Below are 55944 nucleotides of genomic sequence, written 5' to 3' on the forward strand. Positions count from 1 at the left end.
CGTCGTGCCGCTTCCGGCCCAGCCCCCGCAGCCCCGCCCCGCCGACTGGCAGCCGAGCGACGAGATCGCCGTGCTCGGCTTCTACTACCCGGGCAAGGGGCACCTCGAGGTCGTCGAGGCCGTCGCCACCATCCCGACCTCCGATCGTCCGCGCGTCGTGGCCCTCGGCTGCGCGTCCGCCGGGCACGAGCAGGAGCTCGTCGACCTCGGCAGGTACGCGGCCGAGCTGGGCGTCGAGTTCACGAGCACCGGGTTCCTCTCGCCAGAGGATCGACTCGCGCGCAGCCGCGCCGTCGCCGTGCCGATCATCGCGCACCAGCACGTATCGGCCTCCGGCTCCCTCACCGACTGGCTGTCCGCAGGCCGCAGGCCGCTCACGGTCGACTCCGACTACTTCCGCGAGATGGACACCATCCGCCCGAAGACCATGCGCCTCGTGCGGGATGGCCAGTTCGCCGAGGCGCTGCGAGGTGCGCTCCGCGAGCCCGAGTCGACGTGGCTCGACGAGGCCACGTCGACCTCCCCGAGCATCGAGGAGATCGCCCGCGCCTACCTCACCTGGTGGGCGGCGCTGTGAGCGCAAGCGCACCCGAGCTGCCCCCGTTCGGCCGCCCGGTCCCCGGCAACCGCTGGGACCTCGCCCTCGCTGACACGGACAGTGGCGCTCGCGCTGGCGTACGTGCCGAGGACCCCGCACCGCGAAGCGTCTCGGTCATCGTCGTGCACTTCGAGCAGCAGGCGGAGCTCGACCGAACCCTCGCCGCCCTCTCGCGGCAGACACATCCGACCGAGCTGCTCGAGGTCATCGTCGTCGACGACGGATCGCGAGAGGCGCCACGCGTGCCAGCGGGGGTGCGCCTCCTCATCCAAGAGGACCTCGGCTTCCGGGCCGGTGCCGCGAGGAACCTCGGCGCGCGCGCCGCTACAGGCGACGTGCTGTGCTTCCTCGACGCCGACACCGCACCGGAGCCCGAGTACGTGTCGCGGATGGCGGCGCTGCCGTCCCTCCTCCCGGAGGCGGTTGTCGCGGGCCACCGCAAGCACGCGGACTTCGCCGACGTGGACGCCGACGCTGCGGTCGAGGCGGCCGGCCCCGTGCATGAGCTCGAGGAACCCGCCTGGCTCGCCGACGCCTACCGTGATTCGCGCAGGCTGCTCGATGCCGACGACCGCTCCTACCGGTTCGTCATCGGCGCCGTCTTCTCGTGCACCCGCTGGTTCTTCGACCAGACGGGTGGCTTCGACGAGGACTTCCTCGGCTACGGCGGCGAAGACTGGGAGTGGGCCCACCGAGCCTGGCTCGCCGGGGCGGTGCTCGCCTACGAGCCGGCCGCCGTGGCCTGGCACGACGGCCCGGACTGGGCTGGCAGGACCGCCGCCGACGCGGACAGCCAGGTGCACAAGAACGCCGAGACCCTGCTGCTGTCGCGGAAGATCGGCGTCGACGGCTCTCGACCCCGCGCACTCCGCGCAGCGGCCCCCGACGTCATCGCCGTACTGGCCGCTGCGCCGAGCGCGGGTGCCGCCTTCGTCTGCGTGGACAGCCTCCTCGAGCACCTCCCCCACGCGAGCGTCGTCGTCCCAGACGAGCACCACCGGCTCTTCGGTGCGGATACGAGAGTGGTCCCGGCCTCGCACGCGCTCCCCCGCGGGCGAGTCCGCATCGAGATCGACGCCGCCGTGAGCTTCGGTCGGCCGGTGGCACCGACACGCGAGGTCACCGCCCCGCTGCCCGGCCGAGCAGCCCGGCCAGAGGCAAGCGCCCTCCAGCGTGCGGTGTCCGAGGTCGGCGTCTCCGATCTCGGAACAGTACGCTTCAACGAGCACGTCGTCGTGAGGTCGGAACGCGCGCTCCGCCGCACGGAACGCTGGGGCGCGGCCGCGGCGTGGCGCACCGAGCAGAGGCCCGACCCGGCGGTCCGGCTCCTGCCCGGCGATGTCAGCGTCGCCGCCCACCTCGGCGGGTGGCTCTCCCTCGACTGAATGCGGCACACGTGAATGCCGCACCCGTGATCGCCCCACAGGAGCGACGCGGGCGCGGAATTCTCGAAACTAGGGAAAATAGCAAGGTCGCCCTGACCGGAGGCGTCTCGCGGCTCAGTTCCCGCGCATCCGAAGCACGTTGATCGCACCCAGCAGGAGGCCGCCGCGTGGCAGCAGCGCAGACGACCGGGCCAAGGCGCCTCATCGTGCAGACCGCGATGAGCGTGAAGCGCTGGCTCGCCCCGGCGACCGCCCTCTTCGTCTCGCACCAGCTCTGCGAGGTGGCGGTGCCGGTCGTGGTGGGCCTCGTCATCGACCGCGGCATCGTCGACCGAGACGTTTCCCAGCTCGCGGTGTGGGTCGCGGTGCTCGTCGCCGTCTTCGTGTTGCTGGCCTGGTCGTACCGGACCGGCGTCTACTTCCTCGTGAACGGTATCCAGCGAGCACACCACGAGCTGCGGATGCGGGTGAGCGAGCGCAGCCTCGACCCCCGCGGCTTCGGCGACCGGCAGCGCCCCACGGGTGAGCTGCTCGGCGTCGGCGGGTCCGACGTGCAGCGGGTCGCGTTCGGCGGTCTCCTCTTCGTGCACCCCGTCGCCGAGCTCGCCGCCGTCATCGCCGCGGGCGTCGTGCTCATCAGCATCGCCTGGCCGCTCGGGGTCGCCGTGATCGTCGGCGGTCCCCTCTTCCTCCTGCTGCTCGACCGCTTCGGCAGGCACCTGCGCGCGCGGGCCGAAGACCAGCAGCGGCTCACCGCCGACTCCGCGTCGCTCGCCGCCAACGCCATCGCGGGGTTCCGCACCCTCACAGCGCTCGGGGCGACGGGGCGCGCCGCCCGCAGCTACGCGGAAGCGAGCCAGCGGGCGCGCGTCGCGGCGATCGCCACGAGGAGGGCCGAGGCGTGGTTCGTGGGCGTCTCGAGCACCGCGACGGGGATTTTCGTCGTCGCGATCGGCCTCATCGCCGCGGCCCTCGCCGCCCAGGGAAGCATCACGGTCGGGCAGCTGATCACCGTCGTCGGCGTCGTCCAGGTCGTCATGGGCCCGATGGAAGCGCTCGCCGTCAACGTGGGCGCCGTGTGGGCGCGAGCCGGCGCCTCCGCGAAGCGCGTGCTCTCCCTGCTCCAGGCCCCCTATGCGCGGGAGCCGCGCGGAGGCGCAGGACCAGCCGTCGACCCGAGTGCGGAGACCCCAGGCGGCGCGTCGGCCCGCGAACGCCCGACCGCAGCGCGCCCGGCCCCTGTGGGCCCGAACCCGGCACTCGCTGTATCCGGCCTCACCGGCGAGCACCTCCGCGAGGTGAGCTTCACGGTCGAGCGGGGCGAGATCATCGGCGTCGTCGCCGACGCCCACGACGCCGCCGAGCTCGTCGGACTGCTCGGCGGGCGCATCCACCCGCCCCTCGGCACCATCACGGTCGACGGGCTCCCGCTCGCGGAAGTCGATGCCGACCGCCTCCACGAGCTCGTGACCGCGGCGCCCCACGCCGCCCACACCGTTCCGGGCACCGTCGCGGCGAACGTCGTCGGCGTGACCGGCGTCGCCGGCGCGCGACGATCGCCCGACGACGCGCTCGCGGCCGCCGCGTTCGAGGACGTGCTCGAGCAGCTGCCGAACGGCATCCGCACCCCACTCGGCGGTGCGGGGCGCACCCTCTCCGGCGGCCAGCGCCAGCGGCTCGCCCTCGCCAGGGCCCTCGCCGCCCCGGCCCCCGTCCTCGTGCTGCACGAGCCGACCGGATCCATCGACGCCGTCACCGAGCAGCACATCGGCGAGCGGATGCGCACGGCCACGGCCCAGCGCGCGACCGTCGTGGTCTGCTCCAACCCGCAGCTCCTCGTCAGGGCTGACCGCGTGCTCGTGCTCCGCGACGGCAGCATCACGGCAGAGGGAACCCACGAAGAGCTGATGTCGACGGACCTCCACTACGCGGAGGCGGTCGCGTGACCGGCATGCACTCGTCGGCCAAGCCCACGACGCTGCCGATCGCGAGCGGCAAGCGCGCAGCCAGGCTCGCCTGGCATCTGCTCACCCTTCGCCCGTGGATGCTCGTGCTCTCGATCGCCCTGCTCGGGGCCGCCGCGGGCGCAGCGCTGCTCGTGCCCACGGGGCTGGGGCGTCTCGTTGACGCCGTCACGGGCGTCGACCACAGCCTCCTCGACGTCGCGCTCCTGCTCATCGCCGGGATCGCTGGCAGCGCGGCCCTCGGCGCCCTCGGCGCGATGGCGCTCGCCGCGGTCCTGGAGACGGCGCTCGCCCGCCTCCGCGAGGACTTCGTCTCCGCCGCGCTCTCCCTGCCGCCGGTCCTCGTCGACGAGATCGCCGACGGCGAGCTCGTCTCCCGGGCCACCGACGACGTCGACACCGTCGGCGAGGTGACCACGGGCGCCGTGCCTGCCGTCGTCTCGGCGGGGCTCGCGGTCATCGCGACGGGCATCGGCCTCGCCGTCCTCAACCCCCTGTTCCTGCTCGCCATGCTCACCGTCGTGCCCGTGCATGCCTTCGCCCTGTGGCGCTACCTGCGGAAGGCGCCACGCCTCTACGCCGCCGAGCGGGTCGCCGTCGCGTCGCGCTCCCGCGAGATGGTCTCCGCCATCCAGGCCCTCCCGACCGTGCACGCCTTCGGGTGGGGCAAGGCCATCACCGAGCGCATCCGCACGCGCTCCTGGAACGTGCTGCGCTGGTCGCTGCGCACCCGCATCGTGCAGAGCCGCTTCGGGTTCCGCATGAACATGGCTGAGGCCGTCGGCCTGGCATCGGTCCTCCTCGTCGGCGCCTGGCTCGCCTTCAGCGGTTCGGCGACGATCGGTGAGGTCACGACCGCGGCGCTCCTCTTCCAAGCCCTCTTCGGGCCTTTCATCGCGCTGCTCATGCTCGTCGACGACCTGCAGTCGGCGGGCGCCTCGCTCGCCCGCGTCGCGGGCGTCATCCAGCTCGCTCCTGCACCGGCCGGGCTCTCCGCGCCCGCCTCCGCGGCAGGGGCAGCGATCGCCGCCGCCGTCGCCGGGGAGCCAGCCACCCCTGACATGGAGCTGCGCGGTGTCGTCGCCGCGTACCCCGGCCGCCCGGCGGTCCTCTGGATCGACGAGCTGCGCATCCCGGCAGGCCAGCGCGTGGCGATCGTCGGCTCGTCCGGTGCGGGCAAGAGCACCCTTGCACGCGTGCTCATGGGGCTCCTCGATGTGCGCGAAGGGCGTGTCGACGTCGCCGGGCTCGACCCGGCAGTCATGGAGGAGAACGAGCGGGCGCGACGGGTCGTGATGGTGAGCCAGGACGTGCACGTCTTCTCGGGAACCCTCCGCCACAACCTCCTCATGGCCCGCGAGAACGCAAGTGACGCGGAGCTGCACGAAGCCCTCGAATCGGTCGCGGGGCAACGATGGCGGCACACGTTCACCGACGGCCTCGAGACGCTCATCGGCGAGGGCAACGCCGAGCTCACGGCCACGGATGCGCACCGCCTCGCCCTCGCTCGTGCGCTCGTGACCCGCGCCCCCATCGTCATCCTCGACGAGGCGACGGCCGACGCCGACACGACCGACGCACGCGCCCTCGAGGCCGCGGCACGGCGAGCCCTCGCGGGGCGGACGGTCGTCACCGTCGCCCACCACCTGACGCAGGCGAGCAGCGCCGAACGGGTGCTCGTCATGGAGCACGGTCGCATCGTGGAGGACGGAACGCACGACGAGCTGCTCGATTCCGAGGGCCCCCACCGCGAACTGTGGGCCGCCTGGTCGTCGCACCGATCCCGAGCGCCCCTCGAGCATCGGGCTGAGCCCAGCAGCACGACCGACACCGAGAGGCACCGCGACTGACGCGCTACAGGGGCCCAAGCACGGCAGAGGGATCGGCGTCGAACGCCAGCGTCTCGAGCACCTCGAGCAGCTGCCGCTCCTCATAGCGGAAGTGCGACTCCATGATCGCGGCGATGCCCTCGAGGTGGCGGTCGAGCACACGGGGCGGCGCACCCGCGTCCACGGACGACTGCAGCCCCGAGAGGAGGTGCGCGATCATCGAATGATCCTGCTGCAGGTACCGCAACGTGTCACGCAGCTCGGGATGCGCCGCCGCGATCGCCGGGAACAGCTCGCGGTCCTCGCCACGGTGGTGCCCATCGAGCGCCGAGCAGAAACCGTGGCAGTACAGCAGCAGGTCTCGCGCCGCCGGCTCTGCCGGATCACCGCTCTCGACCGCTTCTCTGGTGACTCGCAGAGCGGTACGCAGACGCGCGTGCACGGCCCTCAGCTCGCTGCTCCAGGCAATGAGCCTGGCTTCCTCGTTCGCACTCATCAGGTTCGCCCTCAGTCACACGAGGGCGAAGGGGGTGACGACATCATCGCCGTTCTCCTTCGATTCGGCGCCTCCATGCCTGACACGAACTGCCAGCGGCACGCGACGCTGCGAACAGGATAGCGAAGAGGAAGGGGGTCGGCGCCTGCCCGAAACTCCCACCCCACGTCGTGCTCGATCCCTTCAGCTCAGCCCATCTGCCAGGCCCGCTACGCTCGAGGGCATGAGCGCCGCCGACCGCAAGACCCTCCGCGAACGATGGACCTCCGAGGAGCTCTCGTCGCTGCGCACCCAGCTCTCGCGCCTCTCGAGCGTCGTGCCCGGGCCGCATCGGCTCACGCCCAGCTGGCACGACGCGTCCGCCGGAACCACAGACCTCCGCGAGCTGCAGGCCGGCAGCCTCGGCATCGCCATCGCGCACCTCGACCTCTCGAACATCGACGCCAGCAGCCTCGTCGGCGGGCTCAGCATCAGCAACAGCACCCTCACGCACTGCCACTTCGACGGCGCGAAGCTGACGGCGCACACCCGACTCGAGGGCTCGCTGCGGGCCTGTGCGTTCACGGGCGCGAGCATCCCGCAGGCCTCCATCGGTCCCGAGGTCTCCGACTGCACGTTCCGCGACGCGAAGCTGCGACGCCTCCGCGCCGTCCCCGGCACGGTCTTCTCGAACTGCGCCTTCGATGGCGCCGAGCTCTCCGGCGCTGAGTTCACGAACACGCGGTTCATCGACTGCAGCTTCACCGGAGCCAAGTTCAACCCCGCCACGACGTTCCGCGGATGCACCTTCGTCGGCGAGGCACCGAGGTTCGGCAAAGCGACCGAGAGCGGCACGACGATCGAGCCGCTCGCGGGTTGACCCCGGCGACCACGCAGAGCAGGCACGCCCGGCCAGGGCCCAGAAGCTCTGAGTCATAGCAAAGTCATACAGACGGGTTCGGGCTGAAGAGCAGTTCACCCTCCGGGCCTTCCGTCATGCAAGCACCTGCGGCCCAGCAGACGGGCGTCGGTGAAGCTCGCCTCGCGGACGACCAGGAACACCCGGGGCGCACCCGGACAGCTGCGCATCACTTACGACCAGGGCTTCTCAGGTTCCCGCTTGGCTCTCTTCCTAGCGTCGACCGCATGTCAACCTCAGCGAATGCCGCTCTGCTCATCCTCCGTATCGCGCTCGGCGCGACCATGCTGCTCCACGGAGTCCAGAAGCTCACGACCACGGGAATCGGCGGCGTCCAGGAGATGCTCGCGGGTCTCGGCGTCCCGCTCGCCGACGTGGCAGGCGTCGCCCTCCCCTTCGTGGAGATCGGCGCCGGAGTGCTGCTCCTCGCGGGTCTCTTCACTCGCGTCGCCGCAGCCCTGCTCGCGATCGTCTCGCTCGGCGCCATGTTCACGGTGCACTTCACGGCAGGCTTCTTCGCGCAGGACGGCGGCTACGAGTTCGTGCTCGTGCTGGCGCTCCTCGGCATCGCGCTTGTCCTCACGGGAGGCGGACGGTGGGCCGTTGACGCCCTTCTGCGTCGACCGCGCAGCGCCCGAACCGCCAGCGCCGACCGCCACACAGTCGCCCAGACGGCGTGATAGCTAGCCCGGCTAGCAAAAATCTGGCGGGTCGATAGCCCCCGAAGCCGAAGACACGATACGGTCCAATCCACCGGCTTCCCCTGCTCCGAATCCTTCGTACACGGGCGAGACAGCCCGGCGCGCGAAAGGCGGCTGCAGTGCTGGAATCCTCGACTCCCCTCCTCGTGGGCCCCGACGTCATCGGAGCCCCCGGCGGGTACCGCAACGTCACCGACCTGCTCGCCCGGCGGGCTGAGATCGCCCCGGACCACGCGGCGTTCGAGGTGCCGAGCGACCCCACCGACCCGAGTGCTCCGTGGCGCGACGTCTCCACGCGTGAGTTCACGGAGACCGTGCGAGCAGTCGCCAAGGGGCTGCTCGCCATCGGCGTGCGGCCCGGCGACGCGATCGCCATCATGGCACCCACCCGCTACGAGTGGGCCGTCGCAGACCTCGCTGTGTGGTTCGCCGGCGGCGTCGTCGTACCGATCTACGAGACCTCGGCACCCACCCAGGTCTCGGCCATCATCCACGACGCCAAGGTGGTGCTCGCGGTCGGCGGCAGCGCCCACCATGTCGGACTGCTCACGACACCGCTCGATGCGCGCGGGTCCGACGCGCTCGGCGTCTGGTCGATGGATGCGGCCGACGGCCCCGGCGAGCATCGCGACCTCGATCGCCTCGCCGCCCTCGGGCTCGGCGTCGCCGACGAGGCGCTCGAGGAGCGACGCCTGCTCGCCACCGCCGACTCCCCCGCGACGATCGTCTACACCTCCGGCACCACTGGAGAGCCCAAGGGGGCCGTGCTCACGCACGAGAACTTCCTCGGCCAGGTCCTCAACATCGCAGCTGCCTACGGCGAGGTCGTGCATCCCGCGGGCAACACCATCATCTTCCTGCCCCTCGCCCACGTGCTCGCCCGCGGACTGCAGCTCATCTGCCTCGCGAGCGGCATGCGCATCGCCCACCTCGCCGACCCGACCGCCGTCGTCGGCACCCTCGGGCAGCTGAAGCCGACGTTCCTCGTCGTCGTGCCCCGCGTCCTGCAGAAGATCCAGGCCGCAGCCGGCGCCAAGGCAGCCGCGAGCGGGCTCGCCAAGGTCTGGGCGTCGGCGCAGAGCACAGCCGTCGAGTGGGGTGAGTTCCGCGAGACGGCGACTCCGGCCGCACGCGCCCCGCTTGGCCTGCGCATCCGACACGGCCTCTTCGACGCGGTCTTCTACCGCCGACTGCGGCAGGTCATGGGCGGCCGCGTCACCCACATCCTCTCCGGCGGTGCCACCCTCGACGCCGAGCTCTCCCTCTTCTTCGGCGGCATCGGCGTGCCCGTCATCGAGGGGTACGGCCTCACCGAGACGACGGCGCCCCTGACCGGCAACCTCCCGAGCGACATCCGCTCGGGAACGGTCGGTCGGCCGCTGCCCGGCTCCACGGTTCGCATCAGCGACGACGGGGAGATCCTGGCCCGCGGGATCGGCGTCTTCAGCGGCTACCGGAACCCCGAGCACAACCAGGACGCATTCGTCGACGGCTTCTTCCGAACCGGCGACCTCGGCCGCCTCGACGAGCAGGGCCGGGTTGTCCTCGAGGGACGCCTGAAGGACGTCATCGTCACCTCGAACGGCAAGACCATCGTTCCCATGAGGTGGGAGTCCTCCGTCGAGTCGGACTCCCTCGTCTCGCACGCCGTCATGATCGGCGAGGGACGCAACTACCTCTCGGCGCTCATCATCCTCGACCCATTGGCACTCGCCGAGTTCTCCGCCGAGGTCGCCGCGAGCGCCCACCCGAGGCCAGAGCAGCACGAGCTCCTGACGGTCGTGGATGCGAAGGCGCGCGAGCACGTCCAGCGCGCCGTCGACCGCGCCAACGAGCTCGTCGCCCGCAGCGAGCAGGTGCGGCGCTTCACGCTCATCGCGACGGACCTCGACGATCCGACCTTCGTGACGCCGACGCTGAAGCTCAAGCGCGCAGCGGTGCTGCAGCGCAGCACGGACGTCGTCGACGCCCTCTACTCTTCCTGATCACCCCATTCCCCCCGGCGCACAGCGCCTCGAGAGGCAACAGCATGACGAGCGACATCACCCCTGGCGGCACGAGCACCGCGGGAAGCAAGAACCGGGCGACGATCATCACGATCGCCATCGCCGTGCTGATCGGGGCGCTCGTCGCGCTGGCCGGCAGCCAGGGCGGGGCGGCGCTCGCCGGGTTCCCCCTCTACGCGTGGGCCGTCGCGGCCGCGTTCCTCATCCAGGTGCTCGTCTACCTGCCCTCGGCGGCGGCGAAGACCGAGCGGTTCTTCGACCTCACGGGAAGCGCGACGTTCATCGTCGTCACCATCGGCCTGCTCATCGCGGCACCGGCACCGGATGCCCGCTCCTGGATCCTCGGAGCCATGGTGATCCTGTGGGCCCTGCGGCTTGGCTCGTTCCTCTTCGCGCGCATCCACCGCTCGGGGTCCGACGATCGCTTCGACGACATCAAGGGCGACAAGCTGCGCTTCCTGCGGGTCTGGATCATGCAGGGCCTCTGGGTGAGCCTCACGGCCGCCGCGGCGTGGATCGCGATCGCCGGCGGCACCGCGGAGCGCGAGCCCATCGGCTGGCTCGGCATCGTGGGCATCGTCATCTGGGTGGCCGGGTTCGTCATCGAGGTCGTCGCCGACCTGCAGAAGAACGCGTTCAAGGCCGACCCGGCGAACAAGGGTCGGTTCATCCGCACGGGCCTCTGGTCCCGTTCGCGCCATCCCAACTACTTCGGCGAGATCCTGCTCTGGGTGGGCGTCGCCATCGTCGCCATCCCCGTCCTGGTCGGCTGGCAGTGGATCGCGCTCATCTCGCCGGTCTTCGTCGTGCTGCTGCTCTCGAAGGTCAGCGGAGTGCCGCTGCTCGAGGCCAAGGCCGACAAGAAGTGGGGCGGCGACGCCGACTACGAGGAGTACAAGGCGAAGACGCCCGTGCTCCTGCTGAAGCTCACGCGCCCCTGACCTCGGCCGGGGCGCGTGAGCCCCGAGCTACTGGAAGGCGGGTACGACGTGCTCGATGAACAGCTCGAGCGAGCGCTTCTTCTGCTCGTGGGAGAGGGAGTTGTCGCTCCAGAAGCTGAACTCGTCGACCCCGAGCGACTCGTACTCGCGCAGGCGGGCGATGACCTCGTCCGGCGTGCCGATCATCGCGGTCCTGTGCAGTGACTCGGGCGTGAACTCGGGCCGCTCCGAGAACTTCGCCTCGGGGCTCGGCTCGAGGAACCCGTCGACGGGGTCGGTCTTGTTGCCGAACCAGGCGTCGAAGGTGCGGTAGAACTTGTTGACCCCTTCGGCGGCCGGTCGCCAGCCGTCTGGGTCGCTCTCCTCGTGCACGTAGGTGTGGCGCAGCACCATGATCTCGGGGCGCGCAACCTCGGGATGGTTCGACACTGCTGTCTCGAACTTGGTCACGAGGTCGGCGACCTCCTCGTCGCCCTTCATGAGCGGCGTCACCATGACGTTGCAGCCGTTGGCGACCGCGAAGTCGTGCGTGTCGGGGTCGCGGGCCGCGACCCACATCGGCGGAGTCGGCTGCTGCACGGGCTTCGGGACGCTCGTGGAGACGGGGAACTGCCAGACCTCGCCGTCGTGGGCGTAGTCGCCCTGCCAGAGCTCGCGCACGGCGGGGATCAGCTCGCGCAGGTGCTTGCCGCCCTCCTTGCCTGGCATGCCGCCTGCGAGGCGGTCGAACTCGAACTGGTACGCGCCGCGCGCCAGTCCAACCTCGGCGCGCCCGCCGCTGATGACGTCGAGCAGGGCCGTCTCTCCGGCCACCCGGAGCGGGTTCCAGAAGGGGGCGATGATGGTGCCCGCGCCGAGCCGGATCTTCGTGGTGACCGCGGCGAGGTACGCGAGCTGCGGCATGGGGCTCGGGGAGATCGTGTACTCCATCGAGTGGTGCTCGCCGATCCACACCGTGCTGAAGCCGGCCTTCTCGGCCAGGAGCGTGAGCTCGACGAGCTCCGCGAAGAGCTGCTCGGTGCTGACGGAGTCGTCCCAGCGCTCCATGTGGATGAACAGAGAGAAACGCATTGTCGTGTCCTTTCGAGAGTGGAGGTGCTGCTGCCGTCAGCGGCGGCTGGCGCGTTCCGCGATGGTGGTGTTCCCGCGAGACCAGTGCTCGTGCTCGATCTCGCGGATGACGACGGTGATGTTCTCCGGTGCTGCGCCCACGGCCTCCTCGGCGACGCGGTGCACGCCGTCGATGAGGGCCCTGAGCTGCTCCGGAGTGCGCCCCTTGGCGATGGAGATGTCGATGAGTGGCATGCGCCCCTACCCCCGCATCACGAACGGGTCGGCGACGGGCGATTCGTCGGTGTTGATCCACACGCTCTTGAGGCGCGTGTACTCGTGCATGGACTCGATGCCGTGCTCGATGCCGACGCCGGAGTTCTTGAAGCCCTGCCTCGGAGACATGGGCGACATGGCGCGGTAGGTGTTGACCCAGATGGTGCCGGCGTCGAGGCGACGCGAGAGGCGATGGGCGCGGGCGAGGTTCTGCGTCCACACGCCGGCCGCGAGGCCGAACTCGGTGTCGTTGGCCAGCCCGACGACCTCGTCCTCCGTGTCGAAGGGCATGATGGCGGCGACGGGCCCGAAGATCTCCTCGCGGACGACGCGCATGCTGTTGGTGACGTCGGTCAGCACGGTGGGCTCGAAGTAGTAGCCGGGGAGCTGCACGTCGGGGCGACCGCCTCCGGCGTAGAGGGTCGCGCCCTCGTCGACACCGATGCCGACATACGATCTGACCTTCTCGAGCTGGTCGCTGAAGGCGAGGGGGCCGAGCTCGGTCGCATCGTCGAGGGGGTCGCCGATGACGATGGACTTCGCGCGAGCGGAGACGCGCTCGAGGAGCTCGTCGTAGACGGAGCGATGAGCGAAGACGCGGCTCCCGGCGATGCAGGTCTGGCCCGCCGCGGCGTAGATCCCCGCGATGACCCCCATCGCCGCGTTCTCGATGTTCGCGTCGTCGAACACGATGTTCGGGCTCTTCCCGCCCAATTCGAGCGTGCATCCGATGAATCGTGCCGCCGCGCTCGCCGCGATGGCCGAGCCCGTGCGCGTCGACCCCGTGAAGGAGATCTTCGCGATGAGGGGGCTCTCGACGAGCGCCGCGCCTGCTTCTGCGCCGAGGCCCGTGACGACGTTGACGACACCGTCGGGGAACCCGGCCTCGCTCGCGAGCTGCGCGAAGCGGAGCACGGTGCGCGAGGTGTACTCACTCGGCTTGATGACGACGGTGTTGCCGGCTGCGAGCGCAGGCGCGAGCTTCGAGGTCGTGAGCGTCAGCGGGGAGTTCCACGGTGTGATCGCGCCGACCACGCCGAGCGGCTCGTGCTGCGTGTAGTTGAGGATCTGCAGGTTGCTGGTTGGGATCTGCGAGCCCTGGATCTTGTCGGCGAGCCCGCCGTAGTAGTAGAGGTACTCGGGCAGCGACGCGAGCTGGCCGCGCATCTCGCGCAGGAGCTTGCCGTTGTCGAGGCTCTCCAGGCGGGCGAGCTCGTCGGCGTTCTCGGCCACCAGGTCGCCAAGGCGACGCAGCAGCTTGCCTCGCTGCGTCGCCGTGAGCCCGCTCCAGCTGGGCGCCTCGAACGCCCGCCTGGCCGCGGAGACCGCCAGCTCGACATCGGCGGCGTCACCCCTCGCCGCCTCGTACAGCACGTCGAGGGTCGCGGGGTTGATGCTCTCGAAGTAGGCGCCGCCGGCGGGATCGCGCCAGCCCCCGTCGATGAAATGTCCGTAGCGGTCAGTCATGGTGTGCTCCTTCGTGGTGCTTGGAGTTGGAGAGTTCCGTGTCTTCGATGTGCTCCGCGAGCTCCGCGGCGAAGGCCTCGGGCGCTTCGACGGGAAGCATGTGCCGGACGCCGGCGACGATGCGCGACCGGGCATCCGGGATGGCGGCCGCGAGCCTGCGGCTCATGTCGGGCGTCGAGCCGGGGTCGAGCTCGCCCGTGATGGCGAGGGTCGGGATGGAGATGGAGGCCAGATCAGCTTCGATCTGCCGGTCACCCGTCGCGAAGATCTCGTAGGCGTGCCCGAACGACTCGACGTCGTTGGCTTCGAGCACGCGCCTCGTCGCGTCGACTGTCTCGGGAGCGACGTCGCTTCCCGAGTACCAGCGTTCGAGCGAGCGCTCGACGGTCGCAGCGAAGTCGGTCCGTGCCGAAGCCAACCGGGCGAGTACTGCGGCGCGCTCCTCCGGGGTCCGCTGGCAGACGGAGCTGACGCAGACGAGCGACCGGACTCGGTCGTTCGAGTGGCTCGCGATTCGCTGGGCGACGAGCGCCCCGAGTGAGAAGCCCACGAGGTGGACCGGCCCGCTCGGAAGTCGCTCAGCGACGTCGGCCGCGAACTCGGCGAGCGACATCGCCCCGCGCAGGCGCGGCTGGGCCCCATGACCCGGCAGGTCGAGGGCGATCGTCGGCCGGTCGAGCAGCTCCTCGACGCGGCCCCACATGCTCCGATCAAGCCCCACCCCGTGCAGCAGCACGATGGGCGTGCGTGTCGGCGTCGAGCTCACGTCGTCGCCCCGCTACAGCTCGGTCGAGAGCGCCGCGAGCCGCTGCTGCGGGCGGCCCTGGGCAGCCCCGGCCAGGGCGACGAGGATCTCGTCCGGGTGCGGCGCATCCGCGATCCGCACCTCGAACGACTGGTGGTGCGAGCGGATCGTCGCGTCGGTGAAGTGCTTGAGCGGGATGTCGAACGCGACGCCGGCCGGCCCTCGCTTCTCGACTGCGGGCAGCAGGGTGCTCGCGTTTGCTGCCTTCCGGAAGTGGTCGCCGAACTTGAGCGTGTGGATGAGCGCCGAGCCGTGCTCGACCTCGCCGTTCAGCCCGATGATCGCGGCTTTGCCGTATGCCTCGAGAGGGGCTGCGAGCGCCTCCATGACTCGGGGCGCGAGCAGCGCTCCGAGCTCGGATGCGACGGCGTCGATGCCGGCGCTCAGGTCCTCGACGAATCCCTGGCCAGCCCACGGGTTCTCGATGATGGCGGCCACGACCGCGGTCCTCGCTGCGGGCGAGACCGTGCGGCCGCCCTCGATGAGCGTCTCGTCGACGATGGTGATGACTCTGCGAACCTTCATGCTGCGATTCCTTTCAGGATGTCGGAGGTGACCTTCACGTCGGTCGTGCGGTCTCCGATCCGGGGGTGAGGGCGGGGGCCGGACGACGCGACCGCGATGACCGCGATCTCGTCGCGGTGCGGTGCATCCGCGAGGTGCACGTCGAGTGACTGGTAGTGGCTGCGGGTCGCCGCCGCGGTCTTGTGCCAGAGCGGCACTCGCAGATCGCCCCCGGCATCGGCTCTCGTGTCCGAGAAGCAGATGATCGAGGTGCCCTCGAGGAACTCGCGGAGCAGGTTGCCGAAGTAGGGGGTGTGGATGAGCGCGCCGGCGTGCTCGATCTCGCCGTCGACGCCGACGACGGCGGCCTTGCCGAACGCTTCGACGTTGGCGGCCCCGCCGAGCGCCTCGAGGAGGCGGTCGCTGAGGAGCTTGGCGACGATGGGGGCGATCTCGGACGTCGCCTCCGTGAGGTCGGCGAGGGGCCCGGCCCCGATCCACGGGTTGCGGACGACGGCGACGGCGCTCACCTGCCGGATCGCGGTCGGGGCGTCGACGCCGCCGTCCGAGATGATGTCCTCGTAGGCAGTCGAGATCTTTCGCACGCCGAGGGCGACGGCGCGCTCGCGCAGTGTCTCGCCGCGACGCTCGGTCGCTGTGGCGGTGGTGGTCATGGTGGCTCCTGGTCTCCTCGATCGTCTGGTGTGCCCGGATGGGCGTCGGCGACTCAGGCGGTGATCGACTCGCTGTCGGCCGGGTTGCCGTGATCGGCCGGCGCGAGGGCTGCGCGGCTCGACGCCTCGACGTGTGTTCGCATGGCGAACTCGGCGCCGATCGCATCCTTCTCGACGATCGAGCGGACAACCGCGCGGTGCTCGTGGTTGGAGGCGAGCAGACGACCGGGGCGCTCGATCGTGCGCAGCACGATGCGGTGGTAGGCGAGCTGGTTCATGAGGCGCTCGTAGTGCTCCGCGAGCTTCGCGTTGTCGGCGCCGAGCACGATGGTCCAGTGGAACTCGTGCACGAGGCGGGCGTATTCGGCCGTGTCGCCGGCCTTGGCGGCGGCGTCGCTCTCGTCGAGGTTGCGCGAGAGGGCTGCGACCTCCGAGGTGGGGCCGCGGCGGGCGAGCAGGTTGGCGGCGAGCCCTTCCAGCGATTCCTTGAGCTGGAACAGCTCGACGATCTCCCGCCTGGTGGGTGTTCGCACGAACGTCCCGACGCGGGGACGGATCTCGACGAGGCCCTCGTTCTCCAGCTGCTTGAGGGCCTCGCGGATGGGGGTGCGGCTGACGCCGAACTCCTGCGCGAGCACGAGCTCCGGCATCGGGTCGCCTGGCGGGTACGTGCCGCTCGTCACGAGACGGCGGAGTCGCTCGAGGAGAGGGAGGTCTGCGTACGCCTCATCGCTGAGACCCAACGGCGTGATCTGTTGCATACAAGAACGCTAGCTGGCATGCCACAGGATTGTCAACGAGCTCCTATTTTCTCAGGAAACACAACGTTTACAACGAAGCGTTGACGCATGCATGAACGCGGGGTTACGCTCCGTTGCATGCAAGCAAACATCAAAGATGCTGTCGCAGCTGCATGGTCCGACGTCTGGGATCGGGGTGACTTCGGTGCGTTCGAAGCCCTCGTGACCACGGACTATCGGCGCGAGAGCACAAGATCGGGTCGGGTATCTGCACTCGACGAGTTCAAGCAGGAGGTCTCCGAGGTGCGCGCCGCGTTCCCGGACCTCGTCACGCGCATCGACCAGGTCCTGGTCGAGGACGACGCGCTCGCCGTCTTCTGGACCTCCGACGGCACGTTCAGCCAGCCGCTCGGCACTGTCCCCCCGACAGGCAAGCGCGTCGTCACGAACGGATCCAACTACGGCACCCTGCGGGACGGACGCGTCTCTTCCGAGCGCGTGACCTGGGACTCAGCCGAGCTGCTCACCCACCTCGGCCTCCCCTCCCTGCACTCGGCGTTCGAGGATGCCGACGCCGACTACGCCGACGAGTCCGCAGCTCCCCCGCGCGAGATGCTCAAGGCCTTCAACAAGCAGTTCATCTCCGGCGTCACGGTCGTCACGACGAAGGACGAGGAGGGCCGGCCACGCGGACTCGCCGTCAGCGCCTACTCCTCGGTGTCGCTCGATCCGCCGCTCGTGCTCGTGTGCGTGCAGAAGTCGTCGTCGACCTACCCCTCGCTCTTCAGATCCACGCACCTCGGCATCAACATCCTCTCGAGCGAGCAGCAGCACGTGCTCGCGACCTTCGCCTCCAAGTCTTCGGACAAGTTCGCCGACATCACCTGGCACGAAGGGCCAGAAGGCAGCCCGCTCATCGACGGCTCCTCCGCCTCCATCGAGGTCGAGATCAAGGAGCGCTTCCAGGCGCTCACGCACACCATCTTCATCGGCCGCGTGCACCACGCGACGACCACCGACGACGCGCCCATTCTGTACAAGGCCGGCAAGTTCTTCGATGGACGAGGGCTCTCAGAGCTCTGACCAGGTCATCACAACCGCGATGACCGTTCCGCCCTCCCGGGCCTGCCTCCTCCGAAGTGGAGCAACACCATGACTCTTCACCATCCTCCGAAGCCCGAGCTGCACGACGACGACGCACTCGATGGTCACGGGCTCGAGCCGACGTCCGGCCCGAGTCGCGCCCAGGCGGCGGCCGACGCGCTGCGTCACCGTCCCGGCGTCGTCTTCTGGGTTTCGATCGCCCTCATCCTGGCGTTCGTGTCGTGGGCGGCACTGTCGCCTGAGACGCTCAACGCATCGATGACGGGAGCCATCAACTGGGCCTCGGCGACCGTCGGCTGGTCGTACCTCCTTGTCACGACCGGCTGCATCGGCTTGCTCATCTACCTTGCGTGCAGCAGGTTCGGACGGGTGAGACTCGGGGCTGACGAGGACCGCCCCGAATTCACCACGTGGGCCTGGCTCGCCATGATCGTCTCGACCGTGATGGGCGTCGGGCTCATCAGCTACGGTGTCGCCGAGCCGATCTCGCACTTCGTGCTGCCGCCGCACGCACTCGCCGATCCGGGCACCGCTGAGGCCGCGGTCGTCGCCATGCAGTACTCGTACCTCGACTGGGGGCCCCATGCCTGGGCCGTGTTCGGCGTGTTCGGCGTCGCCATCGCCTACTCGACGCACCGCAAGGGCAACACGGGTCTCGTCTCCCCCATGCTGCGCCCGATTCTCGGCAAACGCGTCGACGGGTGGCTCGGCAACGTCATCGATGTCTTCGCCATCATCGCGACGCTGTTCGGCACGACGACCTCGCTCGGCCTCGGAGCGTCGCAGATCACCGAGGGTCTGAACCGGGTCTTCGGCTTGCCCGCAGAGACCTTCACGCAGATCCTCGTCATCGCCGTCATCACGGTCATCTTCACGCTCTCCGCCCTGTCAGGCGTGAATCGCGGCATCAAGTACATCAGCCAGTTCACGATGCTCGCCTCGATCCTCCTTGCCATCTACGTCTTCTTCGCGGGCCCGACGAACTTCATCACCAACCTGTTCTTCCGGGCGACGGGTGCGTACTTCGGTGACTTCTTCTCGATGAGCCTCACGACCCCGCTCACGGCAGAGGACGGGCAGTGGATGCAGTGGTGGACGTACTTCATGATGGCCTGGTGGCTGAGCTGGGGTGCGTTCGTGGGCGTCTTCCTCGCGAAGATCTCGCGTGGCCGCACGATTCGCCAGTTCGTGATCGGCGTGATGGTCGTTCCGAGCCTCGTCTTCTTCGCCTGGTTCACCATCTTCGGTGGGTCGGCGATCAAGTTCGACATGGACGGGGTCGGCAGCATCGGCGAGGCCGCGAGTGCCGATGTCAATACCGCGTTCTTCGAGATGCTCTCCAACCTCCCACTGGTGGGCATCACCTCAGTGGTCGCGATCATCCTGGTCGTGTTGTTCTTCGTCTCCGGTGCTGACGCGAACACGTTCGTCCTCAGCATGATGTCGTCGCGCGGCGCGCTCGAGCCGACGAAGCTGGTGTTGGCGATCTGGGGCGCGCTGACCGGCCTCTGCGCGGCCCTGCTGCTTCTCACCGGCGGGTTGCAGGCGCTGCAGCAGGCGGCGATGCTCTCTGCGCTGCCCTTCACGGTCATCGTCGCGCTGCTCGCGGTCTCGCTGGTCATGCAGCTGAAGAAGGACCCGCACTTCGATTACACGCGGGACGTGCGTCGGGAGGACCTTCGCACCGGGGTCCTTCGACTGCCCATCCACGGCCCCGCGCGGAGGAAAGAGGCCGACTCAGCACCTGAACAGCCGGGTTCCGCGGGTCAACCGCCGCTCTTGCCTCCAACGCCGTAGACGATGATCGCGGAGATGGGGATGGCGAGGAAGAAGACCCACGCCCATCCCCATCCACCCGCGATGAAGCCGATGAGGAGGAACGCGGCGAGCGCGAGCAGGGGCACGATCGCGACGATCGCAACCCCCGTTCGGCCGCCGAGCGGTGTCTTGCGTGCAAGTGGGTTCGAGGTGTCGTCGGTGCTCATGAGGGGCTCCTGCGGGATCGGGGTGTTCCTGACAGTGGATGCACGGCGACTGCGTTCACATCTGCTGACGATCGAAGGCACACCAGCCGAGGTCGGACACCGCGAGAGTGATGGAGCACTTCATTGTGCGCTCGTCGCTCCCGCGGTGTCTACACCCAGCTCGGAATCGGGATTCCCGATTCGCTAGACGGGCTCGATCGTCCGATCCTGGCTTGCCGTCATTCGACGAGCTTCCCCTCCACAGAGACCTCGCCGATGAGCTCGGCGATCTCGGCGGGCACGGGCGGGATCTCCTCGCGGGTGATGCCGCCGCCCGGCGACCACACGAGGTTGACCTGCATGGCGGGGTCGAGTTCGGGGAAGTCGCTGCGGTTGTGGCAGCCGCGCGTCTCACGACGTTCCAGAGCGGCCTCCAGGGTCGCCCTCGCAGCGAGCGCCGACGACTTCAGGTCGAAGGCGTGCGCGAGGTCCTGGAACCCGGCGATGTCGGGGTGGATGCCGACGTCCTCCATCCGAGCCTCGATGACATCGAGCGCTGCGATACCGGCCTTGAGCCCCTCTTCGTCTCGCACGACGCCCGCGAACTCGGTCATCGTGTCGCGGATGGCGCGCTGCAGGGCGCGCACGTTCTCACGACCATCGGCGCTGAGCAGGGCGTCGATCTCGCCGCGCGCCTGCGCGACGGCTGCCGGGGACCGGAGCTGCGCATCCAGGCCCTCGGAGTGGGCGACGGCCGCCCGGCCGACGATGCGGCCGAAGACGAGCAGCTCGATGAGCGAGTTGCCGCCGAGGCGGTTCGCGCCGTGGAGGCCGCTCGACGCCTCGCCGATCGCGTAGAGCCCGTCGACGTCGGTGCCGTGGTCGTCGGGGCGGACCCACACTCCGCCCATCGAGTAGTGGGCGGTCGGCGCGATCTCGATCGGGCTCACGGTGATGTCGAGCATCTGCAGGTCGAGCATCTGCTGGTAGATGCGCGGCAGGCGGTTCATGATCGTCTCGCGGGGCAGGTGCGAGACGTCGAGCCAGACGCCGCCGTTCGCGGTGCCGCGGCCCTCCTTGATCTCGGTGTACGCGGCGAGCGCGACCCGGTCACGCGTCGAGAGCTCCATGCGCTCGGGATCGTAGCGCTCCATGAAGCGCTCCCCCAGGCCGTTCGTGAGGATGCCGCCTTCGCCGCGGGCGGCTTCCGAGACGAGCGTGCCAGCCGCGTTCTCCGGCTCGATGATGCCAGAGGGGTGGAACTGCACGAGCTCGGGGTCGCGGAGGCGCCCGCCGGCTTCGACGGCGAGGCGGAACGAGTCGCCCGTGTTCTCGTCGCGTCGCGAGGAGGTGCGCCGCCAGATGCGGTTGTGCCCACCGGCGGCGAGGATCACCGAGTCGGCGTGGATGAGGTACCTCGTGCCGTCGTTGATGTCGAACCCGTATGCACCGAAGACGACATTGTCGCGCACGAGGATGCGGGTGATGTAGACGGTGTCGAGGATGGGGATGTTCAGCTGCTCCGTGCGGGCGACGAGCGAGCGCTGGATCTCGAGGCCCGTGTAGTCGCCGGCGAAGGCGGTGCGGCGGAACTTGTGGGCGCCGAAGAAGCGCTGCGAGATGCGGCCGTCGCCTTCGCGCTGGAAGCCCATGCCGTAGCGCTCGAGGTCGCGGATGCCCTGCTCGGCGCCCCTGGTCACGATCTCGACGGTGTGCGGGTTGGCGAGCCAGTAGCTCTCCTTGATGGTGTCGGCGGCGTGCTGCTGCCAGCTGTCGTCCGCGTCCATCGTGCCGAGGGCCGCGTTGATGCCACCGGCGGCGAGCGAGGTGTGGGCGTCGTGCTTGGGGCGCTTGCCGACGGCGAGCACGTCGACGCCCTGCTCGGCGACTTCGATGGCGGCGCGCAGGCCGGAACCGCCGGTTCCGATGACGAGCACGGTGGTGGAGATCTGGCGTTCGATGGACTTGGTCGCGGTCATGTCAGCAACGTTAGAGAGCACCGCATGATTACTCCAATGCATAGTCCTGTTCATCCTGATGCACGTAGGCTATCGCCATGAACCTGGACCAGTTGCGGAGTTTCGTGGAGGTCGCCTCGCAGGGGCACTTCACCCGGGCGGCGGAGGTGCTGCATCTCGCGCAGCCCTCGCTGAGCCGACAGATCTCGACCCTCGAGCAGGACCTCGGCGCGCCCCTCTTCAACCGCACACCCGGTCGAATCGCCCTCACCGATGCCGGCGAGTCCCTGCTCCCGCTCGCGCGGCGAATGCTCGCCGACGCCGACTCGGTGCGGCGCGAGATGGCGGAGCTCACCGACCTCCAGCGAGGCACGGTGCGGCTCGGCGCCACACCCTCGCTGTGCGTGAGCCTCGTCGCGGACGCCTTGCAGTCGTTCCACGCCTCGCATCCCGGCATCGAGCTGCACGTCTCGGAGAGCGGCTCCCAGGGCCTCATCGAGCAGCTGGCGGAAGGCGCGCTCGATCTCGCGCTCATCACGACCCCCGAATCCAGGCAGACCCCACGCGCCACCCTCACCAGGCTGCCGCTGCTCAACGAGGAACTCGTCGTGGTGTCCCCCATCGACGGGGCCGCAGCGATCCGCTCCCCCACCATCACCCTCGAGGAACTTGCCGCCGCCCCGCAAGTGGTCTTCTCTCGGGGCTACGACCTTCGTGCAACAGCAGAGGCCGCGTTCCTCAAGGCCGATCTGCGACCGAACGTGGTGGTCGAGGGGCCGGAGATGGATGCGGTGCTGCGGTTCGTGGAGCTCGGACTCGGCGTCGCGGTTGTGCCGGCCATGGTCATCCGCGGGCGGGCGGGCTTCCGCTCCGCCAGGCTCACCAGCTCCATCCTGCAGCGCACCGTGAGCCTCGCTCACCGGAGCGACGTGCCCCTCTCTCGCGCCGCACGCGCCATGGCGGCGACGATCGAATCGATCGCCGCCGCCATGGTCGGCCAGACGCCCGGAACCAGCAGCGTGGAGCTGTGAGTCTGCTGCAGTGGGTGGCTCCCGCTAGCTGTTCACGAGCTCCTTCGCCTCCTGCTTGGCACGCTTGCGCGCCACCAGGCGGCCGCGCACGGTGAAGGCGAGCACGAGCGCCAGCAGGGTGTAGAGCGCGATCGCGATCGGCCCCTGCACCAGCACGGAGAAGTCGCCGTTGGCGCTCATCGCCGCATCCCGCAGGCTGGTCTCGGCCAGCGGCCCGAGAACCATGCCGATGATGAGCGGTGCGATCGGGAAGTCAAGGGCCCGCATGAGGAAGCCGAGCAGGCCGACCCCGAGCAGCATGAGCAGATCGAACGTCGAACCCGACGTGGCGTAGATGCCGAGCGCGCAGAAGATCGTGATGCCCGCGTACAGGTACGGGCGCGGGATCAGGAGCAGCTTCGCCCACAGCATCGCGAACGGCAGGTTCAGGACGAGCAGCACCACCATGGCGATGAAGAAGCTCGCGAGCAGCGCCCAGACCAGCTCAGGGGCGCGGTCGAAGAGCAGCGGGCCCGGCTGCAGGCCGTACTGACGGAACGCGGCGAGCATGATCGCTGCCGTCGCCGAGATGGGGAGGCCGAGCGCCAGGAGCGCGCCCATCGCCATACCCGTCGTCGCGTTGCCAGCGGCCTCCGGGGCTGCGAGGCCCCTGATCGCGCCCTTGCCGAACTGCGGGTCCTTGCGGCGCGCGTCCAGTCGCTTCTCCAAGCCGAAGGCGAGGAACGTGGGGATCTCGGAGCCACCGGCCGGCACAACACCGAACGGAAGACCGATGACGGTGCCGCGCAGCCAGGCCGGAGTGGCCTCCTTGAATTCCTTGCGGCTCAGCCACGGGCGACCCTTCGGACGGATCATGCCCTTGTCGTTGACGTGCCGCTCGAGGCAGGCGACGTAGATGACCTCACCGAGCGCGAGGACCGCGACCGTCACGGTCACCAGCGAGATGCCGTCGAACAGCTGTGGGGAGTCCATCGTGAAGCGCGGGGCGCCGGAGACGCCATCGATGCCGATGACCGCGATGCCCAGGCCGATGAACAGGGCCGTGAGCCCCTTGACGACGTTGTCGGTGACCACGGTGGAGGTCGCCGCGAACGCGAACACGGCAAGGGCGAAGAACTCCGCCGGCCCGAAGCTGCTGGAGAAGTCGGCAAGCGCAGGGGCCAGGAAGACCACCACGATCGAGGCGATGAAGCCACCGATGAACGCGCCGATGGCAGCCGTCGCGAGCGCCTGAGCAGCCCGACCGTTCAGCGCCATCTTGTGGCCCTCGAACGTGGAGGCGATGGCTGACGCCTGGCCTGGCGTGTTCATCAGGATGCCCATGGTCGAGTCGCCGAAGAGGCCACCGAAGTAGACGCCGGCGAACATGATGAACGCAGCCGTCGGCTCGAGCGAGAACGTGACGGGCAGCAGGAGGGCAACCGCCATCGAGGAGCCGAGGCCCGGCAGCACGCCGACGGCGGTCCCGAGGAGGCAGCCGACGAAGACCCACATGAGGTTCTGCCAGGTGAGGGCACCGGCGAACCCCTCCATGAGGAGTTGGAGCGTTTCCATGTCAGATACCTCCGAGGATGCCGGACGGGAGCGACATGCCGAGTGCCATGTCGAAGGCGATGTAGGCAAGCGAGCTCAGCGTGAAGCCCACGACGAGGCTCGCCACTGGCTTCGTCGAGCCGAAGCCGCGGGCCACACACCAGAAGAGGAGGGCTGCTGCGATGACCCAGCCGAGCAGGTCGAGCGTCAGCGAGAACACCAGGAACGAGCCGACGACCCAGGCAAACGATCTCAGGTCGACGCGCACCTTGCGGGGGGCGCCTGCTGCGCCCGCCGCAGCAAGCGCCTCGTCATCGGCCAGCGCGCGGGCGAGGAGCTCCTCCTCGGTCATCGTCGACGGAGAGGCCGCGGTCGCGCGCATCTCACGGACAGCACCAACCGCGAGGAGAGCCGCGAAGAGGTACAGGCCGGCGGCGATGAGGCCGGGGAAGAACTGCGGCCCAGGGAAGTCGGCCCCCTCTGGCACCTTCATCGTGAAGATCCCGTAGACGAGGTAGGTGGCGAAGGCTGCGATGACCAGCGGCATCGTCAGTCCCTTGAGGAGGGTGGCCGTCTTGCTTGGGCCTGCGGCGAAGGTCAGGTCCCCGCCGATGACCGCCGACGCGGCCGTCGGGTTCGCGTGGTGCGTCATTGTCCCATCTCCTCGTAGAGCGCCTTGATGCGCAGTTCCTCTTCAGCGAGGAACGTGTCGAGCTCGTCTCCCGTGATGAGGCGCTCGTTCCAGTGGTACCTCTCGATGGCTTCCTGCCATTCGGGTGTCTCCGTCGTCTGCACCACGAGTTCGGCGAGGGCGTCCGTCTGCTCCTCGGTCAGGCCGGAGGGAGCGTGGATCGAGCGCCAGTTCGTGAGCGAGATGTCGTAGCCCTGCTCGGCGGCTGTCGGAATGTCGACGCCTTCGATGGGCTCCTCCGCCACGACCGCGAGGGCCCGCAACCTGCCGGCCTCGATCTGGTCGATGTTGTCCGCGTAGCCTCCTGCCGCGGCCTTCGCCGTGCCGTTGAGGAGCGCCTGGATGGCCTCGCCACCGCCGTCGGATGAGATGTAGGTCGTGTCGACGGGCTCGATGCCTGCGCTCAGCGCGAGGTCGGTCACCACGAGCTGGTCGAACGAGCCACCGCCCGTCCAGGGGATGGACTTCGGGTCGGCCTTCCATGCCGTGGCGAGGTCCTCGAGGGTCTCGTACGGGGAGTCGGCTGGGACGACGATGACGTCATACTCCTCGACCATCACCGCGAGCGGCGTGACGTCTTCGAGCTTCGCCGCGGAGTCGTACTGGATGGTGGCGGCCAGCAGGCCAGTTCCTCCGACGAGGAGGTTGTTGGGTTCACCGTCGAGCACGGAGACATTGCCGAGCGCGATCGTTCCGCCGGCCCCTGGCATGTTGACCACCTGCACGTTGTTGACGAGCCCGTCGGCCTTCTGCGCCTGCTGCAGTTCGCGAGCGACCGTGTCCCAGCCGCCACCGGCAGCTGCCGGGGCGATGATCGTCATCGACGCGTTGATGTCCTGACCCGCAGCGGCGGACGTGATCGAGCCGAAGCTCGCGACGGCGATCGATGCGGCGGCCACGACCCCGCCGATGACTCGGCCGACGATGCGCCTGCTGCCGGACCTGGTCTGCCGGCCCGGTTGGTCCGGCGCCGCCGGCTCTTTCGTTTCTCGGATCATCATTGCTCCATTCGCGCGGACATCGTTGTCTCCGCAATATCGCCTTAGGATTGCACCGCGCTCGCACGTGAGGAGCTCCACGAGGAGTTGTGCTCATAAGTGCTCGCGAGCCCGGTGCGAAGAGGCACCGCATGGGTCTGCGCGGGTCGAAGGCTCGAGCCGGAAGCCAGAAGCCGCGAGCCCGGAGCGCGGGAAGTGAGGATGACGATGCCGTTCAAGCTCAGCCAGCGAGCCGTACGCCTCGGGATGCTCGTGGTGCCGAGCCTCATCACGCTCGGTTCCGTCTCGATCACGGCTGCGATCGCGTTCTCTGTGCAGGAGAGGGAGCTTCGCGAGACCACAGCCGAGCGCGTGCATGAGGTCGCGTCGAGCCTCGCACAGCTGGACGAGGTGCGTGGAGCGCTCGAAGCCGTCACGAGCGCCGGGACCACCTCAGCGCTCGCGGACGCGGACGACCTCGCCGAGGCCACAGACGCCCTGCAGCCGCTCGCCGGCCTCGTGGAGAACGCGACGGGCGTCTACTACGTCGTCATCACCGACGACGAGGGCGTGCGCATCACGCATCCGGACCCCGCCGAGCGCGGGGTGCAGGTCTCGACCGCCAACGCCTCCGTCCTCGCAGGGGAGGCGTTCCACGGAACAGAAGAAGGCGCATCCGGCCCCTCGCTGCGCGCGAAGGTTCCCGTGATCGGGCAGGACGGCACCGTCCTCGGAATGGTCGCCGTCGGCGTGCTCGAGTCGAGCATCTCCGCGGACAGCGCCGAGGCCCTCGGGGAGCTCCTCCCCTGGACGATCAGCGCACTTGTCCTCGGCACGCTGGCCAGCTCGGCCCTCGCCTTCGCGGTCGAGCGCCGGTTCCGCAGACTGGACGCGCTCGCCGCCGAGCACGCGCAGATGCGGCGCACGACCACCGCTCTGCGCGAGCAGTCTCACGAGTTCAGCACCCGCATGCACGTGGTCCACGGCCTCGTGTCGAGAGGCGACACGCAGGACGCGCTCGAGTACATCGACGAGGTCGTGCCGGTTCGGACGGCAGGGGTCGACGCTCCCGACAGCACCGATTCGAGCCACCACTTCCCCCTCCTCGACGCCACGACGCAGGCGGTGCGGGCTGAACTGCACGAGCTGGGAGCGCAGGCGAGCTTCGATCTCGAGCTCGACGAGGACATCGACGACGGCGTCGTGACCGTCATCGCGAACCTCTGCCGGAACGCGGGCGAGGCGGGCGCATCCCAGGTCCTCTGCACGCTTCGCGAGAGCGGCAGCCGCATCATCGGGCTCGTCGACGACGACGGTCCCGGCCTGGACGCCGAGGCGAGCGGCCGTATCTTCGCCCCTGGGTTCTCTTCCAAGGCCGATCCGAGCGGACTCGGACGGGGCATTGGCCTCGAGCTCGTCCGCCGGACGGTCACGTCGCGCCGCGGCACCATCGAGGTCGGGGCGTCACGGCTCGGCGGGTCGCGCTTCGCCTTCGAGATCGAGCGGCTGCGGTGACCTGGATCATCGGCACCGGCCTTGCACCCGGGAGAGGAGCGGCATGAGCAGCAGAATCGAGGAGAGCCCACGAGCGGCCTCGGACCCGATCCGGGTGCTCGTGGTCGACGACGATCGCGGGGCCCGGGCGCTGCACAGCGGGTTCGTCACCGACATCCCCGGGTTCTCGCTCGCCGGTACCGCCAGCACCGGCGAATCCGCGCTCGCGCAGAGCATGAGCGGAGTCGACCTCATGCTCCTGGACATGCGGCTTCCCGACATCAGCGGAGTCGAAGTCCTGCACCGGCTCAGAAGGCTCGGTGCGAAGGTGCCGGATGTACTGGTGATCAGCTCGTCCCGCGACCAGACGACGGTGCGACAGGCCCTCGCGGCGCACGTCGTCGGCTACCTCATCAAGCCGTTCACGCAGGCCGCCCTGCAGGAGCGCCTCGACCTCTACAGCGCCGAGCGCCGGGCGAGTTCGGAAAGCGACCGCGAGCGCCCCCTCGGCCAGGGCGAGATCGACCGGCTGCTGGCCACAGGCAGCATCCGTCAGCCCGCCGTGGTGCGGAGCCACTCGAGCGCGGCGCGGATCGGGGCCGGGCAGTCGGCGAAGCTCCCCAAGGGCCTGGCACAGGTCACGCTTGAGCGGGTCGTCGCTGCGCTCGACCCGGTGACCCCCGCCACGGTGCTCGACGTCGCCGAGGTCTGCGACATCTCCCGTGCGACGGCGCGGCGCTACCTCGACCACCTCGTGGAGACGGGGGTGATCGACCTGGCGCACCGCTACGGCAAGCGCGGGCGGCCACAGGTGCTCTACCGGTTGTCCCCCTCCCCCGAGCGCTGATCTCCCGGTCATGATCACCGCGGTGCGCGCTGGGTGAGCCCTACGCGCAGCGCTTCTTCTGGATGTCCGAGACCAGGTCGCTCGTCGTTCCGACGACGCTGTAGTTGGCCCCGGGGTACTTCGAGGTCACGGCCCACGCAGTCTGAGGAACGCACGTCTGCGTGGCGAGCACCAGCGGATACCCGGTGCGCGCGGAGACGAGCAGGGCCACGGCGATGTCCGCGGAACTCCCGGGGTTCGCGAGCGCGAAGCCCTTCGGACGGATGCTCCCGGCGTCGAAGTCGCCCAGGAGCGCTCCGTTGATGGCGAACGCGTCCGAGGAGTTGACTCGGGTCGTCTTCGAGACCTTGGCCTTCACCTCGTTGAAGACGGTCGCAGAGAGCGACGCCACCGGACCGATGACACTGGCCGAGGTGACCTTGCCGGTTGCGAAGTAGGCCTTGAAGTTGGCGCTGGTCTGCGTCGGCCCGGTCAGCAGCACCGGCGCCTTGGCGAGGGTTGCCCTCCCGGAGGCGTTGGCGATATCGGTCGCCTTGCCGCTGTTGGCGATGTACACGTTGGGATCGTTGGGGAAGAACCGCTTCGCCACCACCAGCGCGGTCTCCGACTTGTCGGTGGCTGTCACGACCTCGAACCTCGGCGTGAGCTTCCCGAGCGCGGTCTTCTGCGCCTCCGAGATCGTGCCGATGACGAAGATCGCCGAGGGTTTCAGCCTCGTCACCTCGGCGGAGATGCTGGACGGGAGCGCGTCTGGCTTCGTAAGCAGCAGGTTGCCGTTGATCTTGGCGGCGACGGGGGCCGCGAGGAGTGCATCCACACCGCCCTCGCCGCTTGCGATGACCAGCTTGTTGCCGACCGTGTTGACCTTGCCGGAGGCCGTGACCGCGTTGGCGTAGGTGTCGGTCGAGCCGAGGCGGTCGACAGCGCCCGGTGCCGCCGTCGGGCTCGGCGTTGCTGGTGTCGTCGGCGTCGCGGTCGGTGTCGGTGTGGCGGCCGGCGCTCCGAACTGCGGCAGCTTCGTGCTCGAGGTGATCTCGCCCCACTTCGTGAGCGTCCAGGGGATCTTGTTGATGAGGTCGACGCTGCCGTGCGCGTTGTGGACGATGCCGCCGGGAAGGTACGGGTTGGGCTTGCCCGCCGCGGTGTAGGTGACGGGATGCTGCAGGTTGAGTGCCATCGTCCAGAAGTTCTGGTCGGTGACAATGCCCCCGTACTCCTGCAGGTTCTTGACGACGACCTTCTCGAAGCTCGAGAGACCGAGCGCGGCGATCTTCGCGTTCGTGGCCGCGTCATTGGGGATCCAGAACCGCTGCCCCATCTTCGGGGCGTGCGCCTCGCTCAGCTTGCCGTCGGTCTGGTAGGCGGGCCACATGGCCGTGCCCGAACGCGTGGAGGGGAAGGTCCAGCTCGTGATGTGGTTGATGGAGCCCGCCGCGATCTCCTCCGCGCCTGCCATGAGGAACTCGTTCATGACGCCGCCGACGGAGCTCGTGCCCCGCTCCGCCTTGAGCCACTCGTTCTGGTCGAACCAGTTCGTCGACTTCGGGGAGTTGAGGGTGGTGAGGTAGCCGCCGCCCATCATCCAGGACCCGTCGCTCTGCTTCTCCGCGACGTAGTACCCGCGCACGATGCCCGTCGCCAGATCGACGACGGTCATCGACTGGTCGCCGCCCGGAATCGGACCACCGGGGAGGGCGTGCGCCGGGATGACGACCTTGCCGTAGTTCTTCGCGGTCGTCGCGAACGGAGTGATCTGGAACCCGTAGGTACCTCCGGTCGCCGACGCGGTCGCCCTGCCCTCCATGACGGGATGGATCTCCGGGTAGAGCGCGTAGCTCTGCATCTTCACCTTCACCCAGTTGGCGTCGGCTTTCGAGCTGTCGACCGTGTAGATGGGGATCGTGAAGTTCTCACGGTTCGTGGAGGTCTTGAGGCGCCCCTTCCAGTAGTCGTTGAGGTACCGGTCGGGCAGCGTGTCGACCATCGCGGCCGTCTGGTCGGACAGCGATGAGACGGGCGCTCCCTGCGGCGTCGTCGTCGCATAGCTGCCTTTTGCGACGTAGTTCGCGGGCGACATGACGTCCTGTCCCACGGTCCCGAAGTTCGCCGCCTGAGCTGGTCCGGTTCCGAGGAACGTCAGCAGCGAGGCCGCGAGGAGCGCGGCGAGAGAGAGGGAGAGCGCTTTCTTCATGAGTCACATCCGTGTTCATTGATCGAGCGGTGGCCCCCTGGCCTGATCGTAGGGTGAAATACGGGGTGAAATCACTGGTGCATGTGAAATCACGAGAATTGGCACGGATTCGCGGAGCGACTACCGTCGCTGGCATGCACAGCCTTCCGGGACAGCTCACCCTCGGCGGATGTTCCCTCCGCTACTCCGACAGCGTCGATGCGGCTGACGATGGGACCGACGAGGCCGAGCGTGCCGACGCTTCGGAGCCTGGCTCGGGCTCGGGCACGGGCGCCGATGCCGATGCCGATGCCGATGCGATTGTCCTGCTGCACGGGGCGGGCGCCGACCACACGATGTTCAGGCGCCAGGCGGATGCCCTGCGTCGGGCGGGCCTGCGCGTCGTGCTCGTCGACCTTCGCGGGCACGGGGCATCTCGTCCGAACTCCACGGACCTCTCCCCCGAGCTGTTGGCGAGCGACGTCGAGCGGCTCATCGCGCACCTCGGCCTCGGCAGGGTCTCGCTGCTCGGGCATTCGCTCGGCGGGAATCTCGCGCAGGAGCTGGTTCGGCGCTCCCCGGAGCGGTTCCGGAGCCTCGTGGTGCTGGATTCCACCTGGAACGCCGGCCCACTCGGCTTCCTGGAGCGTGCCGGTCTCCGCGCCGCGGCGCCCATCCTCCAGCTGATCCCGGCGAGGAGCCTGCCGAAGCTCATGGCGGATGCCTCAGCTGTGACGGCGACGGCACGTGCCGAGCTGACGCGGATGTTCGGCGCGATGTCGAAGCGTGAGTTCGTGGCGGTGTGGCGAGCGACGACACAGTTCGTGCGTCCGACTCCCGGCTACCGCACGCCGGTGCCGACGCTGCTGGTTCGCGGCGCGAGCGACAGCACGGGGAACATCGCGCGAGCCATGCCCGCCTGGGCGGCGGCGGACGGACTCACGGAGCTCGTGGTCGACGGCGCCGGCCATGTCGTGACGCTGGATGCGCCAGACGAGGTCTCGGTGGCGCTCGTGGAGTTCCTCGGCAGCTGAGCAGGACGGGAGCTGAGCGAGACGGGAGCTCAGCGAGACGGGAGCTCAGCGAGACGCTGGGTGAGGCGGCGCTCGCCCGCTTCGCGGCGGCGACCGGTGCAACGCAATCGGCCGCGGCGACCTCGCTGTCCTTGAGGACAAGCGGGTCACCGCGGCCGAGACGCGTGGCGCGCGCGATGCGGGTGGAGCGGAGGCTAGGCCGTGATGGCGCGTCCGCCCGGGCCGCGGTACTGCGCAGAGCCGTAGCCCACGATGAAGTACCCGATGATCGACAGCAGCCAGAGCAGGAAGAAGCTGAAGACGCCGCCCTTGCCGAACGCCTTGCCGATGCGCATCGCGACGAAGATCGAGAACACGACGTTCACGATCGGGATGAGGTAGAGCAGCACCGTCGCGCCGTGGTACCCGGCGATCTTGACGAGGATGTAGACGTTGTAGATCGGGATGATGGCGCCCCAGCCCGGGTAGCCGGCCTTACGGAAGACGGGCCAGAGCGCGATGATGAGGAGGATCCAGCCGACGAAGCCGCTGGCGGTGCCGCCGGGCGAGAGCGCTTCCCACTGCCAGGAATCCATCTGGGTGGAGTTTTCGAGCGTGAACATAGTGACGTCCTTGAGGTCCGTGAAGCTGATGAGATCCCCTGGGCTTCGGGGAGCGGAGCAACGCTACCGCGAGCTGTCAACTTCCTGGGAGCCTTTCGTCGCCGGACGGCACGAATTGCACGCTACGCGGCCCGAGCTGCAGGCTCGGCCAGTCGTCGACGTCCCGGAGGAGCTGCCGATCATGGCTCGAGAGCACAACCGCGGCCTGCGTGGCCGCGAGTGCATCGGTCAGCTCGTCGACCAGGGCCATCGACAGGTGGTTCGTGGGTTCGTCGAGAAGCAGCAGGTGCGGCTTCGCGGCGAGGACAAGCGCCAGGTCGAGTCTGCGCTGCTGCCCCATCGAGAGCTCGCCGACCCGCTTGCCCGCCTCCCGCGCGCGCAGCAGGCCGAGCTGTGAGAGCCCCACAGTCTCGCTCGGCGACACGGTGCCGGCGGCTTCGAGCTCGCCCAGCCGCAGCTCGTACACCTCCGCCGCGCGCTGCTCGAGCGGCAGCGACGATTCCTGCGGGAGGACGCCGACTCGAGTGCCCGGCTGCACGCGCACGGAACCCGCATCCGGGGCAAGAGAGCCCGCCAGCACCCGCAGGAGCGTCGACTTCCCCGCACCGTTCGGGCCGGTGACGACCAGTCTGCCCTGATGTGAGAGCGCGAGGGACACTGGCCCGTGAAGGCGCCCCGCGACGGCCACCCCGTCGACGCTCAGCAGCTCCGCTCCTGCCCGGGTGCGAAGCTCCGGGAACCGGAAGAGCCGCGGCGGTTCCGGCACCGTCACGGCGTGCGCTTCGAGGGCCTCCTGCCGACGGTGCACACTCTGGGCGAGGCCAGCGGCGCGGGTGGCTCGGCCGTGCTTGTTCGCGCCCTTGCCCGGTCGCCACCCCGTGACGAGGCGATTCTGCGCCGCGCTCAGGCTCTCCTGCAGGCGGGCCTGCTCCTGCTGCTGACGCTCGTAGTCCTGCTCCCACCGCTCGCGCTCGGCGGCGCGCGCCTCGCGGTACCCAGTGAAGCCGTTGCCGGAGACGCGGGGCCGCTCATCCGGAGTCGGGTCGAGGTCGACGATCGTCTCGGCGACGTCGGCGAGCAGCGCCCGGTCGTGGCTCACGACGACAACCGCTCCCTTGCGTGAGCGGAGCTGCTCGGTGAGGAAGTCGAGCCCCGCGCGATCGAGGTGGTTGGTCGGCTCATCGAGCAGCAGGAAGTCGTCGTCTGCCCCGAGGAGACAGGCGAGGCGGACCCGGTAGCGCTGCCCCACGGAGAGCTCGCGGAGGAGGCGGTCGGGGTCGGTCTCGGCGTCGAGGGCCTCGAGAGCGATGAGCACGCGGCGCTCCGCATCCCACGCATCGAGCGCCTCCGCGGCCTCGAGAGCCGCGGCGTAGCGCTCTTCGGCCCCCGGACCGCTCTCCGCGAGCGCCGCTCCTGCGGCGTCGAGCTCGGCGAGGGTGGCGAGCGCCGTCGCGATGGAGTCTGCGATGGCCTGGCCGACGGTCCGAGCGTCGTCGGCGTGCATCTCCTGCTCGGCCAGACCGAGGGTGCCGATGCGCTGCACGGTGCCACTGTCTGGCGGGAGGATGCCCGCGAGCACGTGCAGGAGCGACGATTTTCCGCGGCCGTTCTCGCCGACGATCGCGATGCGCGAGGTGGCGGTGACCACGAGGTCGACGGAGGTGAGAACGGGCGTCGCGCCGCGCAGCAGCGAGACGTCGGCGAGGGTGAGCTGCGCGCGATGGCGCGCTGGAACTGACTTGGGGGTGGTGTGCACGATCATTCCTTCAGAGCGGCGCGCCGCGAGCCGCCGAGGGCTCCCCGAGGACTCTCAGAGGGCTCGGCAAGGTATCAGCGGCTGGGCGCGCGAAAACGGCGACCCGGAGTCGGGTCAGAGCAGGTGGCCACCGTGATGCTCGGGCGGTCTCGGTTCGAAAGACAAGCGTGTTTCAGAGACAGGCGTGTTTCAGAGACACGCGTCGACGAGACCGGCGTCAGCGAGCGCGGGAGGCCAGCTCAGCCGTTAGCAGAAGAGAAGAAGGAACACGCGTTCACGGTACCAGCGGGGCGCGACGTCGTCGAGCTCGGCTGCGCGTCACGGCCAGGTCTACGCCGAGCATGACGCCGCCGCCGAGCGCGTACACGAGCAGGTCCCTCACATCGAACCCGGAGCCGAGGACCAGCCGGGCCGGTGCGAACGCCTCGTTCGCGCGGGCTGGCAGCTCGGTCAGCTGCAGCAGCTCGACCGCGAACGACCAGGCGACCGCGAGCGCAAACGCGGTCCACGCTCTGGCGCGGGGCGCGAGCAGGACGACCCCGAGGTAGACGGCGACCGTGTACAGGCCGGCACCGACGATGTCCCCGAACTCCCCATCCGGAAGCGCGTAGTGCACTGCGAGGCCAAGCGCGACGGTCGCGGCGAGCAGGACCGCGGCCGCGACTCGGCGGCGCCGGGCGTCCACGCGCGGCGTCCGCTCCTGCTGGGCTCCAGCCGCGCCGCTCACGCCGGGCCGCCGCTCGGCTCGGTCAGGCGCTCGACGGCCTCGATCGCGGTGACCGCGCGGAGGCCCGAGACGACGGCGCCGTTGAGGGTCTGCTCGAGGCCCGTGTGCTCGCCCGCGAAGGCGACCCGGCCTGCTGGCACGTCGAACGCGTCCAGGTCGGCCGGAGTCCAGTCGAGGGAGGCCGCCGAGTAGGAGCCGCGCGTCCACGGGTCGTCGCTCCAGTCGGTGAGGAGCACGTCGCCGTCGATGACGAGCCCCGGCCGCAGCGCCTGCAGCTCGCGAACCCAGCGCCCCGGTCCCGCTTCCGTGTGCAGGGCGTCGAGGGTTGCCCTGCTCCCCGCGAAGCACGACAGGGCGGGGATGCGGTGCTCGCCGTCGGCAGACAGGGAGCGCCAGGACCACCAGCTCAGGTCGGCGCTCTGCAGGGCGATGTCGTCGTCGACGGCGGTGAGGGGCACGCCGAGCTTCGCGGCGGTGCCCATGATGCGGTGCGAGAGGGCGGCTTCCTGCCCCGGGGTGAGGGCGAAGCCGAGTCGCAGGCTGCGCAGGATGGGCAGCGGCACGGCGATCACGGCCGCGTCGGCGTACTGCGCGCTTCCGTCGGCGAGCGTCACCTCGACCCCGCTCTCCGACTGGTCGATCGCCCGGGCCGGGTGCTCGAGCCGCACCGCGGCCCCGAGCCGGCGGGCCAGCTCGATGGCGAGCGACTGGTTGCCACCCACGAAGCGCCCGCCGTCGTCGATGAACGGCTGGTCCGCATCCGGGTCGTGCAGGAATGCGGAGGCGGCGCTCACGAGGTTCGGGTCGTTCGCGAGGGAGGTGACCATGCGGCGGTAGACCGGGTGCTGCTGGTAGTCGGGGCCGAGCGCCTCGCGGTGGGCGTCTTCGACCGAGACGCGCGTGAGTCCGTCGGCGAGCATCCCGCGGAGGGTCTCGGTGATCTGCTCGGTTGTCGCCTCGAGCTCGGCGAACGACACGTGCCGGCCGTCGACGGTGCGCCTCGCGTAGCGCACGTTGTGGCTCAGGATGGGCACCCCGAGCTCCGCGGAGAGCCGACGGATGGCGAACTCGGTCGGGAACACGTACTCGCCACCGCGCTCGGTGATCGCACCGTTGCCGAGCCGCTGCGACCATGTTCGGCCCCCGACTCGGTCCCTGGCCTCCAGGACGCTGACGTCGTGGCCGCGCTTCCGCAGCTCCCAGGCGGCGGTGAGGCCCGCGAGGCCAGCTCCGATGACGATGATGCGCATGAGTCCCCGCCGCCTTCCGTGGTGAGCGGCCAGACGGGCCGCGCATCTGATTCTCGCGCAGTCGCGGCCCGTCGCGGGCGGCTCAGTGCTGGAGCTGCGCGAGTCTCCCGTCGACCAGCTGCACCGTGTCATGCATCCGGGGCAAGTGGGTGAGGTCGTGCGTGACGAGCAGGGTCGCCGTGTCCAGCTCCTCGGTGAGGCGCAGGATGAGCTCGATGATCGCGGCCCCGCGCTCCTGGTCGAGCGCGCTTGTCGGCTCGTCGACGAGGAGCACACTCGGGTCGTTCATCAGGGCCCTCGCGATGTTGACGCGCTGCCGCTGGCCGCCGGAGAGCTGGTGCGGCCGCTTCGCGCCGTGCTCCGCGAGACCGACCGCGGCGAGCAGCTCATCGGCGTGCGCCGCTGCGGCGGGCCTGCGGCGGCGGCTCCCGGGTGCACCGAGCTCGTTCATGACGAGCAGCTGCTCGCGCGCCGTGAGCGACGGGAGGAGATTCGCCTGCTGGAAGACGATGCCGATGCTGGACCGACGCAGGGCCGCCGACTCCGTGCGGCTCATGCCGCTCGCATCGACGCCGCCGATCGTCACGCTGCCGGAATCCGGGCGGATGAGGGTGGCCGCGACGGCGAGCAGGCTCGACTTGCCTGATCCGCTCGGCCCTGTGATGCCGGTCACGGTCCCCCGCTCGGCGGAGAGGCTGACGCCGTCGAGCGCGGTCAGGCGCCCGCCCCCGTCGGGGAACGTGAGGGTGATGTTGTCCAGTGCGATCATCGGTTGCTCCCGAGTGCGGTGAGGGGGTCTGCTGTGGTCACGGAGCGCAGCGCGAACGCGGCCCCGGCGAGCCCGAGGGCGACCATGATGGCTCCCGGGAGGAGGGTGGTGAGGGGGCTCAGCAGGAACGGCAGGGCTTGGCCCGCGAGGGCGCCGAGGATGGCGACGAGCCCCACCCCCACGCCGATTCCGGCGACGAGCACCAGGAGGGCCTGACCGAGGGCATCCCGTGCGAGCGATCGTGTGCTCGCCCCGAGCGCCTTGAGCACGGCGATGTCGCCCTGCCGCTGCATGGTCCACACCGTGAAGAACGCGCCGATCACGAGCCCGGAGATGCCGAACAGCATCGCGACCATGAGTAGCAGCGAGCCGACCTCGGAGCGGAACGCGGCGAGCGCGCCGAGGGCGCCGAGCAGGGTCTCGGAGACGGTGCCGGTCTCCGCATCCGCTGCAGCCCAATCCGGGTCGCCCGAGACGGCGAGCACGGTGGCGTAGGCGCCAGGAGCGCCCGTCTGCTCGGCGAGCGACTGCCAGTCGGCGAGGGTGATCTGCACGACCGGCGTGTGGCTGTACCAGGCCTCCGGTCCGATCGAGGCGACCTCGAAGGCAGCGCCCCCGATGGTGACCTCGTCGCCGACCGTGGCGTCGAGGTCCTCGGCCGCGGATTCGGAGAGCGTGATCTCGCCCGCCCCAGCAGGCGAGGTCTCCTCGAACCCGACTGGGACCCCGAAGACGGCGACGGCGGCCCCCGTCTCGGCGGTCTCGGCCCGCAGCTGGCTGATGCCGAGCGGGTCGACACTGCTCACGCCGGGGAAAGAGGCGAGCGTGTCCGCCTGCTCACGAGACGGCGACGAGGTGGAGAAGCTCGGTGCGTCGTCACCCGCCGGGACGGTGAAGACGAGGCGGTCGGCTGGCAGCGCCAGGACTCCCGAGATGTTCTGGGTGGCGAGGCCGCCCGTGAGTCCACTGAGGAACCCGACGAGCACGGTGATGAGCGCGACGACGGCGCCGATCAGCACGAATCGGCCTCTCGCGAAGCGGAGGTCGCGGAGCGCGACGAACATGGTGGTCCTTTCCTGCCGCCAGTTCCGGCGGCTCAGGCAACCCTCCCGCCGAGCACCCCCGCCCGGCATCGCCCGTCGGCACACTCCTCGCGTACCGCACGATGGAGTCGTCGCTCCAACTTTCGAGGGATGACCGCGACGCGAGCCGTGTCTAGGCTGAGCCGCATGCCGACCACTGCGCTCACCCCCGTCTTCGTGGGACTGCGCACGGGGCTCCACGCCCTCTTCTTCGGACTCCTGGCGCTGGTCGCCGTGCGCGCGGTGCTCACCCCCAAGCAGAGCACGGTGCTCGTGCTGGCCGCGACGCTGCTCTTCGGCGCGACGTACGCGCTCGGGGCGATCGCCGCGTCCAGGCGAACGCGGCCGAGCGCCGCCCTGCCCAGGCAGCGCCTCCTCTGGGTGCTCGCCCTGACGCTCGAGTGGATGCTGCTGCTCTGGCTCTCCCGCGAGGCCGCGTACCTCGTCTTCCCGCTCTTCTTCGTGTACCTGCACCTGCTCGGCCGACGGGCTGGGATGCTCGCGGTCGCCGCGACGACCGCCATCGCCGTCATCGGCCTCGGGCTCCACGAGGGCTGGTCGGTCGCCGGTGTCATCGGACCCTGCATCGGCGCGGGTGTCGCGGTGCTCATCGGGATCGGCTACGAGGCGCTCGCGAAGGAGGCGAGGGAGCGGGAGCAGCTCATGCGGGAGCTGCTCGCGACGCAGGAGCACCTCGTCGCGACGGAGCGGGAGGCGGGCACCCTCACCGAGCGCTCTCGCCTCGCCCGCGAGATCCACGACACGGTCGCGCAGGGCCTCGCGAGCATCCAGATGCTGCTGCACGCCGCCGAGCGCGCCGACCCCGACGGCGCCGGGGTCGGGCACATCCGGCTGGCGAGGGAGACGGCCGCCGACAACCTGGCCGAGACCCGACGCTTCATCCGGGAGCTGTCGCCGCCGGACCTCGATGGCATGGACCTCGAGCAGGCACTGAAGCGGCTCGCGGACGCGACGTCGGCCGCGCACGGCATCCGCGTCGAGGTGCGCAGCAGCGCCGACGCTCTGCCGATGCCCGTGCAGACCGCCCTGCTGCGCATCGCGCAGGGCGCCATCGCCAACGTCGTGCAGCACGCTGACGCGAGCCTCGCGACCATCACGCTCGACGAATCGGCGGCCGGGCTCGTCTTCGCCGTCGCCGACGACGGCCGGGGCTTCGACGCCAGCACCCACGAGCAGACGGGCGGCGCGAACTCGGACTCGTTCGGGCTCGTCGCCACCCGTGAGCGAGTGCAGCAGCTCGGCGGCTCCCTCGACGTCACCTCCAGCGTCGGCCAGGGCACCACCCTGACCGTCACACTCCCAACGCTCCCCCGGGAAGGCACCGCATGATCCGCGTCGTGATCGCCGACGACCACCCCGTCGTGCGAGCGGGCCTCCGCGCCCTCCTCGGCCTCGAGCCCGACATCGAGGTCGCGGCCGAGGCGTCCACCGCCGAGGAGGCCGTGCAGGCGGCGGCCACCGAGCGGCCCGACCTCGTGCTCATGGACCTCCAGTTCGGTGCGCGCGAGAACGAGAGCGGCGCATCCGCGACCCGCCGCATCCGCAGCCTCCCCGACCCGCCGCACGTGCTCGTCGTGACGAACTACGACTCAGAGGGCGACATCCTCGGGGCCGTCGAAGCCGGCGCCAGCGGCTACCTGCTGAAGGATGCGCCGCCCCACGAGCTGCTCGCGGCGGTCCGGGCCGCGGCGAGCGGTGCGAGCGCGCTCGCGCCGCCCATCGCCTCCCGCCTCATGGACCGTCTCCGCACGCCCCAGCAGAGCCTCTCGCCGCGGGAGATCGAAGTGCTCGAGCTCGTCGCATCCGGACTCTCGAACACGGACGTCGCCGCGGCCCTCTTCGTCACGGAGACGACCGTGAAGTCGCACCTCGCGCACGTCTTCACGAAGCTCGGCGCCACGTCCCGCACCGCGGCGGTCTCCGAGGCGAGAGCACGCGGCATCCTCCGGTAGCCTGCTCGTTCCCCCGTCGAAGCCGCGCCTCCCGGCAGCAGGCCGAGACCCGTTCCAGGGAAGGCGTTTGCATGGCAGTCCTCACACCGCGGCGACGGCGTTCGGCTCACCCCGCGCAGCGCCCGTCTCCCGCGGGGTCTCCGTCGAGGTCTCCCGCCGGCGATCGAGCCGCGCGATGATCACAGGCGCACTGCAGAAGCTCGGCTGGTGGGCGCTCGATTACGTCTACGCGGTCGAGCGGCAGGTCCGTGCCGCCTTCAGCCGCGCCGGGGCCAGCTCGTACCTCAGCGGCGACAGGGCCCCCGTCGTCATCATCCCCGGCGTCTACGAGCCCTGGCGGTTCATGCTGCCGCTCATCGAGGCCATCCACGAGAACGGCCACCCCGTGCACGTGCTCGAGCCGCTCGGCTTCAACCACCGGCCGGTCCCGGATGCCGCCGAGCACGTCGCCGCGTACCTGCGGGCCCACGACCTCACGGACGTGCTCCTCGTGACGCACAGCAAGGGCGGGCTCGTCGGCAAGTTCGCCATGTCGTTCGGCGACAGCGCCGAGCGGATCGCGGGGATGCTCGCCATCGCGACGCCGTTCGCGGGCTCCCGTTACGCCCGCGCGATGGCCGTATCGAGCCTGCGCATCTTCTCCCCCAGCGACGCGACGATCCTCGCGCTGGCCCGCGAGAGCGACGCGAACTCCCGCATCGTCTCCGTGTTCGGCCGCTTCGACCCGCACATCCCCGACGGCAGCGTGCTCGAGCTCGCACGGAACATCGAGCTGCCGACGGGTGGCCACTTCCGCATCCTCACCCACCCCGGCATCCTGCGGGGCTTCGCGGTGCTGAAGGAGCTGACCGGGGCCTGAGCCGGCGACGCTGGGGCGCAACCGGCCTGGCGGCGCCCGGTCACGGCCCGGGACTCACGACACAGGACTCGCGACCCGGGACTCACCGCCTGGGATCACGCCCCAGAGCTCGCGCCCCGGGCTTTAGCTCAGCGGTGTTCGCCGCGCAGCAGCTGCACGGGGTCGATGCCCTGCCTGCGCAGGCGCCGGTTGGTGAAGGCGCACGCGATCGCGATGACGGCCGTCATGGCGAGCGTCGCGAGCAGCTGTTCCCGTGAGCCCTCGTTGAGCATCGTCAGGACGACGATCACGACGAGGATGACGCCGGCGAGGATGCTCAGCCACGGGAACCCGGGCATGCGGGCTGTGAGGGTCTCGCCGCGCGCATCCGCCCGCCGCCGCAGCACGAACTGCGATGCCGTGACCGTCGCCCACAGCACGATGAGCGTCGAACCGACGATGTTGAGGAGCGTCGGGAGCACCGCGTCTGGAGCGAGGAAGTTGAAGATCACTGTGAGGAAGCCGACGCCCACCGAGACGAGCACCGCGATGGTGGGGGTGCCGTTCTTCGCGAGGCGCTGCATGCCGCGGGGCGCGAAGCGGCGCTCAGAGAGCGAGTAGACCATGCGGGAGGCGCCGTAGAGGTTGGCGTTGAGCGCCGAGAGGAGGGCGATGACGATGATGGCCGACATGATGAGGTCGACGCCCGGGATGTTCGTGAGGGCGAGTACCGCGGCGAAGGGCCCCGCGACGACGGCTGGGTCCGTCCAGGAGAGTGCGGCGACGATGACGAACACGGAGCCGATGTAGAAGAGCAGGATGCGCCACAGCACGCTGCGCACGGCGCGGCGGATGCTCGTGGCCGGGTCGCGCGTCTCGGCGGCGGCGATCGCGGTGAGCTCGGTGCCGCCGAAGCTGAACATGACGATGAGCAGGGCCGCGGAGATGCCGAGGATGCCGGTTGGCGCGAAGCCTTCGCCGGCGACGAGGTTCGAGAGGCCCGGGGACGGGACGTCGGGGATGAGCCCGAAGAGGAGGGCGGCGCCCAGCACGAGGAAGCCGATGATGGCGGCGACCTTGAGCACCGCGAACCAGAACTCGAACGAGCCGTAGCGGCGCACGCCGAGGAGGTTGATGAGCGTGAACGCGACCATGAAGGCGAGCGCCCACACGCCCTGCGGGATGCCGGGCGTCCAGGCTGCAACGATCGCGGCCGCGCCGGTCGCCTCGGCGGCGATGACGATGACGAGCTGCATCCAGTAGAACCAGCCGAGCGTCGCGCCGGCCGTGGCGCCGAAGGCCTTCGCCGCGTACACGGAGAAGGCGCCGCTCTGCGGGTCGGCGGCGGCCATCTCGGCGAGCATGAACAGCACGAGGATGACGAGCAGGCCCGCGACCGCGTAGGAGACGAGCACGGCGGGACCCGCGACGGCGATCGCCTGCCCCGAGCCGACGAAGAGGCCGGCGCCGATGGCACCGCCGAGGCCCATCATCGCGAGCTGGCGCGGCGAGAGGGAACGCTGCAGGTGGTGGGCGGCGCTCGCCTGCCCTGCGACCGCTTGCGGTTCTCGCGCAGCCTCGTGCTGGTTGCTGTTCTCGGATGCGCTGGCGGAAGTCACAAGCCGGAAGTCTCTCATGAATGGCGGCCCCGGCACGGCGCCCCTGGCTTCCTCCGCGCTGGCGGGTATCGTCCGCGTATCGAAACCCGCATACGCCGCCGCAACACGCCCCTCGAGAGGCTGTAGCCATGAGCTACAGCCGAGCAGACCAGGCCCTGGAACTCCCGACGACCGGGGCGTTCGCCACAGCCCAGCGGGCGCCGCGGACTCGTCGACCGTCGCGGGCGCCGCGCTTCCTCGTGGCCGTGCTCTTCCTCGCGTACCTGGTGCTGCTGACGTGGCTCATCGTGTGGAAGCTCGAGGTGCCGTTCGTCGGGTGGGGCGAGACGAGGCACCTGAAGCTCATCCCGTTCATCGCAAGCGAGGGGTACGCGGCCAGCAAGCCGCTTGAAGTGCTCGCGAACGTCGCCGTCTTCGTGCCGTTCGGCCTCTGCACCGGGTACCTGTGGCGCGTCCTGCCCGGCCCGAAGACGTTCTTCGCGGCCGGCTTCACGAGCCTCGCGATGGAGACGACGCAGTTCGCGCTCGCCGTCGGCAGCTTCGACACGAGCGACATCGTCGCGAACACCGTGGGTGCGCTGCTCGGTGCGGCCGTCGTCGCCCCGAGCGTGCGTCGCGCGGCGTTCAGCTAGCGCGGGCGTCGGCTAGCGAAGGTGCTTGCTGCCTGGTTCAGCGCCTGCGCTGGGGCCGGTCTTGGGGTCAGCCATCGGGCCTGTCTCGGCGCTTGACTGGGAGCCGAGCTCAGGACGGGTCCCGGCGCGCGTGGCCGGCGGCAGCTGGACGGTCACGCACAGCCCGCCCCCGTCCCGGGCCGCGAGGCGCATCGTCCCGCCGTGGGCCTTGACGACGCTCTTCACGATCGCGAGGCCCAGCCCCACTCCGGCGTGGTCGCTGCGGGCGCGCTGCTCGCCGCGCTGGAACGGCTCCGTGAGGGTCGCCAGCAGCTCAGGGCCGACGTTGCTTCCCGTGTTCTCGACGACGAGGGTCGCGGCATCCGGTGCCGACGTCGTCGTCAGGCGCACCGTGCCGCCCTCGGGGAGGTTGTGGACGATCGCGTTGTGCAGCAAGTTCGTCGCGAGGAGGGAGATGAGGGCAGGCGAGCCGATCGTGTCCGCGGCCTCCCCCTCCGTCTCGATGGCGACGCCGCGCTTCTCGGCGAGCGGCAGCAGCGTCTCGGCCGCTTCCTCGGCGATGAGCGACAGGTCGACGCGCTCGGTCGCGAAGGTGCCGTGCTCGGTGCGGCTCAGCACGAGCAGCGCCTCGGTCAGCTCGATCGCGCGCGCGTTGACCGAGTGGAGGCGTCCGAGGACCTCGTCGTGGTCGTGCCCCGGGTCTCGGCGGGCGACGTCGAGGAGCGTCTGCGAGATCGCGAGGGGCGTGCGCAGCTCGTGCGAGGCGTTCGCCGCGAAGCGCTGCTGCTGCGCGACGTGCGCCTCGAGCTGCGCGAGCATGGCGTCGAAGCTGTCCGCCAGCTCGGTGAACTCGTCGCTCCGGCCGTCGAGGCGGATGCGGTGCGACAGCGACCCGGCCGCCGCGGCCCGCGTGGCGTGCGTGATGCGGGTGAGCGGGGCGAGCATCCGCCCCGCCAGGAACCAGCCGCCGACCAGCGCGAAGACGAGCAGGAACAGCAGCGCCCAGGCCGCGGCTGGCACGAACGCGCGGACGAGGTCGGTGCGCCCGGGGAAGAAGGTCCACTCGCTGGCCATCGCCTCGGCGGGAACGTAGCGGAGGAGGAAGGCGTAGACGACGGCGAGCAGCAGGGCGCCCGCGATCATGAGGAAGGCCGCGTAGCTCAGCGCGAGCTTCAGGCGGACGCTGATGCCGCGCTGCCTCGTCACCGGAGTTCGTTCTCGTCGAGCACCGATGCGGCTTCGGCGTCGATGCGGTAGCCGACGCCCGGCACGGTGACGATGAGCCACGGCTCGCCGAGACGCTTGCGGAGTGCGGAGACCGTGATGCGCACGGCGTTCGTGAAGGGGTCGGCGTTCTCGTCCCACGCCTTCTCGAGCAGCTCCTCAGCACTGATCACTCCCCCGCCGGCGCTCATGAGCACTTCGAGCACCGCGAACTGCTTGCGGGTGAGGGCGACGTAGCGCCCGTCGCGGTACACCTCGCGGCGGAACGGGTCGAGCTTGAGGCCGGCGATCTCGTGGATGGGCGGGCGGCTGTGCGCGCGGCGGCGGTTGAGGGCGCGCAGCCGGAGCACGAGCTCCTGTAGCTCGAACGGCTTCGTGAGGTAGTCGTCGGCGCCGAGCTCGAAGCCCGACGCCTTGTCGTCGAGGCGGTCGGCGGCCGTGAGCATGAGGATGAGCACCCCGCTCTTGGATGCAACGATGCGTCTCGCGACCTCGTCGCCGGACGGGCCGGGGATGTCGCGGTCGAGCACGGCGACGTCGTAGTCGTTGACGCTCAGCAGCTCCAGCGCGGCGTGCCCGTCGCCGGCGATGTCGGCGGCGATCGCTTCGAGCCGCAGCCCGTCACGGATCGCCTCCGCCATGTAGGGCTCGTCCTCTACCAACAGCACACGCATGTGCCGATGATACGAGCCGCGGCATATCGCCCGCGTATGGGAAACCCGCAACGCCAGGGCAACGTGCGCTCGCCTGAACTTGTCCCATGACGCTCACCAGCCCGCCCCGCCACCAGCGCACCGTCGCCGACCCACCCGCGAAGAAGCGGAGCGTGCGCCTCCTCGTTGGGGGCGCGTCCCTCGTCGCGCTCGCCGGCCTCGGCGTCGCGCTCTTCTCGGCGCAGCTCGGGCAGACAGCCGCGTCGCACCGTGAGGCTCCGGCACCGGATGCAGTGCTCGCCGCCCCCTCCACGGCCGGGTCGGCCGGGTCGGGCGGCGAGTCAGCAGTCGAAACCAGCTCGGGGGATGCCGGCGCGGAGAACCCAGACGGGCGGCTCCAGTTCGGCACGACGGCGTTCGAGACCGAGTACGCCGGCATCGCCAACCTCTCCCCCGTGCTCCTCGACGCGCTGCAGGAGGCGACGAGCGACGCCGAGCTGGACGGCGTGTACGTCATGGTCAACAGCGCGTGGCGGTCGGCGGAGCTGCAGCGTCAGCTGCTGCAGGATGCGGTCGCCGAGTACGGCTCCGCGGAGGAGGCGTCTCGGTGGGTCGCCTCCCCGGAGACGTCCCTGCACGTCTCGGGCGACGCCGTCGACGTGGAAGGCGGGGGCGCATCCGACTGGCTCGCCACCAACGGGTCGCGGTACGGCCTCTGCCAGACCTACGTCAACGAGCCGTGGCACTTCGAGTTCCAAGCCTCAGCCCCCGCCAACGGATGCGCCGAGCAGTACCCCGACCCGACGTACGACCCGCGGCTGCGGGGCTGACTCGCGATCACTGCCAGCCATTGTTGCGGAGCACCGCCCCAGAGAAGGGGCAATCGGCTGGCAGTGATGCCGTTGGCCGGGACGGAGGTGGCTGGGACGCGCTGGCCGGGATGCGGGCGTTGGTACTCGCGCGCGTCAGTCGTGGGACGGGCGCCTGCGCTGCGCCTTCGTCGCGGAGCGCTGGCCCTTCGATTCGAGCCGGCGGCGCTGCGAGCCCTTCGTGGGCTTGGTTGCCCGGCGCTTCGGTCCGGGTGGGGCGAGGCCCTCGCGCACGAGGTTCGCGAGCTTCTCGAGCGCCGCCTCCCGGTTGCGCAGCTGCGAGCGCCGCTCGGAGGAGGCAACCGTGACGACCCCGTCGATGAGGCGCTTCCCGAGTCGATCCAGTAGCATCCGGCGCCTGTCGTCGGTGAGCACCAGGGACTCGCTGATGTTCCAGGAGAGCTCGACGCGACTGTCGGTGGTGTTGACGTGCTGCCCGCCCGGCCCGGAGGATCGCGAGAAGCGCCAGCCGAGCTCCGCGGCCGGAATCGTGAGCGAGCGTGACACCTCCAAGTCCATGCGCCAAGCCTCCCACGGGCGCCGCCCGCGCGCAGGCGCAGTCGTTGCCGCCGCCGTCTCCCGAAGCAGGCCGATGCGTAGGCTTCGTGCATGACGCTCACGCTCGTCGACCTCACGCATCCGCTCACCTCGGGCATGCAGATCTACCCCGGCGACCCTGAGGTGCAGATTGCGCCCGCCACTTCGCTCGCCGACGAGGGTGTCGTCGTCCATGCACTGCACCTCGGCACGCACACTGGCACGCACCTGGATGCGCCCTCGCACTCGATCGCCGACGGAGCGACGGTCGATCGCCTCGACATCGGTCGGCTCGTGGGGCCGCTGCATCTCGTTGATGTGACCGAGCTCGCGCAGCCCGGACGCAGGATCGAACTCGCTCAGGTGGCCGCCCAGCTCGAGCGGCTCGCGGCCGGCGCAATCGTGGTGTTCAGGACCGACTGGTCGAAGCGGTTCGGCCGGCCCGAGTACCTCGAGCATCCCTACCTCGACGTGACGATCGCCGAGCGTCTCCTCGCCGCGGGTGTGACGGTCGTCGGGGTCGACACCCTCAGCCCTGACCGCACCGACGCGACCGCAGCATCCGCCGACCTCCCGTTCCACGACGTGTTCCTGGGCGCGGGCGGCGTCATCATCGAGAACCTGACAAGCCTGTCGGCCGTCGACCCGGCCCGCGACCCGTGGATCTCCGCCCTGCCGTTGCCGTTCGCGGGCCTCGACGGCTCGCCGGTGCGCGCGGTCGCGATGCACCGCGCCTGACCGTCGTGATCGTGGCGGGGATGTTCACCGAGCTGGTCGCCCAGAAGGACGCCGAGCTCAGCTAGGGGGTTCTGCTCGCCGACTTCCTCATGTACTCGAGCGGCGTCATCTGAAGAGGGAGGCTGCGCTTGGGCGCCGTGCTCACTCGAGCCTGCCGACGGGCAGGCGCTTCGGCCCGGAGGGGAGCATCAACGACCCAGGCAAGCGTCGTTCGCGCCTGGGCGATCCGAAGGCGAGGACGCTGCAGACGAGCTCTTTCACGATCGCACCGGGCCTGCCGGTGATCCTCAGCGGTCGGGGTTCATCCGCCCTGGTGAGGAGCTGGATCAATCCGTCCTTCCGTCCGATGCTGATGCACTGGGCGCCGAAGCCCACGTCAAGGCGCTTGAGGGGCTCGCCGCGGAGGGTGCGGAGGATGTTGTCGGCTGCGTGAGCGCCGAGAGGCATGGCGATGGCACATCCCATGCGCAGATGGGCACCGACTGACGCGGGTGGGCGCACCGCGTCGCCCGCCCCGAAGATCTCCGGGTGGGCGGGCACGCGCAGTTCTTCGTCGACGAGGAGCCGACCGATCGGGTCCACCCCGAGGCCACTCTGCTGGGCGAGCACCGGGACGGCGAACGATGCCGTCCACACCGTGACGTCGCTCGGCACGAGTTCGCCTCCGTCGAGCTCGACGGCGCGCTCCGTCACGCTGCGGACGCTGGACCCCTCCCTGACGGTGACGCCGAGCTTCTCGAGTGAACGCGCCACGGATCTCCGCGAGCCGACCGGCAGGTGCCCCAGAACAGCTCCCCGCGAGACCAGGGTGACGGATGCGCTCGGGCGCTGCTCGGCGAACTCGGCCGCAGCCTCGACACCGGCCGCCCCGCCGCCGACCACGACGATGCGCTGCTGGGGCGCTCCTGCCGCGATGGCAGCCCGCGCCGCGTCGGCACCGTCGACGTTGCTGAGCAGGTGCGCGAACTCCTCTGCCCCTGGGGCGCCGAGCGCGGCGACGCTCCCGACCGCGTAGACGAGGGTGTCGTAAGACTCGAATGTCACGCCCTCACCGGTCTCAACGGAGAGCATCCGCTTGTCTGCGTCGATGTCGAGGACGGTTCCGATGACGACTTCAATCCGAGCGTGCAGCATCTCGCTGAGCGATGTTGCTGCGGTTGCTCGGGCACCTGCTGCGACTTCGTGCAGGCGGATGCGGTCGATGAAGTCACCGGTCGAGTTCACCATCACGACCCGCACCCGTCGTGCCTCCGCGGGTTTCAGTGACGCTTGGATGCGGTTGGCGGCGAGGATGCCGGCATACCCGGCTCCGATGATGACGACGTTGTGCTGGGCTTCGTGGGTCACGTGTGCTCCTTTCAGGAACTGCTTCTCAAGTACTGACCGGTGGCCATCCCGAAATGTGACAGGCCCTCCGGGGTGACCTCACCGGTAGTACTTTGGGGAGCGCTCGTGGGACGTCGAGCGTCACGGATCGGAGGACGGTGTGAGCTTTGCCGCTGATGACACCTCGGTGAGCGAGCTGCGCGCGCTCGGTGAAGAGTTCCAGACGCTGCGCCCTCGCCTCTTCGGCATCGCCTACCGGATACTGGGAAGCGTCGCCGAGGCGGAGGACGTGGTGCAGGACGCGTGGGTGCGATGGCAGACCACCGATCGCGCGAGCATCCGCACGCCGCTGGCGTTCCTGACGACCATGACGACTCGTCTGGCGATCAACGTCGCCGAGTCGTCGCGGGTGCGTCGGGAAACCTATATCGGCCCCTGGCTGCCCGAGCCGGTGATGACCGATTCCGACCCAACGCTGGGCGCGGAGAACGCGGAAGCTCTCGCGATGGGGATGCTGCTCCTGATGGAGCGGCTGACCCCTACTGAGCGGGCCGTGTACCTGTTGCGTGAGGCGTTCGATTTTCCGTTCTCTGAGATCGCCGAGGCGATCGATACGACGGAGGCGAACGCGCGGCAGCTCGGGCGCCGGGCGCGTCTGCATCTGCAGACGGCGGGCACGCGGGAGGTGTCTTTCGAGCGACACAACCGCCTGTTGAGGTCCTTCCTCGAGGCCACCGAGACGGGGAACCTCGAACGGCTCCGGTCGCTTCTCACCGATGACATCGTCTACTACGGGGACGGTGGCGGAGCCGTATCGGCGGCGCGGCGGCCGATCGAGGGCCGCGACCGGGTCGGACGCTTCCTGCTGGGCATTGTGGAGAAGTCGCAGGGAGACTTCCAGGTCGACGTCATGTCGGTGAACGGCGCTGATGCGGTTGTGCTGCGTGAGGACGGTCGGCCCTACCTGGTGGGCATGATCGGCGTCAGCGACGCCGGGATCGACCGGATCTACTTCGTCATGAACCCGGAGAAGCTCAGGAGGCTGAGGTTCGCAGCTTGACGAACTCCGCTCAGGCACCCGCGCGGCGCGGAGCGTCACGCCAGACCATTCTGGCTGCGACCCATTACCTGTTCCCTGAGGGCGACCGCAAACACTGACGAGGGCTCAGACCGCACAGTAGATGGGGGCGACCGGCCGAAGGCGTGCGCCAAGGGGATGCACGGGCGGCCACAGTCATTGTCTCCATCGAACGCTCTGCGCCCCTGGCGGACAACCCCGAATTCGGGCATCCCGCCGCCTATGCTGAGCCTCCTGCTTAGGGGAAGGAACCGCTATGAGCATGGAAGGCGCTGCCTGGAGTTCGCTCTACAAGATCTCGGACGCCAAGGGTGGCAAGAACGGGATCTCCCGTGAGTCCGTGCGGCGAATCCTGACGTTCGCGGTGCCCTACCGGGCCAAGCTGGTGCTGTTCATCGCCCTGTCGATCGTTGGCGCGTTCCTCGCGGTCGCGACGCCGGTGCTCGCCGGTCAGGTGGTCGACGTCATCGTCGCGCGGGGTGCAGTCAGCACGATCGTCTGGATCGCCGTCGTCATCGCGCTCGTGGCCATCGCCGACGCGGCCGTGTCGCTCGTGACGCGCTGGTACTCGGCGCGGATCGGCGAGGGCGTGATCCTGGACCTCCGCACCGCCGTCTTCAACCACGTGCAGAAGATGCCCATCGCGTTCTTCACCCGCACGCGGACGGGCGCCCTCGTGAGCCGCCTGAACAACGACGTGATCGGCGCCCAGCAGGCCTTCAGCGGCACCCTGTCTGGCGTGGTCACGAACCTCGTGGCGCTCATCCTGACTCTGATCGTCATGCTCAGCACGTCCTGGCTCGTCACCGTGCTCGCCGTGATCATGCTCCCCATCTTCCTGATCCCCGCTCGCCGCATGGGCAGCCGCCTCGCCGCGCTGCGCCGCGAGGCCGCCGATCACAACTCGGCCATGAGCACGCAGATGACCGAGCGGTTCTCGGCGCCCGGCGCCACCCTCGTCAAGCTGTTCGGCCGGCCGGATGAGGAGGCCGAGGAGTTCCGCGTGCGCGCCGCCCGTGTCCGCGACATCGGCGTTCGCACGGCGATGCTGCAGTTCGTCTTCTTCACCGCGCTGATGCTGGTCTCCGCGCTCGCCCTCGCGCTCGTATACGGACTCGGCGGTGTCCTGGCGCTTGGCGGCCAGCTGGAAACCGGTGACGTGGTCACCCTCGCGCTGCTCCTCACCCGCCTCTACGCGCCGCTCACGAGCCTCGCGAACGCACGCGTCGAGATCATGAGCGCGGTGGTCAGCTTCGAGCGCGTCTTCGAGGTGCTGGACCTCGAGCCGCTCATCCAGGAGAAGCCCGACGCGACCGTCGTACCCGAGGGCCCGGTGTCAGTCGAGTTCGACGACGTCCGCTTCGCCTACCCGTCCGCGGACAAGGTGTCGCTCGCCTCCCTCGAGGAGGTCGCGACGCTGGATACCCGCGGCGGCGAGGAGGTGCTGCACGGGGTTTCCTTCCGCATCGAGCCGGGGCAGACCGTCGCCCTCGTCGGCACGTCCGGTGCCGGCAAGTCCACGATCGCGCAGCTCCTCTCGCGCCTCTACGACGTCGACAGTGGTGCCGTGCGTCTCGCGGGGACGGACGTCCGCGACGTCACCTTCGCGTCGATGCGGCACACCCTGGGCATGGTCACGCAGGACGGGCATCTCTTCCACGAGACCATCCTCTCCAACCTGCGCCTCGCGAGGCCCGAGGCGACCGACGACGAGGTGTGGGACGCGGTGCGCCGTGCGCGGCTCGAGCCGCTCATCCGGTCGCTGCCCGACCAGCTGGACACCATGGTGGGCGAGCGCGGCTACCGGCTGTCCGGCGGTGAGCGCCAGCGGATGACCATCGCGAGGCTCCTCCTCGCCCAGCCGCGGGTTGTCATCCTCGACGAGGCGACGGCAGCGCTCGACTCGACGTCGGAGGCCGCCGTGCAGGCGGCGCTGAGCGAGGCGCTTGAGGGACGCACGGCGATGGTGATCGCCCACCGCCTGTCCACCATTCGCAGCGCGGACCAGATCCTCGTGATCGAGGACGGCTCGATCGTCGAGCGCGGCACGCACGAAGAACTGCTGGCCGCGGCCGGGCGGTACGAGGAACTGCACCGGACGCAGTTCGCCGTGCAGAAGAACGTGGCGGCGGATGAGGATGCCAACGTCTAAGTTCGCAACGGGAAGGCGCCTCCATCGCACCTGCCCACAGCGCGGCCCCGTAGGGTGAGCTGATGCCTGAAATCACTTCCGCGAATCCTGCGCCCGTTCCTGTAGACCTCCCGCTCGAGCAGCGGCTGGCGGCTGCCGTCGAGCGATACGGCCAGTCCGAGTTCGTTGAGCGGGTACTCAACCTCATGAAGGGCTATGACGAGGGCGACGACCTTCTCCTCTATGTTGGCGGCGATCACGCGCAGGGAATCCTCGATGGCGCGCCGGTGCTCTACTGGCCCGAGCTCTGGGGCACGCGAGCGTTGCTGCACGTCTGGGATGAGTCCGCCGCGCCAGCGGCGATCGGCACGCTCGCCAACCCGGCCTGGCGCGTCCGCGAAATGGGAGCAAGGGTCGTCGCAGCGCGCGAGCTCCCAGCAGCATCCGAACTGGCCGGGCTGCTCGGCGACAGCGTGGCTCGAGTGCGATCGGCAGCCGCGAGGTCGTTGGGAGCCGTAGGCGCGCTCGAAGACGTGGAACGCCTGCGCCCACTGCTGAAGGATCCCGAAATCGATGTGCGGCGGAGTGCGCAGCAGAGCATCGACGCACTGCGCGCGAGGTTCCCGAAGAACTAGGGGGCGTCGGGCTTTGGGTCGTTCGACCGGCTCTGGGCGTGAAGCGGAGTCGGCTTCGACGCTCGGGGAACACGATGTGGGCGAGGAGCTGGCCAGTCGGCTCTGCGAGCTCACCATCGATCTCAGCAAGGGCTACCAACCCACCGGCAACCCCAAAGGGCCCTCCGCGAGAACGAAATAGCTTGAACCTGCAACTGCAGGTTCCCGCACTGAAAGTCCGGAGACGAAGTCTCACTCTTCGCGGCGCACGTCGCACATGAACCTTACGTCGTGCTCACGGAATCCCCGAATGTTCTCATGTTCCTCGAGAATCGACCCTGCCCGACATGGGCAGAGCCTCGCCGTTCCCGGCAACAAGCGGTCAGTCCGCGAGCGCGAAGTCCAGCGCGTCATCGGCAATGCCAACCGCAGGCCGTGGGTCTTCGAGAACCACATCGATCGGGATCCCGGATCCGCCCTCGATGTCGAGCTGGACGACAACCCGAACCTCGACCTCCGCGCTGGCCTCGAGGTAGTGATTGTTGAGTTCCCCGATAACGCTCACCTCGCCGTCGCCAGAGTGCCAGTCCCCTCGGTAGAGCCCCCCTTCGAGGGTCACGACAGCTACTGCGGTTGCGATGATCACGTCAGGCGACGCAGGGTCCTCCTTGAAGGAGAACTCCGTCGTCTGGTCGATACCCGTGATGGCCGCGTCCTCAATCGCTGGCAAAGTGAACTTCACGAACGAGGGGTAGCCGTAGTCGCCGCCGTAGATGAGCTGCTCGGAGACACTCTCATTCATGAGGTCATAGAGAGCGTCCGTGGCCGCCTTGACCAGGTCGACCTTCGCCACGGGAGAACGCATCTGCTTCAGCTCGTTCACGGCCACGTCGAGGGGATTCTTTGACGGCTTTGATGCTATGGGTTCCGGTTCGGGAGCCTCCTCCACCGGGGGCATGGTCTCCACCGGGGGCGACGCGGGTACCTGCGCTTCCACGATGGCGATCGCCTCAACGATATTTAGCGACCAGGAGATGCGATTCCGCGGGATCCTGAGTCGATCGACGTCGTCCATCAAATCCTGATGCAGGGACTTCTTATCCTCGGCGAGGAAGCCGCTGTCGAACGTCACGAACAGCACCTTGTCGTCGAGCTCAGCGCCGACCAGGAGTTCAAGAACGCTCTCCCAAATCAGCACATCGCGGAAGCCGAGGGATTTCTTCGTCTTCCCCTGTTCGATCTCGAGGAACGGGCGACGTCGGCCCAAATCTCGGCGCAGAAGATCCGACGTCGGTACCTTCGGCACCGGCGCTGCATGGACGCCGTCGCGTGCCAGCGCTGCATGGAACGTGCTGTCGATGTCGGCTTCGATGCGGTCGTGGGCTGCGCTGAGATCGTTGGCTGTCTGGGTGACATCACTCCCGGCCGCGCGCATCTGCTGGACACTGGCTGCTGCATCCTCGTGAGCGCCCCTAGCCGACTCCACGCGCTGACGCCGCAACTCGTCGATGACGACCTGCGGATACACGATCTCGCACGCACCGGTGGCGGCTAGGTCGACCAGCTTCGACGCCGCATCGCGGGTCATCCACGGGTCTCGGAACAACGCATTGGTGTCCATGACGACGAAGAGCATGCCCCCATCATGCCCCAAGCCCATCGACCGATTATCGCCAGTCGGCACGCCCCTGCCCTGGACGCCACTGGCCTCAGGGAAGGGATTTCATCGGTAGGCGGCCGCCGATGACATGTGCTCACCACGGCGACTGTCAGGGATGCCACCAACTGGGACTCGAGCGTCGCGGGCCTCGGCCCCCAACCTCACCCGCCATAGACTCCGCCACGCCGGAGCGACGTGGATGGCCGATGCCGGTGTCCCGCTGCACATGCTCAAGAGATTCTTGGGCACGCATCCATGAGAACTATCCCGACGTCGGGCGCCTTGCCTCCGCGGCAGAGCAAGCCGACGTATTCCTCTCCCCTCAGGACAGAAGTGTCAGGCCGAACGAGGCTGCCCGACCGCGCGAGCCCTCTGACGCTCCCCACACAGTGCCTGGCTACTGATCGCTCCAGTGCTGTCAAGAACCGCGTGCGACGCGTCAACGGTCGCGGCTACGTCTTGCTCCCGATGAAATGAAGCATCGAGATGAGGACCGGGGAATCAGGCGTTGACGGAAGATCGACTACGGGGAAGGTAACAGACACTTTTGCAACGTCGTCGACTCCGGACCGCAGCCAGTCGGTGCAGTCGACGTGTGGGAACGCATCTACCAGACTGCGATCTGCAAGGAGCAGGCTAAACGGCGCGAAGTGGATCACAGAAGGTATCGCAGGCCGTGTCTTCGCGGCCCATTCTCCGCTTTCGACGTCTCGCGCCATGTGGATTGCGAGCGCATCAAGGCTGCCTTCGACGTGGGCACGGCTTCCGTTGGGCGCGATTGCGACGAGGAATCGGATCTCTTCCGACGGCAGAGCCGACACCCCTCCCGCACGGTCCGGACGAGATCCGGGTGTGAGTCAATGAGACTCGGAGTCAGGGCGGTCATACCTGCGAGCGCGGCGCGGATGAATCTGCCCGGGCGCACGCCATCGAGTTCGCCCGCGATCTGAGCCCGTAGCCCTTTCAGCGGAGAGCGGACGAGATGGCCCGCAAAGCAGTGCGCCCATCGAATGTACTCGTCGTCCCAGGGCGAGGTGATCGCTCTGCAGGCATTGCAGTGTGCGTATCGGCTTGCGCCTCCGAGTTGTGCCCTGCCGTACGTGAGGCGGTTGTCCGACGTCGTCCCGCCCCAGGCGAAATTGCCCTGGTTGAACGCTGCCTTCGGCGGCACATGCGCTTTGGTGAGCGTGCGGACATTGCCGCACAGAGTGCATCTGCCGCGCTTGCTTTGCCTGCCCGCCGGCCTGAATCCTTCTTGCTGGGTCATCTCGCGGCTCCTTCCTCGACACTATCGCTGGATGCAGAGCTGGTGGCGCCGCAATACGCACGACTCCGCGGCGGGTTCGCCGCGGATACGTTGATCGTGTTGCCGAGCGCGAACCAGCGACACCCACACCCCATTCACGCCCATTCAGCCCATCTGCTGAAGGACTCGTTCCATACCTTCGCGTCAGGCTACGGCGTGCTGACCCCTGGTGGGAACGTTTGGTATGGCCGAGATCGTGGTCGAATGATGCGGCCGGTCCGTTCGGCTGTCTGCGCTTACCTCTACAGTCGAATCATGAAGGGAATCGTGGGTGCAGGGCTACTCGCATCGGCGTTCGCGCCGTTGCTCGCTTTGATCGCGGTCCTGAAGCTACCGGCACTGGGGTGGGTCAGCTGGGCAATACTTGCCGGTTGTCTGCTGTCGCTCGTTCTCCTGTGGCTCGTGCTTCGTAGAGTCGCCGGGCTTCAGACCCGCCCAGTGGAGTCGGCGGAGGTCAGACGTGCGGACGAGAGCGTTCTCGCGTTCACGTCGAGCTACGTCGTCCCAGTCGTGGTCGCGCTGTTCAGTGACGACCCCGCATCTTTGGTGGCGACGATCGCGCTCGTTCTGCTTCTCTTGATCATCTATGTTCGCGCCGGGCTTTATCACCTGAATCCAACCCTTGCTGTCATTGGCTTCCGGCTCTATGAGGTGACCGCAACAAGCGGAGCGGCAACGATGGTGCTGTCAAGGTCCCGACATCTTCCACAACAGGGGGTCATCGAATGTCGATACCTTGGTGACGATGTCGCTATCCAATTGAAGGGACGACCGTGACCGAGGAACCGGCGTGCCAAGCGCTCGATACCGCGCTTAGCGCAGATCCGACAGGGTTGGACAACTACGTCATCCGCGGAGACGCCCTGGCCGACTCGGAGTTGACCCGGTTCGACCTGGTCGATGGGATGGCCTCGGACGTCGTCGGCGACGTCCGCCGGTTCACGGAAACGCTGACAGGCAGGCAGTTCCTCGAATACGACCCGTCATATCAGACCAATAGCTCCCAGGTCCTCGTTGAGAAGCTCAGCGAAATTCCAGAGCTTGCAGCCGTCGACGCGGCTATTCGACGCGGAGATGTGCCCAACGACGCGGGTGGCCGGGCCGTCGTGGCAATGGCGCACGCGGTAGGTACAGGCGCGAATCGAATCGTTGTCTACCGGCTGAAAGGTCCCGGGATCGCGACGAGACGGTCCCGGGGCATCACGCTCATCCCGCGGGACGGGATCTACCGACCGATCGAGGGCGATGTGCTTTTCTACGAGCCCCGGTTCGATGTGCTCACTTTTGGGGAGTTCGCGTACTTCACGACGGTCACCCTCATTCAGACGAAGCTCCATGCGCCCGACAAGGCGCGCCAGCTCGCCCGTGACACGCTCACAGCGGTGACAGCCAAGATCCGCATCGATGGGTTCGCAGAACTGGA

The 55944-nt window shown here is 69.2% G+C and carries 50 protein-coding genes and 1 pseudogene (1 of these 51 cut by a window edge); 25 read left to right on the forward strand and 26 right to left on the reverse strand.

From position 1 onward, the window contains the following. The 4 genes and pseudogenes from GV007_RS13155 to GV007_RS13170 all read left to right on the forward strand — a co-directional run. A pseudogene (locus tag GV007_RS13155) lies at positions 1 to 577 on the forward strand (hypothetical protein); the annotation flags it as partial. Continuing rightward, entirely contained in the window at positions 574 to 1983 is a 1410-nt protein-coding gene (locus GV007_RS13160; RefSeq protein ID WP_201297700.1) for a glycosyltransferase family 2 protein, read from the forward strand. The pseudogene GV007_RS13155 and the gene GV007_RS13160, both read left to right, overlap by 4 nt. Before the next feature lie 167 nt (positions 1984 to 2150). Then, positions 2151 to 3929 (forward strand): ABC transporter transmembrane domain-containing protein, encoded by a 1779-nt coding sequence (locus GV007_RS13165; protein WP_160073206.1) that lies wholly within the window; start codon positions 2151 to 2153, stop codon positions 3927 to 3929. A 5-nt stretch (positions 3930 to 3934) separates the two neighbouring features. Beyond that, a complete protein-coding gene (locus GV007_RS13170; protein WP_236558571.1) occupies positions 3935 to 5797 on the forward strand; it encodes an ABC transporter ATP-binding protein in 1863 nt (620 codons plus the stop codon). 4 nt (positions 5798 to 5801) lie between these two features. On the opposite strand, the gene GV007_RS13175 is transcribed toward GV007_RS13170, so the two are convergent. Further along, positions 5802 to 6272: a hemerythrin domain-containing protein gene (locus GV007_RS13175; protein WP_160073210.1), complete on the reverse strand. Its 471-nt coding sequence runs from the start codon at positions 6270 to 6272 to the stop codon at positions 5802 to 5804. Between the two features lie 223 nt (positions 6273 to 6495). Here GV007_RS13175 and GV007_RS13180 point away from each other — a divergent pair, with 223 nt between their 5' ends. From GV007_RS13180 to GV007_RS13195, 4 genes are all read left to right on the forward strand, one after another. After that, entirely contained in the window at positions 6496 to 7131 is a 636-nt protein-coding gene (locus tag GV007_RS13180) for a pentapeptide repeat-containing protein (RefSeq protein ID WP_160073212.1), read from the forward strand. A gap of 266 nt (positions 7132 to 7397) precedes the next feature. Continuing rightward, positions 7398 to 7850 (forward strand): DoxX family protein, encoded by a 453-nt coding sequence (locus tag GV007_RS13185; RefSeq protein WP_160073214.1) that lies wholly within the window; start codon positions 7398 to 7400, stop codon positions 7848 to 7850. A 140-nt stretch (positions 7851 to 7990) separates the two neighbouring features. Continuing rightward, on the forward strand, positions 7991 to 9856 hold the full coding sequence (locus GV007_RS13190; RefSeq protein ID WP_160073216.1) for an AMP-dependent synthetase/ligase: 1866 nt from the start codon (positions 7991 to 7993) through the stop codon (positions 9854 to 9856). Positions 9857 to 9900: 44 nt separating this feature from the next. Further along, positions 9901 to 10818 carry a DUF1295 domain-containing protein gene (locus GV007_RS13195; RefSeq protein WP_160073218.1) on the forward strand — a complete coding sequence of 306 codons (918 nt, stop codon included), beginning with the start codon at positions 9901 to 9903 and terminating at the stop codon, positions 10816 to 10818. 27 nt (positions 10819 to 10845) lie between these two features. Here the strand turns inward: GV007_RS13195 and GV007_RS13200 are convergent, their stop codons facing one another. Genes GV007_RS13200 through GV007_RS13230 form a run of 7 tightly spaced genes read right to left on the reverse strand, consistent with a single transcriptional unit; the run spans position 10846 to position 16355 of the window. Continuing rightward, positions 10846 to 11889, reverse strand: coding sequence for an LLM class flavin-dependent oxidoreductase (locus GV007_RS13200; protein WP_160073220.1), 1044 nt, complete (start codon positions 11887 to 11889; stop codon positions 10846 to 10848). 36 nt (positions 11890 to 11925) lie between these two features. Continuing rightward, a complete protein-coding gene (locus tag GV007_RS13205; RefSeq protein ID WP_160073222.1) occupies positions 11926 to 12123 on the reverse strand; it encodes a tautomerase family protein in 198 nt (65 codons plus the stop codon). A 6-nt stretch (positions 12124 to 12129) separates the two neighbouring features. Beyond that, positions 12130 to 13611, reverse strand: coding sequence for an aldehyde dehydrogenase (locus GV007_RS13210; RefSeq protein WP_160073224.1), 1482 nt, complete (start codon positions 13609 to 13611; stop codon positions 12130 to 12132). Next, positions 13604 to 14377 (reverse strand): alpha/beta fold hydrolase, encoded by a 774-nt coding sequence (locus GV007_RS13215; RefSeq protein ID WP_236558497.1) that lies wholly within the window; start codon positions 14375 to 14377, stop codon positions 13604 to 13606. The genes GV007_RS13210 and GV007_RS13215 overlap by 8 nt, the downstream gene beginning before the upstream one ends. Before the next feature lie 12 nt (positions 14378 to 14389). Then, the gene (locus tag GV007_RS13220) at positions 14390 to 14941 is read right to left on the reverse strand and encodes an amino acid synthesis family protein (RefSeq protein ID WP_160073226.1); all 552 of its coding nucleotides are present in this window, start codon (positions 14939 to 14941) and stop codon (positions 14390 to 14392) included. Next, positions 14938 to 15594, reverse strand: coding sequence for an amino acid synthesis family protein (locus GV007_RS13225; protein ID WP_160073227.1), 657 nt, complete (start codon positions 15592 to 15594; stop codon positions 14938 to 14940). Before GV007_RS13225 ends, GV007_RS13220 begins: the two co-directional genes overlap by 4 nt. Before the next feature lie 53 nt (positions 15595 to 15647). After that, positions 15648 to 16355 carry a GntR family transcriptional regulator gene (locus tag GV007_RS13230; RefSeq protein WP_104240960.1) on the reverse strand — a complete coding sequence of 236 codons (708 nt, stop codon included), beginning with the start codon at positions 16353 to 16355 and terminating at the stop codon, positions 15648 to 15650. Positions 16356 to 16472: 117 nt separating this feature from the next. Between GV007_RS13230 and GV007_RS13235 the strand changes: the two genes are divergently transcribed. Beyond that, on the forward strand, positions 16473 to 17417 hold the full coding sequence (locus GV007_RS13235; RefSeq protein ID WP_160073229.1) for a flavin reductase: 945 nt from the start codon (positions 16473 to 16475) through the stop codon (positions 17415 to 17417). Between the two features lie 69 nt (positions 17418 to 17486). Then, positions 17487 to 19235, forward strand: a complete 1749-nt coding sequence (locus GV007_RS13240) for a BCCT family transporter (protein ID WP_160073231.1) — start codon at positions 17487 to 17489, stop codon at positions 19233 to 19235. Here GV007_RS13240 and GV007_RS13245 read toward each other — a convergent pair. Further along, positions 19205 to 19423, reverse strand: coding sequence for a hypothetical protein (locus GV007_RS13245; protein ID WP_160073233.1), 219 nt, complete (start codon positions 19421 to 19423; stop codon positions 19205 to 19207). The genes GV007_RS13240 and GV007_RS13245 overlap by 31 nt on opposite strands. A 218-nt stretch (positions 19424 to 19641) precedes the next feature. Next, positions 19642 to 21381: an L-aspartate oxidase gene (locus tag GV007_RS13250; RefSeq protein ID WP_160073235.1), complete on the reverse strand. Its 1740-nt coding sequence runs from the start codon at positions 21379 to 21381 to the stop codon at positions 19642 to 19644. Positions 21382 to 21458: 77 nt separating this feature from the next. Between GV007_RS13250 and GV007_RS13255 the strand changes: the two genes are divergently transcribed. Then, a complete protein-coding gene (locus GV007_RS13255; RefSeq protein WP_160073237.1) occupies positions 21459 to 22391 on the forward strand; it encodes a LysR family transcriptional regulator in 933 nt (310 codons plus the stop codon). A 24-nt stretch (positions 22392 to 22415) separates the two neighbouring features. Here GV007_RS13255 and GV007_RS13260 read toward each other — a convergent pair whose 3' ends face one another. From GV007_RS13260 to GV007_RS13270, 3 genes are read right to left on the reverse strand one after another with little or no spacing between them, the layout of a single operon-like run. Beyond that, positions 22416 to 23945 carry a tripartite tricarboxylate transporter permease gene (locus tag GV007_RS13260; protein ID WP_160073239.1) on the reverse strand — a complete coding sequence of 510 codons (1530 nt, stop codon included), beginning with the start codon at positions 23943 to 23945 and terminating at the stop codon, positions 22416 to 22418. A gap of 1 nt (position 23946) precedes the next feature. Then, the gene (locus tag GV007_RS13265; RefSeq protein WP_160073241.1) at positions 23947 to 24576 is read right to left on the reverse strand and encodes a tripartite tricarboxylate transporter TctB family protein; all 630 of its coding nucleotides are present in this window, start codon (positions 24574 to 24576) and stop codon (positions 23947 to 23949) included. Beyond that, entirely contained in the window at positions 24573 to 25616 is a 1044-nt protein-coding gene (locus tag GV007_RS13270; protein WP_160073243.1) for a tripartite tricarboxylate transporter substrate binding protein, read from the reverse strand. The genes GV007_RS13265 and GV007_RS13270 overlap by 4 nt, the downstream gene beginning before the upstream one ends. A gap of 204 nt (positions 25617 to 25820) precedes the next feature. Here GV007_RS13270 and GV007_RS13275 point away from each other — a divergent pair, with 204 nt between their 5' ends. Together GV007_RS13275 and GV007_RS13280 are read left to right on the forward strand one after the other, a co-directional pair. After that, positions 25821 to 27107 carry an ATP-binding protein gene (locus tag GV007_RS13275; RefSeq protein WP_160073245.1) on the forward strand — a complete coding sequence of 429 codons (1287 nt, stop codon included), beginning with the start codon at positions 25821 to 25823 and terminating at the stop codon, positions 27105 to 27107. 43 nt (positions 27108 to 27150) lie between these two features. Beyond that, positions 27151 to 27933, forward strand: a complete 783-nt coding sequence (locus GV007_RS13280) for a response regulator (protein WP_160073247.1) — start codon at positions 27151 to 27153, stop codon at positions 27931 to 27933. Between the two features lie 40 nt (positions 27934 to 27973). Here the strand turns inward: GV007_RS13280 and GV007_RS13285 are convergent, their stop codons facing one another. Further along, a complete protein-coding gene (locus tag GV007_RS13285; protein WP_160073249.1) occupies positions 27974 to 30124 on the reverse strand; it encodes a cell wall-binding repeat-containing protein in 2151 nt (716 codons plus the stop codon). A 134-nt stretch (positions 30125 to 30258) separates the two neighbouring features. On the opposite strand from GV007_RS13285, the gene GV007_RS13290 reads away from it, so the two are divergent. Next, on the forward strand, positions 30259 to 31137 hold the full coding sequence (locus GV007_RS13290; RefSeq protein WP_160073251.1) for an alpha/beta fold hydrolase: 879 nt from the start codon (positions 30259 to 30261) through the stop codon (positions 31135 to 31137). A 194-nt stretch (positions 31138 to 31331) separates the two neighbouring features. On the opposite strand, the gene GV007_RS13295 is transcribed toward GV007_RS13290, so the two are convergent. The 6 genes from GV007_RS13295 to GV007_RS13320 form a co-directional block, all read right to left on the reverse strand. Beyond that, positions 31332 to 31739, reverse strand: a complete 408-nt coding sequence (locus GV007_RS13295) for a DUF5684 domain-containing protein (protein ID WP_160073253.1) — start codon at positions 31737 to 31739, stop codon at positions 31332 to 31334. A gap of 76 nt (positions 31740 to 31815) precedes the next feature. After that, positions 31816 to 33501 (reverse strand): ABC-F family ATP-binding cassette domain-containing protein, encoded by a 1686-nt coding sequence (locus GV007_RS13300; protein WP_160073255.1) that lies wholly within the window; start codon positions 33499 to 33501, stop codon positions 31816 to 31818. Between the two features lie 268 nt (positions 33502 to 33769). Beyond that, positions 33770 to 34222, reverse strand: coding sequence for a ribosomal maturation YjgA family protein (locus GV007_RS13305; RefSeq protein WP_236558498.1), 453 nt, complete (start codon positions 34220 to 34222; stop codon positions 33770 to 33772). Further along, entirely contained in the window at positions 34219 to 35472 is a 1254-nt protein-coding gene (locus GV007_RS13310) for a flavin monoamine oxidase family protein (RefSeq protein WP_160073257.1), read from the reverse strand. Before GV007_RS13310 ends, GV007_RS13305 begins: the two co-directional genes overlap by 4 nt. 82 nt (positions 35473 to 35554) lie before the next feature. Then, positions 35555 to 36241, reverse strand: coding sequence for an ABC transporter ATP-binding protein (locus GV007_RS13315; protein WP_160073259.1), 687 nt, complete (start codon positions 36239 to 36241; stop codon positions 35555 to 35557). Then, on the reverse strand, positions 36238 to 37305 hold the full coding sequence (locus tag GV007_RS13320) for an ABC transporter permease (RefSeq protein ID WP_160073261.1): 1068 nt from the start codon (positions 37303 to 37305) through the stop codon (positions 36238 to 36240). Before GV007_RS13320 ends, GV007_RS13315 begins: the two co-directional genes overlap by 4 nt. A gap of 165 nt (positions 37306 to 37470) precedes the next feature. Between GV007_RS13320 and GV007_RS13325 the strand changes: the two genes are divergently transcribed. From GV007_RS13325 to GV007_RS13335, 3 genes are all read left to right on the forward strand, one after another. Next, a complete protein-coding gene (locus GV007_RS13325) occupies positions 37471 to 38673 on the forward strand; it encodes a sensor histidine kinase (RefSeq protein ID WP_160073263.1) in 1203 nt (400 codons plus the stop codon). After that, positions 38670 to 39296, forward strand: a complete 627-nt coding sequence (locus GV007_RS13330) for a response regulator transcription factor (RefSeq protein ID WP_104240942.1) — start codon at positions 38670 to 38672, stop codon at positions 39294 to 39296. Before GV007_RS13325 ends, GV007_RS13330 begins: the two co-directional genes overlap by 4 nt. A 175-nt stretch (positions 39297 to 39471) precedes the next feature. Beyond that, entirely contained in the window at positions 39472 to 40155 is a 684-nt protein-coding gene (locus GV007_RS13335; protein WP_160073265.1) for an esterase/lipase family protein, read from the forward strand. A 128-nt stretch (positions 40156 to 40283) separates the two neighbouring features. Here the strand turns inward: GV007_RS13335 and GV007_RS13340 are convergent, their stop codons facing one another. Then, on the reverse strand, positions 40284 to 41753 hold the full coding sequence (locus GV007_RS13340) for an amino acid permease (RefSeq protein WP_236558499.1): 1470 nt from the start codon (positions 41751 to 41753) through the stop codon (positions 40284 to 40286). 128 nt (positions 41754 to 41881) lie between these two features. On the opposite strand from GV007_RS13340, the gene GV007_RS13345 reads away from it, so the two are divergent. After that, positions 41882 to 42385 carry a VanZ family protein gene (locus GV007_RS13345; RefSeq protein WP_160073269.1) on the forward strand — a complete coding sequence of 168 codons (504 nt, stop codon included), beginning with the start codon at positions 41882 to 41884 and terminating at the stop codon, positions 42383 to 42385. A gap of 12 nt (positions 42386 to 42397) precedes the next feature. On the opposite strand, the gene GV007_RS13350 is transcribed toward GV007_RS13345, so the two are convergent. Further along, entirely contained in the window at positions 42398 to 43573 is a 1176-nt protein-coding gene (locus GV007_RS13350) for a sensor histidine kinase (protein WP_442960387.1), read from the reverse strand. Between the two features lie 14 nt (positions 43574 to 43587). Next, entirely contained in the window at positions 43588 to 44283 is a 696-nt protein-coding gene (locus GV007_RS13355) for a response regulator transcription factor (protein WP_104240938.1), read from the reverse strand. Positions 44284 to 44369: 86 nt separating this feature from the next. On the opposite strand from GV007_RS13355, the gene GV007_RS13360 reads away from it, so the two are divergent. Next, positions 44370 to 45092 carry a M15 family metallopeptidase gene (locus GV007_RS13360; RefSeq protein ID WP_160073271.1) on the forward strand — a complete coding sequence of 241 codons (723 nt, stop codon included), beginning with the start codon at positions 44370 to 44372 and terminating at the stop codon, positions 45090 to 45092. Positions 45093 to 45227: 135 nt separating this feature from the next. Here the strand turns inward: GV007_RS13360 and arfB are convergent, their stop codons facing one another. Continuing rightward, complete coding sequence (arfB, locus tag GV007_RS13365) at positions 45228 to 45650, reverse strand: alternative ribosome rescue aminoacyl-tRNA hydrolase ArfB (protein ID WP_160073273.1); 423 nt, start codon at positions 45648 to 45650, stop codon at positions 45228 to 45230. 90 nt (positions 45651 to 45740) lie between these two features. Between arfB and GV007_RS13370 the strand changes: the two genes are divergently transcribed. Then, positions 45741 to 46406 carry a cyclase family protein gene (locus tag GV007_RS13370; RefSeq protein WP_160073275.1) on the forward strand — a complete coding sequence of 222 codons (666 nt, stop codon included), beginning with the start codon at positions 45741 to 45743 and terminating at the stop codon, positions 46404 to 46406. A gap of 141 nt (positions 46407 to 46547) precedes the next feature. On the opposite strand, the gene GV007_RS13375 is transcribed toward GV007_RS13370, so the two are convergent. Next, complete coding sequence (locus tag GV007_RS13375) at positions 46548 to 47753, reverse strand: NAD(P)/FAD-dependent oxidoreductase (RefSeq protein WP_160073277.1); 1206 nt, start codon at positions 47751 to 47753, stop codon at positions 46548 to 46550. A 139-nt stretch (positions 47754 to 47892) separates the two neighbouring features. Here GV007_RS13375 and GV007_RS13380 point away from each other — a divergent pair, with 139 nt between their 5' ends. From GV007_RS13380 to GV007_RS13390, 3 genes are all read left to right on the forward strand, one after another. Further along, the gene (locus GV007_RS13380) at positions 47893 to 48792 is read left to right on the forward strand and encodes an RNA polymerase sigma-70 factor (protein WP_236558500.1); all 900 of its coding nucleotides are present in this window, start codon (positions 47893 to 47895) and stop codon (positions 48790 to 48792) included. Between the two features lie 274 nt (positions 48793 to 49066). Next, positions 49067 to 50962, forward strand: a complete 1896-nt coding sequence (locus tag GV007_RS13385; protein ID WP_160073279.1) for an ABC transporter ATP-binding protein — start codon at positions 49067 to 49069, stop codon at positions 50960 to 50962. 62 nt (positions 50963 to 51024) lie between these two features. Further along, the gene (locus tag GV007_RS13390) at positions 51025 to 51576 is read left to right on the forward strand and encodes a HEAT repeat domain-containing protein (RefSeq protein ID WP_236558501.1); all 552 of its coding nucleotides are present in this window, start codon (positions 51025 to 51027) and stop codon (positions 51574 to 51576) included. A 361-nt stretch (positions 51577 to 51937) separates the two neighbouring features. On the opposite strand, the gene GV007_RS13395 is transcribed toward GV007_RS13390, so the two are convergent. After that, positions 51938 to 53191 (reverse strand): PIN domain-containing protein, encoded by a 1254-nt coding sequence (locus GV007_RS13395; protein ID WP_160073281.1) that lies wholly within the window; start codon positions 53189 to 53191, stop codon positions 51938 to 51940. A 1585-nt stretch (positions 53192 to 54776) separates the two neighbouring features. Between GV007_RS13395 and GV007_RS13400 the strand changes: the two genes are divergently transcribed. After that, positions 54777 to 55298: a hypothetical protein gene (locus GV007_RS13400; RefSeq protein ID WP_160073283.1), complete on the forward strand. Its 522-nt coding sequence runs from the start codon at positions 54777 to 54779 to the stop codon at positions 55296 to 55298. Next, positions 55295 to 55944 carry the 5' portion of a Kiwa anti-phage protein KwaB-like domain-containing protein gene (locus GV007_RS13405; protein WP_160073285.1) on the forward strand. The gene runs 298 nt beyond the window's last position, so only the first 650 of its 948 coding nucleotides appear in the window; it begins with the start codon at positions 55295 to 55297; its stop codon lies beyond the right edge, outside the window. Before GV007_RS13400 ends, GV007_RS13405 begins: the two co-directional genes overlap by 4 nt.

It is taken from the genome of Pseudoclavibacter sp. 8L, assembly GCF_902506465.1.
Lineage (GTDB): Bacteria > Actinomycetota > Actinomycetes > Actinomycetales > Microbacteriaceae > Pseudoclavibacter.

What these genes read in the sequence shown, in the direction of transcription:
- GV007_RS13170 (WP_236558571.1), top strand. Translation starts at nt 3,935, where the DNA reads ATGCACTCGTCGGCCAAGCCCACGACGCTGCCGATCGCGAGCGGCAAG.
- GV007_RS13175 (WP_160073210.1), bottom strand. Translation starts at nt 6,272, where the DNA reads ATGAGTGCGAACGAGGAAGCCAGGCTCATTGCCTGGAGCAGCGAGCTG.
- GV007_RS13180 (WP_160073212.1), top strand. Translation starts at nt 6,496, where the DNA reads ATGAGCGCCGCCGACCGCAAGACCCTCCGCGAACGATGGACCTCCGAG.
- GV007_RS13185 (WP_160073214.1), top strand. Translation starts at nt 7,398, where the DNA reads ATGTCAACCTCAGCGAATGCCGCTCTGCTCATCCTCCGTATCGCGCTC.
- GV007_RS13195 (WP_160073218.1), top strand. Translation starts at nt 9,901, where the DNA reads ATGACGAGCGACATCACCCCTGGCGGCACGAGCACCGCGGGAAGCAAG.
- GV007_RS13200 (WP_160073220.1), bottom strand. Translation starts at nt 11,889, where the DNA reads ATGCGTTTCTCTCTGTTCATCCACATGGAGCGCTGGGACGACTCCGTC.
- GV007_RS13205 (WP_160073222.1), bottom strand. Translation starts at nt 12,123, where the DNA reads ATGCCACTCATCGACATCTCCATCGCCAAGGGGCGCACTCCGGAGCAG.
- GV007_RS13210 (WP_160073224.1), bottom strand. Translation starts at nt 13,611, where the DNA reads ATGACTGACCGCTACGGACATTTCATCGACGGGGGCTGGCGCGATCCC.
- GV007_RS13220 (WP_160073226.1), bottom strand. Translation starts at nt 14,941, where the DNA reads ATGAAGGTTCGCAGAGTCATCACCATCGTCGACGAGACGCTCATCGAG.
- GV007_RS13225 (WP_160073227.1), bottom strand. Translation starts at nt 15,594, where the DNA reads ATGACCACCACCGCCACAGCGACCGAGCGTCGCGGCGAGACACTGCGC.
- GV007_RS13230 (WP_104240960.1), bottom strand. Translation starts at nt 16,355, where the DNA reads ATGCAACAGATCACGCCGTTGGGTCTCAGCGATGAGGCGTACGCAGAC.
- GV007_RS13235 (WP_160073229.1), top strand. Translation starts at nt 16,473, where the DNA reads ATGCAAGCAAACATCAAAGATGCTGTCGCAGCTGCATGGTCCGACGTC.
- GV007_RS13240 (WP_160073231.1), top strand. Translation starts at nt 17,487, where the DNA reads ATGACTCTTCACCATCCTCCGAAGCCCGAGCTGCACGACGACGACGCA.
- GV007_RS13245 (WP_160073233.1), bottom strand. Translation starts at nt 19,423, where the DNA reads ATGAGCACCGACGACACCTCGAACCCACTTGCACGCAAGACACCGCTC.
- GV007_RS13250 (WP_160073235.1), bottom strand. Translation starts at nt 21,381, where the DNA reads ATGACCGCGACCAAGTCCATCGAACGCCAGATCTCCACCACCGTGCTC.
- GV007_RS13255 (WP_160073237.1), top strand. Translation starts at nt 21,459, where the DNA reads ATGAACCTGGACCAGTTGCGGAGTTTCGTGGAGGTCGCCTCGCAGGGG.
- GV007_RS13260 (WP_160073239.1), bottom strand. Translation starts at nt 23,945, where the DNA reads ATGGAAACGCTCCAACTCCTCATGGAGGGGTTCGCCGGTGCCCTCACC.
- GV007_RS13265 (WP_160073241.1), bottom strand. Translation starts at nt 24,576, where the DNA reads ATGACGCACCACGCGAACCCGACGGCCGCGTCGGCGGTCATCGGCGGG.
- GV007_RS13270 (WP_160073243.1), bottom strand. Translation starts at nt 25,616, where the DNA reads ATGATGATCCGAGAAACGAAAGAGCCGGCGGCGCCGGACCAACCGGGC.
- GV007_RS13275 (WP_160073245.1), top strand. Translation starts at nt 25,821, where the DNA reads ATGCCGTTCAAGCTCAGCCAGCGAGCCGTACGCCTCGGGATGCTCGTG.
- GV007_RS13280 (WP_160073247.1), top strand. Translation starts at nt 27,151, where the DNA reads ATGAGCAGCAGAATCGAGGAGAGCCCACGAGCGGCCTCGGACCCGATC.
- GV007_RS13285 (WP_160073249.1), bottom strand. Translation starts at nt 30,124, where the DNA reads ATGAAGAAAGCGCTCTCCCTCTCTCTCGCCGCGCTCCTCGCGGCCTCG.
- GV007_RS13290 (WP_160073251.1), top strand. Translation starts at nt 30,259, where the DNA reads ATGCACAGCCTTCCGGGACAGCTCACCCTCGGCGGATGTTCCCTCCGC.
- GV007_RS13295 (WP_160073253.1), bottom strand. Translation starts at nt 31,739, where the DNA reads ATGTTCACGCTCGAAAACTCCACCCAGATGGATTCCTGGCAGTGGGAA.
- GV007_RS13300 (WP_160073255.1), bottom strand. Translation starts at nt 33,501, where the DNA reads ATGATCGTGCACACCACCCCCAAGTCAGTTCCAGCGCGCCATCGCGCG.
- GV007_RS13310 (WP_160073257.1), bottom strand. Translation starts at nt 35,472, where the DNA reads ATGCGCATCATCGTCATCGGAGCTGGCCTCGCGGGCCTCACCGCCGCC.
- GV007_RS13315 (WP_160073259.1), bottom strand. Translation starts at nt 36,241, where the DNA reads ATGATCGCACTGGACAACATCACCCTCACGTTCCCCGACGGGGGCGGG.
- GV007_RS13320 (WP_160073261.1), bottom strand. Translation starts at nt 37,305, where the DNA reads ATGTTCGTCGCGCTCCGCGACCTCCGCTTCGCGAGAGGCCGATTCGTG.
- GV007_RS13325 (WP_160073263.1), top strand. Translation starts at nt 37,471, where the DNA reads ATGCCGACCACTGCGCTCACCCCCGTCTTCGTGGGACTGCGCACGGGG.
- GV007_RS13330 (WP_104240942.1), top strand. Translation starts at nt 38,670, where the DNA reads ATGATCCGCGTCGTGATCGCCGACGACCACCCCGTCGTGCGAGCGGGC.
- GV007_RS13335 (WP_160073265.1), top strand. Translation starts at nt 39,472, where the DNA reads ATGATCACAGGCGCACTGCAGAAGCTCGGCTGGTGGGCGCTCGATTAC.
- GV007_RS13345 (WP_160073269.1), top strand. Translation starts at nt 41,882, where the DNA reads ATGAGCTACAGCCGAGCAGACCAGGCCCTGGAACTCCCGACGACCGGG.
- GV007_RS13355 (WP_104240938.1), bottom strand. Translation starts at nt 44,283, where the DNA reads ATGCGTGTGCTGTTGGTAGAGGACGAGCCCTACATGGCGGAGGCGATC.
- GV007_RS13360 (WP_160073271.1), top strand. Translation starts at nt 44,370, where the DNA reads ATGACGCTCACCAGCCCGCCCCGCCACCAGCGCACCGTCGCCGACCCA.
- arfB (WP_160073273.1), bottom strand. Translation starts at nt 45,650, where the DNA reads ATGGACTTGGAGGTGTCACGCTCGCTCACGATTCCGGCCGCGGAGCTC.
- GV007_RS13370 (WP_160073275.1), top strand. Translation starts at nt 45,741, where the DNA reads ATGACGCTCACGCTCGTCGACCTCACGCATCCGCTCACCTCGGGCATG.
- GV007_RS13385 (WP_160073279.1), top strand. Translation starts at nt 49,067, where the DNA reads ATGAGCATGGAAGGCGCTGCCTGGAGTTCGCTCTACAAGATCTCGGAC.
- GV007_RS13390 (WP_236558501.1), top strand. Translation starts at nt 51,025, where the DNA reads ATGCCTGAAATCACTTCCGCGAATCCTGCGCCCGTTCCTGTAGACCTC.
- GV007_RS13395 (WP_160073281.1), bottom strand. Translation starts at nt 53,191, where the DNA reads ATGCTCTTCGTCGTCATGGACACCAATGCGTTGTTCCGAGACCCGTGG.
- GV007_RS13400 (WP_160073283.1), top strand. Translation starts at nt 54,777, where the DNA reads ATGAAGGGAATCGTGGGTGCAGGGCTACTCGCATCGGCGTTCGCGCCG.